Source organism: Streptomyces sp. NPDC022552 (assembly GCF_055561875.1).
Genome location: NZ_JBVHGJ010000016.1, coordinates 171,255 through 213,133, shown reverse-complemented (window position 1 = coordinate 213,133; position 41,879 = coordinate 171,255). Strand labels below are relative to the sequence as shown.

The following is a 41,879-nucleotide window of genomic DNA, read 5'->3' as shown; positions in this document are numbered from 1 at the left end:
TGGCGCACTTCGCGTACGACGACGAGGAGACCTGCATCGGCGAGGTGCGCTACCTCCTGTCGATGCTGCCGCAGAACAACCGCGAGAACCCGCCGACCACGGCCTCCGAGGACCCGGCGGACCGCCGCTCGGACGTCCTGCTCGACCTGGTGCCGGCGGACGGCAACCGTCCGTACGACATGCACAAGGTGATCGAGGAGCTCGTCGACGACGGCGACTACCTGGAGATCCACGAGCGTTGGGCCCGCAACATCATCTGCGCGCTGGCCCGCCTGGACGGTCAGGTCGTGGGCATCGTCGCCAACCAGCCGCAGTCGCTTGCGGGCGTGCTGGACATCGAGGCGAGCGAGAAGGCCGCCCGTTTCGTCCAGATGTGCGATGCTTTCAATATCCCCATCATCACCCTTTTGGACGTACCCGGCTTCCTCCCCGGCGTTGACCAGGAGCACGGTGGAATCATCCGGCACGGCGCGAAGCTGCTGTACGCGTACTGCAACGCGACCGTGCCCCGGATCAGCCTGATCCTGCGCAAGGCGTACGGCGGCGCGTACATCGTCATGGACTCCCAGTCCATCGGCGCCGACCTGACGTACGCCTGGCCCACGAACGAGATCGCGGTGATGGGCGCCGAAGGCGCCGCCAACGTCATCTTCCGCAAGCAGATCGCGGAGGCCGAGGACTCGGAGGCCATGCGGGCGCGCATGGTCAAGGAGTACAAGGCCGAGCTGATGCACCCGTACTACGCCGCGGAGCGCGGTCTGGTCGACGACGTGATCGACCCCGCGGAGACGCGGGAGGTCCTCATCAGGTCCCTCGCCATGCTCCGCACCAAGCACGCCGACCTGCCGTCCCGCAAGCACGGCAACCCGCCTCAGTAAGAGGAGCCACAGACGTGACCACGCCTGCCACAGCCAACCTTCTCCGAGTCGAGAAGGGCCACGCCGACCCCGAGGAGCTGGCCGCCATCACCGCGGTCCTCCTGGCCCGCGCGGCGGCCCAGCCCGCCGACGACGCCTCGACCCCCCACCACGGCCGCTCCACGGCCGGCTGGCGCCGCCTGGAGCGCCAGTCGGGCTTCCGCCCCTCCCACTCCTGGCAGGGCTGACCCCAGCCGCACCGAAGGCCCCCGCTCCGACACGGAGCGGGGGCCTTCGGCATGCGTGCCCCGAGGTTCTCCCCGTACAGCGAAAAGGGCCCGCCCGCACCGGATCGGTGCGGGCGGGCCCTCTCGTACGGGCAGTGCGGCGGAGACCTACCGCAGGCGGGCCATCAGAGCGTGCTCGACCAGGGTGATGAGCGCGCTCTTGGCGTCCGCGCGGTGGCGGGCGTCCGTCGTGATGATCGGCGTGTCCGGGCCGATCTGGAGGGCCTCGCGGACCTCCTCCGGGTTGTACGGCTGGTGACCGTCGAACCCGTTCAGGGCGATGACGAACGGCAGGCCGCTGTTCTCGAAGTAGTCGACCGCGGGGAAGCAGTCGGCGAGACGGCGGGTGTCCACGAGCACGACGGCGCCGATGGCGCCGCGGACCAGGTCGTCCCACATGAACCAGAAGCGGTCCTGACCGGGCGTACCGAAGAGGTACAGGATCAGGTCCTGGTCCAGGGTGATACGTCCGAAGTCCATCGCGACAGTCGTCGTCGTCTTGTCGCCGGTGTGCGTGAGGTCGTCGATGCCCGCGGACGCAGACGTCATGACGGCCTCGGTACGCAGCGGGTTGATCTCCGAGACGGCGCCGACGAACGTGGTCTTGCCCACGCCGAAGCCACCCGCCACCACGATCTTCGCGCTGGTGGTTGAACGGGCCGCGCCGCCGCTAGAGCTTGCGAAGTCCACTGAGCACCCTTTCGAGCAGTGTCACGTCTGGCTGACCGCCGGCGGCCTCGTCGCCGCCGGGCTGGTGGATGGCGACAAGTCCGGCCTCGGCCAGGTCGGCGACGAGAATCCGGGCAACGCCGAGAGGAATGGAGAGTAGTGCCGAGATCTCGGCCACCGACTTGATCTCGAAGCACAGCTGGCAGATCCGCTGGTGCTCGGGCAACTGCCCCTGCAGCCGTGACGGATCGGCCGTCGTACTGACCAGCGCCTCGATGGCGAGCTGGTAACGCGGCCGGGTCCGGCCGCCGGTCATGGCGTACGGGCGCACGAGCGGGTTGTTGCTCCCGCCCTGCCTTCCCGCACCACGCGGACCGCCCGCACCCGCGCTCCGCTGGGCGGCGGGGCCGCCCACGGGCGCCGACGGCGCCTGCGGGGTCTGATAGGGCTGCTGTGCGCCCTGTCTGCTCGGGGCAGAGGGGAAGTTGAACCGGTTCTGCGCGGCTTCTCCCTGTGCGTGCGCGTCAAAACCGTTGTACGGGTGTCCGCCCGGGGGTGTCCCCACGTCTCCTCCTCCGACTGCCTCGCGGTCCATGTCCCTGTGGAGCCGCGCCACCGCACCTTACGGTGCGGTGGCGTGAAACGCACTGTCTGTCTGTTAGTTGAGAAGACTTCCCTGAAGTTCCGCCCGGAGGTCAGGCGTCAGGACACTGCCCGCACGGTCGACGAGCAGAGCCATCTCATAGCCCACGAGACCGATGTCGGCCTCGGGGTGCGCGAGTACGGCCAGCGAGGAGCCGTCCGAGATCGACATGATGAAGAGGAAGCCGCGCTCCATCTCCACGACGGTCTGGTTGACCGCACCGCCCTCGAAGATCCGGGACGCGCCCGCGGTCAGCGAGGTCAGTCCGGAGGCGACGGCCGCCAGCTGGTCGGCTCGGTCCCGGGGGAACCCCTCGGACATCGCCAGCAGGAGTCCGTCGGCGGAGACCACCACCGTGTGGGACACCCCGGGGGTGTTGTCCACGAAGTTGGTGATCAACCAGTTCAGATTCTGCGCCGCCTGGCTCATGCTCACACTAACGCTCCTGGTTGTAGGTACTGCCCGGGCCGAGGCCCGATCCGTTCGTGTCCGTTCCCGCGGTCCGTCCCTGCTGGACACCGCGGCGCAGGTTGCTCAACCTGCCCCGCACGTCCTCAGGAGCGCGGGAGACCTGGGGGCCGCCCTGAGGGGTCTGCTCCGCCGTGCCCTCGACCAGATTGGCCTTGGGGACCCGCTTCGGAAGACCGGAGGAGGTGACCCCGCCCGCCTTCGGGTCGCGGAGCTTCTCGGCCCGCTGCCAGCGCTCGTCGTTGGTCGAGCGCCACTCTTCGGTGCCTTCGGCCTGGTTCTGCTGCGCCGGAACCGCCTGCTGGACCGGCTGCTGGGCCGTCCGCGTCGGCAGGGGCTGCTGCGCGGGCTGCGAGGCCAGCGGAGCGCTGCTGCCACGACGCGGCAGACCGGCGTCGGTCATCGCGTGGCCGGCGTCCGGGGTGGGGTTCGGAGTCGCACCCGGACGGTCGAAGCCTACGCGCTCAGGAGCCGCTTCGGGAGCGCTGGGGGCAGATTCCGATTCCGTTCCGTACGGCTGCTCGTAGCCGCCCTGGTACGCGCCCTGATCCTGCCACTCGCCCTGCTGTGCCTGGGGATCGTAGGAGTTGTCGTACGCGACCTGGCCGTTGTCCTGGGCCGGGTAGCCGGATTCCGCATAGGACTGCTCGGGGTAGCCGCCCGTGGGCTGCGCATAGCCGTCGTAGCTCTGCTCCGGGTAGGCGTAGCCGTCGTGCTGACCGGCCTGCTGCTGCCCGTACTCGGCGTACTCCTGCTGCCCGTACTGCTGCTCCTGCGCGTACTCCTGCTCGCGCTCGTGCTGCACGTAGCCCTGCTGCGAGGCGTCGATCTCGTCGCGGAACAGCGGACGCTCGCCGCCCTGGGCCTGCGACTCCAGGGCCGCCCTGCGCTCCTCGCGCATCAGCGAACGGTTCACCGGGTCGAGCTGGCGGTCGTCCGCCGGCTGCTCGTAGCGGGAGTCGTCGAAGCCGAGCTCCGCCGCCGTCCGCATCTGCGGCTGCGCGGGCTCGAAGGCGTGCTGCTGCTGTTGCGGGATGATCTGCGAGACCGTGAAGTCGTTCTCGGGGAGCTGCTCGCCACCACCACCGTGGGTGATCGCGTCGGGCAGCATGACCAGCGAGGTCGTACCGGCCTGCTCGCCCGAGGGGCGGAGCTGGACGCGGACGCCGTGCCGGTCGGCCAGCCGGCCGACCACGAACAGGCCCATGCGCTGCGAGACGGCGGCGTCCACGGTCGGCGGGTTGGCCAGCTTGTGGTTGATGTCCGCGAAGTCCTCGGCGGTGAGGCCGATGCCCTTGTCGTGGATCTCGACCATCACGCGGCCGTCGGGCAGTCGGGTCGCGGTGACGCGGACCTTGGTCTGCGGGGAGGAGAACGTGGTGGCGTTCTCCAGGAGCTCGGCGAGCAGGTGCACGAGGTCGGTCACGGCCTGACCGTGGATCTCGGCCTCCGGGACACCGGCGAGCTCGATGCGCTCGTACTGCTCCACCTCGGAGGAGGCGGCGCGCATGACGTCGACCAGCGGCACCGGCTGGTCCCAGCGGCGGCCCGGCTCCTCGCCGGCGAGGACGAGGAGGTTCTCGCCGTTGCGGCGCATACGGGTCGCCAGGTGGTCCAGCTTGAAGAGGTTCTCCAGCTGGTCCGGGTCGGCCTCGTTGTTCTCCAGGTCGGTGATGAGGGTCAGCTGGCCCTCGATCAGCGACTGGTTGCGGCGCGAGAGGTTGGTGAAGATCGCGTTGACGTTGCCCCGCAGCATGGCCTGCTCGGCGGCGAGCCGGACGGCCTCGCGGTGGACCTGGTCGAAGGCGCGGGCGATCTCGCCGATCTCGTCCTGGGTGTCGATCGGGATCGGCTGGACACGGGTGTCCACGCGGCCCGGCTCGGTCCGGGAGAGCTGGTCGACGAGCATCGGCAGGCGCTGCTCGGCGACGGCGAAGGCGGCGGTGCGCAGCTCGCGCATCGAGCGGCTCATCTGGCGGGCCATCATCCCGGCGATGATGAAGGCGGCGAGCAGCGCGATGACGGTGATGCCACCGGTGACGTAGGCGTCGGTCTGGGCGTCCGAGGAGATGTCGGCCGCCTCGGTCACGGCCTTGTCGACGAGCTCCTTCTCGACCTCGGTGTAGCCGTCGAACTTGCCGGTGGCCACGGCCATCCAGGTCTCGGGCGTGATGCCCTTCTTCTGGAGGTCCTCGATCGCGTCGGCGTCCTTGGCGGAGCCGATCTCCTTGGCCATCCCGGTGAAGACGGAGCCGTCGGGGCCCTTGGGCAGCGTGATTCCGGCCGCCTCCATCTTCTTGGCGCCCTCGGCGGCCTTGCCCGCCATGACCTCCTTCAGCCGGTCCACGTCCGCCTGCGTACCGCCGGAGTTGTACTCGCCGAGGGCGATCTGCTCCAGGTAGTTGTACGAGTTGAACGCCACCGACTGCTGGGCGAAGACGTCGCCCTTCTGGCTGGGGCGGACGAGGAGCTGGGTGCCGATCGAGCGCTGCAGCGACGCGGCGCCCTTGGCGAGCTGGACGGCGTAGAGCGTGCGGCCATAGGAGGTGACGTTGGTCGTTCCGAGACCGAGCTCGTTGGAGAACTCCATCAGGTAGTGCTGGACGCCGGTGTACCCGAGCTGGGTGTTCACGGGGTCCAGGGCCCGCGTGTACGCGGCCTGGCGGAGCTTCTCGAGCTTGGGTATCTCGTCCTGGAACAGCTTCAGGCGGCGCTCGAGGCCCTCGCCCTCCGGCATGTCCTTGATGGCCTCGTCGAACTTGACCTTGGCGGCGTCGGTGGCGGCGTACGCCTGGGCCACCTCGTCGCTCTTGCGGTCCTCGGCGGACTTCGCGGTCAGCAGGGGAGCGGCGGTCAGGTCGCGCTCGTTGAGCAGCGCCTGGCTGTACTCCGAGGCGGCGCGCACGATGAGCGCCGTCTTCTCGGCGTTCTGCGCCTCCTGCCAGGTGTTGATCGCCCCGTTCACCTGGAAGCCGCCCATGACGAGGCCGACCAGCACGGGTATGAGCAGGATCGCGTTCAGCCTGGTCGGTACCCGCCAGTTACGGGGGGACAGCTTGCTGGAGCTCCCCTTGCTACCGACGGCAGCAGGCGTCGCGGGCACCTCCGCGGGCGGCGCCACCATGCGCGCCGGCGGCGTGAAGTTGCCTCGCGCCTGCTGCTCCGCGGAGCTTTCCTTGCTTCGCCTCACTCGACCAACAACCTCTCGGCGTCGGCACCTACGTTGTGCCGGTGTTTCGTTCAGGGCCGTACTACTCGGGAGTTCATGAATTGCAGCACGTGAAGGGGGTCCCCTCCAAACAGTGCTGAGCTTCGGTTTTCGTCGCTCCAACCCCCAGATAAAACGGGCATAAAGAACGAGCCCCGCCAAAAGGCGGGGCTCATGTGAGCGCAGCGGTACCGATCGGATGCGTCGGGTGTCCGTCGCGGTGCAATTCTCTGTCGAAACGTTATGAACCCGGGGGCGGACCGTGGCAAAGGACACAGGCCGCCCCCTCAAATGACGTACGACAACTTCCGTACGCGTTCTCCTACTTGAGTCGTGCCATCAATGCGTGCTCCACCAGCGTGATCAACGCGCTCTTGGCGTCGGCACGATGGCGGGCGTCGGTGGTGATGATCGGGGTGCCGGGGCCGATCTGGAGGGCCTCGCGGACCTCCTCCGGCGTATACGGCTGATGCCCCTCGAACCCGTTCAGGGCGACGACGAACGGCAGACCGCTGTTCTCGAAGTAGTCGACCGCGGGGAAGCAGTCGGCGAGACGGCGGGTGTCCACGAGCACGACGGCGCCGATGGCGCCGCGGACCAGGTCGTCCCACATGAACCAGAAGCGGTCCTGACCGGGCGTACCGAAGAGGTACAGGATCAGGTCCTGGTCCAGGGTGATACGTCCGAAGTCCATCGCCACCGTGGTGGTGGTCTTGTCGCCGGTGTGCGTCAGGTCGTCGATACCGGCCGAGGCCGAGGTCATCACGGCCTCGGTACGCAGCGGGTTGATCTCCGAGACGGCGCCGACGAACGTGGTCTTGCCGACGCCGAAGCCGCCCGCCACCACGATCTTCGCGCTGGTGGTCGACCGGGCGGCCTGAGGACCGGGGCCGCCGCTAGATCTTCCGAAGTCCACTGAGCACCCTTTCGAGCAGTGTCACGTCCGGCGTGCCGCCGGCCTCTCCGTTGCCCGGCTGGTGGATGGCCACCATGCCCGCCTCCGCCAGGTCGGCGACGAGGATCCGGGCCACACCGAGCGGCATCGACAGAAGCGCCGAGACCTCCGCCACCGACTTGACCTCACGGCAGAGGTGGCAGATCCGCTGGTGCTCGGGGAGCAGGGTGGCGAGGTGCGCCGGGTCGGCCGTGGTGCTGACCAGGGCCTCTATGGCGAGTTGGTACCGCGGCCGGGTCCGGCCGCCGGTCATCGCATAGGGCCGGACCAGCGGCTGGTCGCCCTCATGTCCGTACGACTCGTCGAGAGAGCCGCCGTACGGATCGTGAGAGGCGGGGGGCGGGGTCATGAATCCTCCGGGCGTGACGGCACGAGGTCATGCCGTTCGATGGGGCCGGTGGGGGGCCGGGTGGGGCGGCCGGACGGTTTCTTGAAGCCCAGGGCGGCACGGAGGGGCGTGCCGCCCTGTCGATACGTGTCTAGTGCAGCAGGCTCCCCTGGAGCTCGGCACGGAGGTCCGGGGTGAGGACACTGCCGGCCCGGTCGACCAGGAGCGTCATCTCGTAGCCCACGAGGCCGATGTCGCACTCCGGGTGCGCCAGTACGGCCAGCGAGGAACCGTCGGAGACGGACATCAGGAAGAGGAAGCCGCGCTCCATCTCCACGACCGTCTGGGCGACGGGGCCGCCCTCGAAGATCCGGGACGCTCCCGCGGTCAGCGAGGTCAGTCCCGACGCGACCGCCGCCAGCTGATCGGCGCGGTCACGGGGGAATCCTTCCGACATCGCAAGGAGCAGACCGTCGGCGGAGACCACCACCGTGTGGGACACCCCGGGGGTGTTGTCCACGAAGTTGGTGATCAACCAGTTCAGATTCTGCGCAGCCTGGCTCATCGCGCTCAACTAGTGCTCCTGCTGGTGGGTGGGGCCGACGTGGAAACTACCGGTTGTGGAGTTTCCCGCCTGGCGGCCCTGCTGGATGCCGCGGCGCAGATTGGTGAGCCGGCCACGGACGTCATCGGGTGCACGCGAGACCTGCGGGCCGGCCGTGTTGGCCTGCTCCTGCGCGGTCCCGGGTACGAGGTTGGCGCGCGGCACGCGCTTCGGCAGCCCGGAGGTGGTGATGCCACCGGCCGCGGGCTTGCGGACCCGCTCCGCCTGGCGCACCAGCTCGTCGTTGGGCGAGGTCCGCCAGGAGGCGGGACCGCCCTGCTGCTGACCGCCGTTGCCGCCGGCCGGAGCGGCGGGGCGCCGCTGGGCCGGGGGAGCGGACGGGCCCTGCGGCGCCTGCGGCGCCTGCCGGGCGTCCTGGCCCATGCCGTTGGTGTGCTGCTGGTCCTGGCCGCCCTGCTGCTGGCCGCCCTGGCTCTGGTGGAACCAGTTCGTCTCCAGCGTGTCGTACAGCGGGGTACGAGCGTCGGCGGAGCTGCCGGCCGGAGGCAGGGCCTCGGGCTGACGGGGCTGCTGAAGCTGAGGCTGCTGGGGCTGCTGGGGCAGGTTCCCGGCCGGGCGGGGCGCACCGTAGTCGCCGCCGCCGCCGCGCTGGCGCGGAGCCGGAGCCTGCGGGGCCTGCTGCTGGTAGCCCTGCGGAGCCTGCTGCTGGGGCGCCTGCTGCTGACCGAAGTCCGGGCGCGGGAACTGGGCGGTGGACGCCGGGTCCTGCGGTCCGGGCTGGTAGCCCTGCGGGGCCTGCTGCTGCCGGCCGAGGTCGGGGCGCGGGAACTGACCCGTGGAGCCCGGTCCCTGAGGCGCCGACGGACGGGCGTACTGGCCCGTGTTCTCCGGCTCCTCGTGACCGCGCGGGGCGTCCAGCGGCGACATGTCCTGCTGCTGGCGGCGGACCGGCTGGGCCTGGTCGTTGCCCCAGCTCGTGGACTGCGGGCGCTGCTGCTGCGGGTTGCCCCCCGGCAGCTCGGCGCGCGGGAAACCGCCCTGGCCGGGGCGGCCGCCCTGCGGGGCCTGGTTGCCCTGACCCTGCTGCGGCTGCTGACCCTGGCCCTGCTGCTGGCCCTGACCCTGGCTCTGGTTGCCCTGGCCCTGGTTGGGCTGTCCGCCCCAGACGTCTGTACGGGACGGGATGGCGCTCTGCGCGCCGCCGAAGCCACCGGCGCCGAGGCCCGGCCGCTGGGGCTCCGCGGAGACCTGCGGCATCTGCGCCGTCGGCTGGCCGCCCTGCTGCTGCGACTGCTGCTGAGGTGCCTGGCCCTGCGGGCCGTTCTGGCGCGGCGCGCCGTCGCGGCCCGGCAGCGCGGCCCGCGGACCGCTTCCGGCACCGACCTGACCACGGGCGGGGGCAGCACCGGCACCGATCCGGCCGGCGGACGACGCCGACGGCGGCCCACCGAGGCCCGGGCGGGCACCCGTACCGGGAGCGCCGGCCGCGCCGGGGCCGCCGGCGAGACGGCCACCGGGAGCGGACGAACCCTGCGGCATCGCGCCCTGGCCGCCGGCGCCCGGCTTGGGAGCCGGCTTCTTGCCGCCGTGGGCGACGTCGACCGGGAGCATGACGAGCGCGGTGGTGCCGCCGGAGTCCGACGGGCGCAGCTGGATCCGGATGCCGTGTCGCAGGGACAGGCGGCCGACCACGAACAGACCCATGCGGCGGGAGACGGAGACGTCCACGGTCGGCGGCGAGGCCAGCCGCTCGTTGATCGCGGCGAGGTCCTCGGGGGAGAGGCCGATGCCGGTGTCGTGGATCTCGACGAGCACCCGGCCGTCGGGCAGCGCGTGACCGGTGACGCGGACCTTCGTCTGCGGCGAGGAGAACGAGGTGGCGTTCTCCAGCAGCTCGGCGAGGAGGTGCACGAGGTCGTTGACGACGCGGCCGGCGACCTCGGTCGCGGGGACGGCGGCCAGTTCGATGCGCTCGTACTGCTCCACCTCGGAGGCGGCGGCACGGAGCACGTCGACGAGCGGGACCGGGCGGGTCCACCGGCGGCCCGGCTCCTCACCCGCGAGGACGAGGAGGTTCTCACCGTTACGGCGCATGCGGGTGGCGAGGTGGTCGAGCTTGAAGAGCGAGGAGAGCTGGTCCGGGTCGGCCTCGCGGGACTCCAGCTCGGAGATGAGCGAGAGCTGACGCTGGATAAGACCCTGGGAGCGGCGCGAGAGGTTGGTGAACATCGCGTTGACGTTGCCCCGGAGGAGGGCCTGCTCGGCGGCGAGGCGGACCGCCTCGCGGTGCACGTCGTCGAAGGCCGCGGCCACCTGGCCGATCTCGTCCCGGGAGTGCACACCGACGGACTCGACGGAGGTGTCGACGTCCTGCGGGTCGGCCTCGGAGAGCTGCTTGACGAGCTCGGGCAGCCGGTCCTGGGCGACCTTCGTGGCGGTGTCCTGGAGTCGCCGCAGCGACCGGATCATGGACCGGGCCACGACGAAGGCGCCGACGAGGGAGACACCGAGGACGAGGAGGATCAGGGCACCGTTGATGATCGCTTCGCGCTGCGACTCCGCGCGCAGCTCACGGGCCTTGGTCTCCATCTTGTCGAGGAGGTCGGCCTCGATCTTGTTCATGGCCTGGATCTTGGTGCCGTACTCGTCCGTGAAGTTGAGGTAACCGCGCGGGGCGCGGCCGGCCAGTCCGGAGTCGTTGCTCAGCACGCGGTCCGCGTACTTGTCGGCGGCGTCGATGGACGGGTTGCCGGTGCTCAGCGAGCTGGTCAGCGCGTCGGCGTCGCCGCCGGCCGACTCGAAGATGGTCTGGAACTGCTTGAGTTCCACCTTCTCGCCCTGCTGGGCGGCGTAGCCGTAGAGACGGTCACCGGGCTCCAGCTTGCCGGTCCGGCTGTCGTTCGCCGGGAGCGCGGAGGCGATGATCGCCTGCTGGACCGAGGCGTACTCCTTGGCGGACGAGAAGGCCGCGAGGGCCCGGGTCCGCTTGATCATCTCGGGGTTGCTGGTCGCCTGCGCCATGTCCTGGGAGAGGCTGAGCAGCGAGCGGATGAGCCGGCTGTACGCCTCGACCGTCACCGAGCGGGCGACGCCGTCCTTGTACGCCTCCTGGCGGATGCCACCGATCTGGACGACCTGGGACGCGATCTGGCTGACGTTCTGGCGGATGCTCTGCAGCGCCTCGTCGCCCTCGGTGGCCGGGATCTCCGAGGTGGCGTCCATGAACGCCTTCTGGGCCCGGTCGGTGTTCTTCCGCGGGTTGGCGATCTGGTAGTCGTTGGCCGACTTGCCGTTGGCCAGTGGACCGGCGGAGAGGTCGCGCTCGGCCTGGAGGGCCTTGGCGAGGTCCGTCGCCTCTTCGGTCAGCTTGGTCAGCAGCTGCATGTGGTCGAGCTGCTCCATGTCCTGGAGCGACTCGCTGATACGGATGCCGCCGAGGCTGGTGGCCGCGACCACGGGGAGGGTCAGCAGGGCGACCAGACGCGTCGAGATGCGCCAGTTGCGCAGGGCTATTCGAGGCCCGACCTCGTTCTCCGCCCTGGGCTTCTTGCCGGCCGGAGCGGTCGACTCGGAGGCGGAGGCCGTCGAGCCGTCACCGCCTGCCGCACCCTGACCGGGGTTCTGGGCGTGCTGGGCCGAGGAACCGCGGTCGGTCCCGGCGCGAGGCTCCTGCTCCGCGGCAGCGTTGCTGCCATCCCTCTTGAATCGTCCCTGCACTAGCGTCGCAACCTCTGGACCAGGCGTCCTTCCGCGTGAACGGATCGGACGGTGTCGGCGTCTCGGGACGCGAATGCGCCCCAGTGGTGGTCGTCGTGACCGGCGCAGTTCCCCCTTCCCCGCCGCTCACCCGGCGCTGCGTTGCGCCCCCCGCGCGCCGGGTTGAAACCCGCGGCGGTGCGTGGAATTCCAGCACAGTGCCGGATCTCCAACAAGGCCCGCGTGTCGGCCACCGGGCGGCATGACAACCCGTGAACAGGATGTCACCCCATGTAGAAGATGGTCATGGAGGAATCGGATTTATTGCCCCCAAAGGGTCATGGAGTCCGAGTGTCCCAGTCGACATGATCAGGAGCGGAATGAAGCATTCAGTAGGGAAATGTCCGGTTGCTTGACCCTGGGAAGCCGTCCGTAATGCCGGAATCATCCCGGCAGTGGTGAGCAAACTCACACATGGATCGATGTCTTCCCCATGCATTCGAAGGGAATTGCGCGTTTAGCCTGACGCTTTACACAACCCCCCGTTCTGTAGAGGCCTTCGCGATGACGATGAAGACGACGATGCTGCTCCGCTCCACGGCCAACCCCCGCCGCACCACGCTCGCCCACCTCGAGGACGCCGAGCAGCTCGGCCGGGGCGCGCAGCTGGAGCACACGGTCGAGCTCCCCACCCAGACGGCCAATCCTCGCCGCACGGTCCTCATGAACGCCCCCGAGACGGCGCTGCCCGCACAGTAATCCGGCGGCGGCGCCACTTTTCGGGCGGCTCGCCTCCGAGGCGCTCCAGCGTCTCACTCGCCCCGCCCCTTGCCGCGTTAGCCTGGAGCGTCAGACTCCGGCCAGTACCAAGTGAGGGGCGACAGCACTCGTGCGCATCGCCAGATTCTCCATCGACGGCAATGTCGCCTTCGGCGCCGTCGAGGGCGAGGGAACCGTCGAATCCGGCGGCCTCGTCCTCGACATCATCAAGGGCATCCCGTACACCGACTTCGAGCTGAGCGGCACGAAGGTCCCGCTCGGCAAGGTACGGCTCCTGCCGCCCGTGCTCCCCAACAAGGTCGTGGCCATCGGCCGCAACTACGCGGAGCACGCCGCCGAACTCGGCAACGAGGTCCCCGAGGTCCCGGTCGCGTTCTTCAAGCCGACCACCTCCGTGATCGGCCCCGGCGACGCCATCGAGTACCCCTCCTTCTCGAACGAACTGCACCACGAGGCCGAACTGGCCGTGGTCATCGGCCGTATGTGCCGCGAGGTTCCGCGCGAGCGGGTCAAGGACGTCATCTTCGGCTACACCTGCGCCAACGACGTCACCGCCCGCGACGCGCAGGCGCGCGAGAAGCAGTGGGCCCGGGCCAAGGGCTTCGACACCAGCTGCCCGCTGGGCCCCTGGGTCGAGACGGACCTCGACCCGAGCGACCTCACCATCCAGGCCACGGTCAACGGCGAACAGCGCCAGCTCGGTCGTACGAGCGACATGGTCCGCTCCATCGAGGACCTGGTCGTCCACATCACCGAGGCCATGACGCTGCTCCCGGGCGACGTCATCCTCACCGGCACTCCGGCCGGGGTCGGCCCCCTCAACGTCGGCGACGAGGTCGCCGTCACCATCGAAGGCATCGGCACTCTCACCAACAAGGTGATCAAGCGTGGCTAACGCGAACATCCGCGTCCGTTTCTGTCCCTCGCCGACCGGCAACCCCCACGTGGGTCTGGTCCGCACCGCCCTCTTCAACTGGGCCTTCGCCCGGCACAACGAGGGCACCATGGTCTTCCGTATCGAGGACACCGACGCGGCGCGCGACTCCGAGGAGTCGTACAACCAGCTGCTCGACTCGATGCGCTGGCTCGGTCTCGACTGGGACGAGGGCCCGGAGATCGGCGGTCCGCACGAGCCGTACCGCCAGTCGCAGCGGATGGACATCTACAAGGACGTCGCCCAGAAGCTGCTCGACGCCGGGCACGCGTACCACTGCTTCTGCACCGCCGTGGAGCTCGAGGCCCGTCGTGACGCCGCCCGCCTGGCCGGCAAGCCCTCGGGCTACGACGGCACCTGCCGCAACCTGAGCGCCGAGCGCATCGAGCGCTACCGCGCCGAGGGCCGCGAGTCGATCGTCCGCTTCAAGATGCCGGACGAGCCGATCACCTTCACCGACCTGGTCCGCGGCGAGCTCACCTTCACCCCGGACAACGTCCCGGACTACGGCATCGTGCGCGCCAACGGCGCCCCGCTGTACACCCTGGTCAACCCGGTCGACGACGCGCTGATGGAGATCACCCACGTCCTGCGCGGCGAGGACCTGCTCTCCTCCACCCCGCGCCAGATCGCGCTCTACAAGGCGCTGATCGAGCTGGGCGTCGCCAAGGAGATCCCCGCCTTCGGCCACCTGCCGTACGTGATGGGCGAGGGCAACAAGAAGCTCTCCAAGCGAGACCCGCAGGCCTCCCTCAACCTCTACCGGGAGCGCGGCTTCCTCCCCGAGGGCCTCCTGAACTACCTCTCCCTCCTGGGCTGGTCGTTCTCGGCGGACCAGGACATCTTCACCATCGAGCAGATGATCGAGAAGTTCGACATCACCGACGTGAACGCCAACCCGGCGCGCTTCGACCTGAAGAAGGCCGAGTCGATCAACGCCGACCACATCCGCATGCTGGACGTGAAGGCCTTCGCCGCGGCCTGCGAGCCCTGGCTGAGCGCCCCCCACGCCAACTGGGCCCCGGAGGACTTCGACCGCGCCGCGTGGGAGGCCATCGCCCCGCACGCCCAGACCCGCGTCACGGTCCTCTCCGACATCACGGCCAACGTGGACTTCCTCTTCCTGCCCGAGCCGGTCTTCGACCAGCCCTCGTGGGACAAGGCCATGAAGGGCGAGCCCGCAGCCCTCCTGACCACCGCCCGCGCCAAGCTGGAGACGGCCGACTGGAGCGACCCCGAGTCCCTCAAGAACGCCGTCCTGGCCGCCGGTGAGGAGCACGGCCTGAAGCTCGGCAAGGCCCAGGCCCCGGTCCGCGTCGCGGTCACGGGCCGCACGGTCGGCCTCCCGCTCTTCGAGTCCCTGGAGATCCTGGGCAAGGAGAAGACCCTGACCCGCATCGACGCGGCGCTGGCCAAGCTGGCCGCCTGACGGTCCCGGTGTACGACGAGGGGCGCCGGCCATGTGGCCGGCGCCCCTTCGGCGTTCCGTCGGCTGTCGCGTCCTGTGCTCACCCCACCCGCAGGAAAGCGTTCCGCTCCTCGTGCGCGGAGCAGAGCTCCGCGCGGTCCGAGGGCTCGATCAGATCGAACACACCGACCAGGCACAGCTGGAACCGGCTCAGCCCGCCGAGCTTCTGCCGCAGGTTGGCGATGTGGAACTTCACCGTGCGGACCGAGATTCCCAACGCCCTGGAGACCTCGTCGGACTCCGGCCGGGAGACGAGCTGGGCGAGGATCTGGTGCTCCCTGTCGGTGAGGGTGTGCAGACGCGACAGGGCCGTCCTCATGGTGGAGCGCAGCGGCTCCGGCAGACGGCACAGTCTGCATGCGGTGGTCATCGTTCCCCCTGGGCGACAGGGCTCAGGCTCTGTCACCCGGTCAGCGTGGCGGCCAGCTTCAGCCTGCTGTCCACCTGCTCCTTTGCGAGCGCGAGTGTTTCCGCATGCTTCTCGATCAGCTGCTGCTGGTAGGCCTTCGTCGCGGCGTAGTGCACTCCGACGAGGTTTACCTGCTGCTTGCACTCTACGTCGGCCTTGGCGGCGGTGATCGCACGGGTGCCCGAGAGCTCGTCTCCCCGGATACCCAGCTCCTTGCTCGCTCTCATCGGGTCGGAGACCGTGTACCCGGCCTTCGACATGCACGCCGACCACTGCTTGTCGACGGCACGGACCCGGGAGTCCTCGCGGGCCTTCGACTCGGCCTCACCCTTGAGGTTGAAGACGAAGAGGATGTCGACCTCGTTCGCCTTGCGGGCGTAGAGCTTGAGGAAGGACTCGCGGGAGCAGCCGCCCACGGGCACCTTCTGCCCGTTGAACGCGACGTCGCTTCCGCCGGCCTTCTCCGCGTCCTCCAGGTTGGCCGGCAGATCGGCCGGCTTCAGGTCCTGTTTGCCGTTGAGGGCCAGCTGCTCCGCCTGGGTCGGCGGCTTCCCCTGGGCGGGCGGTGTCTCCGCGTTCGCCATCGCGGGGTTCAGATAGCCGTACCGCGCGGCCGCGTCCGGGTCCGTGACACCGAAGATCCGGGCGTTCACCCCGGTCGTCGGAACACGGGGCTGCTCGGGCGCCCTGTAGGCGAAGCCCAGCCGGGCCATGCACTGGTCGACGAGCACGTTCTGGGCCGACGCGAGGGTGTTCTGCTGCTCGGGAGTGGCCTCGTAGGCCTCCAGTGGGAAGGCTGCGCCCGTCGTCCTGAGCATCGTGGGCACGGAACCGAGCGGTGGTTCGGTACGCCGATCGGCGCCGTCCGAGCCCGTGGCAGAACAGCCCGCCAGGGCAAGGACAGCGCCGACGACGATCACATGACGTCGGCTCATTAGAAGATGATCATCGCGGCAGACGAGATCTCGTTGTTGAAGTTGCCGGTGGCGTTGCCCACGTACCCGGCCGGGAGCGATCCGCGGATGCCCTCCTGGTAGTGGTCGGTCCAGACGTACATGGTGCGACCCGCCCAGTTCCGGTACGAGGCCGTGTTGTCGTTCGCGGTCTGACCCGAGCCGCTGCAGGAGCCGACGAAGCGGTCGTCGGCGAAGTCGTTGTCCGAGACGACGTCGAAGACACAGCCGCCCTGGCCCGAGTTGTAGTAGAGACCCAGCTCGAGGTTCTCCAGCACGCCGTTCTTGTCGTCGTACGCCGCCGCCGGACCCGCGGTGCCCAGTGCGAAGCCGCCCACGGCAACCGCCGCGACCGCTGCCTTCAGGATTCGGTTGTTCATTTCGTCCCTTTTCATTCCATGGATCGTGAAGATCTTGCGACCGGGAAGTGGATCACGACTGGAGGGGACCGTCTACTGTCCCCGAGGACAGTAGACGTCTCTGACCTGCACGTCTTACCGTGTCGGCCCGGGCCGGAGGCTTCGGCCCCTGCTCGTCTGGAGCCCCGTTGTTCGTACGGCGGTCGCGGCTGAACCACATACGCCGGTGATACGACGAAGGACGACGATGACGCAGGACACAGATGCCTCGGCGACGGTCGTGGAACAGCTGACCGGACCCGAGACGAGGGGCACCGAAACGGGACCGCGCACAGTGGCGGGCCGACGCCGTTGGGTGGTGGCGGTCGCCGTGGGGGCCGTACTCGCCACGCTCGGGGGCCTGGGCACTGCGCTCCTCGTGAAGTCGCCCGCGCAGGTCGCGGCCGAGGCTTCGGCACCAGCCCCGGACGTGCTGACCGCGCCCGTGGAGCACCGCGTGCTCACCTCCTCCGTCGTCACGCGTGGCGAGGTGGTGGCCGGCCAGGCAGTCGACGTGATCCCACAGGTGTCCGCCGGCGAAGGCGCGGCCCGCGCGGTCGTCACCAAGATCCAGGTGCGGCCGGGGGATTCCGTACGGGCCGGACAGGTCCTGATGGAGGTGTCCGGGCGACCCGTGTTCGTGCTGGAGGGCGGTCTGCCCGTCTACCGCGACCTGCGGCCCGGCACCACCGGTGACGACGTGCGGCAGCTGCAGCAGGCGCTGCGCGAGCGTGGCCACGCGACGGGGCCCGACGAGGCGGGCCGCTTCGGCGCCCGTACGAAGGCGGCGCTCAACGCCTTCTACCGGTCCGTGGGTTACGACCCGGTGTCCGCGACGCCCGAGGGCGAAGGCGATCCGCTCGTGGGGGCCCGCGAGCAGGTGACCGCCGCCGAACGTGCCCTGGAGGACGCCGTGGACACCGCGTCGGCGGGCGCGGGGAAGGGCTCCCGGTCGTCCTCGCCGTCGCCCTCCGCGTTTCCCTCGGCCTCCGCCGACAAGGAAACGACCGACGACGGCGACCTGCGGAAGGCCGTACGCAGGGCGCGCGAAGACCTTGCCGCGGCGCGGACGAAGCTCGCCACCGCCGAGGCGGCCGCGGGACCGATGCTGCCCGCAGCCGAGGTGGTCTTCCTCAAGAGCTTCCCGGCACGCGTCGACTCGGTGTCTGCGAAGGTCGGCGGTGAGGCGACCGGCACCGCGATGAGGCTCTCGGCGGGGCAGCTCGTCGTCCAGGCGCACGTCCCCGAGTACCAGAAGGACCTCATCCGCCCCGGCAGCGCGGCCGAGATCTACTCCGAGGTGACCGGGGCCTCCGCGCGGGGCAAGGTCACCGCCGTCTCCGACGCCCCCGTCCAGGCCGGAGCTACCGGAGGCCAGGGGCAGGGGACCCAGGACGGCGGCGCGCAGACGGGGCAGGGAGCGACCGGCTGGCTTGTGGAGATCACCCCCGGCACCCCGCTGAAGTCCGATCTGACCGGCCAGGACGTGCGCGTCACCGTCGTCGCGGCCTCGACCGGTGGCAAGGCCCTGGTCGTGCCGATCACCGCGATCAGCTCCGGCGCGGACGGCCGGGCCACCGTGACCGTGGTGGAGGCCGGCGGCGACCGGCGCAGGGTGGAGATACGCGCGGGCACGGCCGGCGACGGCTACGTGGCCGTCGAGCCGGTCGCGGACCTCGGCGCGCTTGCCCCCGGCGCTCAGGTGATCACGGGCGTCTCCCGCGAGCGGACCGATCCGTGACGGGCGCCCCCGCCTTCGCCCCGGCCTCCGCCGACGGGCCCGGCCTCGCCCTCGGCGCCCCGGCCTCCGTACCGGTCATCGAGTTCCGTCAGGTCGGGCTGACCTACCCCGGGCCGCCCCCCGTGGCCGCCCTCAGACCCTGCGACCTGGCCGTCGGGCGCGGCGAGTTCGTGGCCGTCGTCGGCCCGTCGGGCTCGGGGAAGTCCACGTTCCTCAACATCGCCGGACTGCTCGACGCGCCCACCGACGGGACCTACCTGCTGGACGGCATCGACACCGGATCGCTCCGGGACGCCGACCGCACCGCGCTGCGCGGACGGCGGATCGGATTCGTCTTCCAGTCCTTCCATCTGCTGCCCCAGCGCAGCGCGTTGGAGAACGTCACCCTCGCCCTGGTCTACAACGGCGCGCCCCGCCGGGAGCGGGCCGCCCGCGCCCGCGAGGCGCTGGAGCAGGTCGGCCTGGGCCACCGCGTCGACACCCTGCCCACCCGGCTGTCGGGCGGCGAACGGCAGCGGGTGGCCGTCGCCCGCGCACTGGTGACCCGGCCCTCCCTCCTGCTCTGCGACGAACCGACCGGCAACCTCGACACCGCCAACGCCGACGCCGTGCTGGCGCTCCTGGAGAAGCTGCACGCGGACGGAATGACGGTCGTGGTCATCACCCATGACCCGGCGGTCGCCGCGCGCGCCAAGCGCACGGTGACGATCCGGGACGGCCGGCTGAGCATGTCGGGCACGGCGGAGCACGAGGAGGTCCGATGAGGCGGATGCGGCGCGGGGGAACGGTCCCGCATTCCGTCTTCGCCTGGCGGGACGTGCTGGCCGAGTCCCTCGCCGGAATGATCCAGCGTCCCGGGCGATCCGCGCTGACCGCACTCGGCACGGTCCTCGGCGTAGGGTCGTTCGTCGCGGTCCTCGGGCTGACGGCCACCACCTCGTCGCAGATCGACGCGCGCTTCAACGCCCTCAGCGCGACCGAGGTGACCGTCGTGGACGTCGCCCGCCAACAGGACGAGTTCGCCGGACCCGCCTTTCCGGCGGACGCCGACGCGCGGATCGAGCGGCTGAACGGCGTCGAACACGCCGGAGTGTTCTGGCCCGTCCGGCTGGCGCCCGACGAGTCCGTACGCGCCTCCGCCCTCGCCGGCCCCGACGGCGACCAGGGCGGGGTCGACGTCGTCGCCGCGTCGCCCGGAGTCCTCGCCGCGGCGGGCGCCCGTCTCGTCGAGGGCAGGATCTACGACGCCTACGCGTCGGAGCGCGGGGAGCCGGTGGCCGTCGTGGGTGAGGGAGTCGCCGACCGGCTCGGCATCACCACCCTGGAGACCCACCCGGCGATCTTCATCGGCGGAAGGCCGTTCACCGTCACGGGCATCGTCGCCGGGACGGACCGGAAGGCCGATCTGCTGCTGTCGGTCGTCGTACCGCGCACCACGGCGGAACGCGTCTGGGGGCAGCCGGAGGACGGCGGGGCGCAGATGCTGGTCTCGACCGAGCTGGGCGCCGCCTCGCAGATCGCCCACGAGGCCGCGACGGCGCTGCGCCCGGACCACCCGGAGTACTTCAAGGTCGTTCCGCCGCCGGACCCCAAGGCGCTGCGGGGCGAGATCGGCGACGACCTGAACCGGCTCTTCCTGCTGCTGGCGTCCATCTGTCTGGTGATCGGCGCGGTGGGCATCGCCAACACCACGCTGGTCGCCGTCCTGGAGCGCACGGGGGAGATCGGCCTGCGCCGGGCGCTGGGCGCGCGCGGACGTCACATCACCGTGCAGTTCCTCGCGGAGTCCGGCGCGCTCGGAGCGCTGGGCGGCCTCGTCGGCACGTCCCTGGGCGTCCTGACGGTCGTGGGGGTCGCGGTGGTCCGCGACTGGACCCCGGTGATCCATCCGACGACGGCCGCGGGCGCCCCGGCCATCGGCCTGGTGACGGGCGTCGTCGCGGGCCTCTACCCCGCGTGGCGTGCGGCCAGGATCGAGCCCGCGGAGGCGCTGCGCCGCTGATCCGGGGAACGGGCGGCGTCGGCTCCGGCGGCGGAGTACGTTCGGAGCATGCCCATCCGCGCGGTCCTCTGGGACATCGACGACACGATCTTCGACTACTCCCGCGCCGACCTGGCCGGCATGCGCGGCCATCTCACCGCCGAGGGCCTGGTGGACGGATTCGACTCCGTCGACCAGGCCCTTCGACGTTGGCAGGAGATCACGGTCGTCCACTGGAGGCGCTTCGAGGCCGGGGGCGTGGACTTCCAGGAGCAGCGGCGCGAGCGGGTGCGGGAGTTCCTCGCCGTGCCCGGTCTGGTCGCCGCCGAGGCGGACGCCTGGTTCGAGCGGTACATCGCGCACTACGAAGCGGCCTGGGAGCTGTTCCCCGACGCCGTCCCCGTGCTCGACCTGCTCGCGGGTGACTACCGTCACGCCGTCCTGTCGAACTCCTCGATCCACAACCAGGACCGCAAGCTGCGCGTGCTCGGCGTACGGGACCGCTTCGAGGCCGTCGTGTGCGCCGCGGAGCTCGGGGTCGCCAAGCCGGCCGCCGAGGCCTTCCACGCGGCCTGCGCCGCTCTCGGCCTGGCGCCGGGGGAGGTGGCGTACGTGGGCGACCAGCCGGACATCGACGCCCTGGGAGCGGAGGGCGCCGGGCTCCGGGGCATCTGGCTGGACCGGCTCGGCGCCGGCGGACGGCCCGAGCTGACCCGGATCACCGACCTCCACCAGCTGCCCGCACTGCTGCGCGGCGATACCCGTTTTGGAGCGCCGGACACCTTCGGGTAATGTTCTTCCTGCGCCGAGGGGAGCAAGCCGAAAGGCAGAAACCCACCGGAGCACAACCCGAACAAGATCCCCCTCGACGGGGATCGCGTTTTGGTGGCCTATGGTGTAATTGGCAGCACGACTGATTCTGGTTCAGTTAGTCTAGGTTCGAGTCCTGGTAGGCCAGCTCGCAGAGCTCATCTGCATCGTACGCGGATCTCATCCGCAAAGCCCCCGTTGTGTAGCGGCCTAGCACGCTGCCCTCTCAAGGCAGTAGCGCCGGTTCGAATCCGGTCGGGGGTACAGATCCTTCCCGCGGGATCACCTGGGTCGCACCCGGTGAACCCGATGCAGGATCGCTAGGGCCCCCGTTGTGTAGCGGCCTAGCACGCCGCCCTCTCAAGGCGGTAGCGCCGGTTCGAATCCGGTCGGGGGTACTGGTCTAAACCACCATGGCCTATGGTGTAATTGGCAACACTACGGTTTCTGGTACCGTCATTCTAGGTTCGAGTCCTGGTAGGCCAGCTCGCAGAGCTCATCTGCATCCGCGGATCTGATCCGCAAGGCCCCCGTTGTGTAGCGGCCTAGCACGCCGCCCTCTCAAGGCGGTAGCGCCGGTTCGAATCCGGTCGGGGGTACCACATGAAGAAGCCCTTCCCTTCGGGGGAGGGCTTCTTCGCCGTTCAGGACAGCCCACGCACAACTCCGGCCCACCGCTGCGGCGTTGAAGCGGTGGGCCGGTGTTCGGCAGGAAGGACGTGAAGCGCGTCAGCCGTTGCGGCGGAGCGCCTCGGAGAGGCGGGCGGCGGCGTCGATGACGGCCTGGGCGTGCATACGGCCCGGGTGGCGCGTCAGACGCTCGATCGGCCCGGAGACCGACACGGCGGCCACCACGCGGTTCGAGGGGCCGCGCACGGGCGCGGAGACGGACGCGACGCCCGGCTCGCGCTCGCCGATCGACTGGGCCCACCCTCGGCGCCGTACGCCCGAGAGGGCCGTCGCCGTGAAGCGGGCGCCCTGAAGACCGCGGTGGAGCCGCTCGGGCTCCTCCCAGGCCATCAGGATCTGCGCCGAGGAGCCGGCCTTCATCGTCAGCGTCGAGCCGACCGGGACCGTGTCCCGAAGGCCGGACAGCCGCTCGGCGGCCGCCACGCAGATGCGCATGTCGCCCTGACGCCGGTAGAGCTGGGCGCTCTCGCCGGTGACATCGCGCAGATGCGTCAGTACCGGGCCCGCCGTGGCGAGCAGGCGGTCCTCACCGGCCGCGGCGGCGAGCTCCGCCAGGCGCGGTCCGAGGATGAACCGGCCCTGCATGTCGCGCGCCACCATCCGGTGGTGTTCCAGTGCCACGGCGAGGCGATGTGCCGTGGGTCGTGCGAGTCCCGTCGCCGCGACCAGACCTGCGAGGGTGGCCGGACCGGACTCCAGGGCGCTCAGGACAAGGGCTGCCTTGTCGAGAACACCCACGCCGCTAGAGTTGTCCATGCAACGATATTCACGTCTCACTCTGTGAAACGCAAGTTCAATTTTCCAGGGATCTTGCGACCCTGGTGAGGCGGCCGCACAACGGCTCGCGAAACGGGTCTCTAGTTGTGCCGACGTAGACGTCGGCCGGAGGGAAAGCGATGGGTAGGACACTCGCGGAGAAGGTCTGGGACGACCATGTCGTCCGGCGCGCCGAGGGCGAGCCCGACCTCCTCTTCATCGATCTGCACCTGCTGCACGAGGTGACCAGCCCCCAGGCGTTCGACGGCCTGCGTCAGAACGGCCGGCAGGTGCGGCGCCTCGACCTCACCATCGCCACCGAGGACCACAACACCCCGACCCTCGACATCGACAAGCCCATCGCCGACCCCGTCTCGCGCGCCCAGTTGGAGACGCTGCGGAAGAACTGCGCCGAGTTCGGCGTACGGCTGCACCCGCTGGGCGACGTCGAGCAGGGCGTCGTCCACGTCGTGGGCCCGCAGCTGGGCCTGACCCAGCCCGGCACCACCGTGGTCTGCGGTGACTCCCACACCTCCACGCACGGCGCATTCGGCGCGCTGGCGTTCGGCATCGGCACCAGCCAGGTCGAGCACGTCCTGGCCACCCAGACGCTGCCCCTGGCCCGCCCCAAGACCATGGCGATCACGGTCGACGGCGAGCTGCCCGAGGACGTCACGGCCAAGGACCTGATCCTGGCGATCATCGCCAAGATCGGCACTGGCGGCGGCCAGGGCTACATCCTGGAGTACCGCGGCTCCGCCATCGAGAAGCTCTCGATGGAGGCCCGGATGACCATCTGCAACATGTCGATCGAGGCCGGCGCCCGCGCGGGCATGATCGCCCCCGACGAGACCACCTTCGCGTATCTGAAGGGCCGCGCCCACGCCCCCGAGGGCGAGGACTGGGACGCCGCCGTCGCGTACTGGAAGACCCTCGAGTCCGACGAGGACGCGGTCTTCGACGCCGAGGTCGTCATCGACGCCGCCTCCCTGGCGCCGTTCGTCACCTGGGGCACCAACCCCGGCCAGGGTGCGCCGCTTTCGGCGAACGTCCCCGACCCGGCTTCGTACGAAGACGCTTCGGAGCGCCTGGCCGCCGAAAAGGCCCTGGAGTACATGGGGTTGACCGCCGGACAGCCGCTGCGGGACATCAAGGTCGACACCGTCTTCGTAGGCTCCTGCACCAACGGCCGCATCGAGGACCTGCGCAACGCCGCCGCCCTCCTGGAAGGCCGCAAGGTCGCCGACGGCGTCCGGATGCTGGTCGTCCCCGGCTCGGTGCGCGTCGCCCTGCAGGCCGTCGAGGAGGGCCTGGACAAGGTCTTCAAGGAGTCCGGCGCCGAATGGCGGCACGCGGGCTGCTCGATGTGTCTGGGCATGAACCCCGACCAACTGGCGCCCGGTGAGCGCTCCGCGTCCACCTCCAACCGCAACTTCGAGGGCCGGCAGGGCAAGGGCGGCCGTACCCACCTGGTCTCGCCCCAGGTCGCCGCCGCCACCGCCGTACTGGGCCACCTGGCCTCCCCGGCCGATCTGTCCGACGTCGCTACGCCCGCGGGGGTCTGAGGAACCATGGAAGCTTTCACCACGCACACCGGCCGGGCCGTCCCGCTGCGTCGCAGCAACGTCGACACCGACCAGATCATCCCCGCCCACTGGCTGAAGAAGGTCACCCGCGACGGGTTCGAGGACGGGCTGTTCGAGGCCTGGCGCAAGGACTCCGAGTTCGTGCTCAACCGTCCCGAGCGGCAGGGCGCCACGGTCCTGGTGGCCGGCCCCGACTTCGGCACCGGCTCCTCCCGTGAGCACGCCGTCTGGGCGCTGCAGAACTACGGCTTCAAGACCGTCATCTCCTCCCGGTTCGCCGACATCTTCCGCGGCAACTCGCTGAAGAACGGTCTGCTGACGGTCGTCCTCGACCAGCCCACCGTGGACGCCCTCTGGGAGCTGACCGAGGCCGACCCTACGGCTGAAATCACTGTTGACTTGGAGCGCCGCAAGGTGCTGGCGGCCGGGATCGACGTCGACTTCGAGCTCGACGAGAACGCCCGCTGGCGTCTGCTGAACGGTCTCGACGACATCAGCCTCACCCTTCAGAACGAAGCCGACATCGCCGCCTACGAGGCGTCCAGGCCGGCCTTCAAACCCCGTACAATTACGGCCTGAGCAGCGCTTTTCCATGACTGCGCCCCCCACCCTCCGGTGGGGGGCGCAGTCGCTTGTTGAGACCCTGTCGGGCGACAACTCGCCCTAGATGGCACAATCGGTGCATGGAACGCGACAGCCAACTCGAGCTCTACGAGGCAGTCGCCGCCCGATTGAAGGAAGCGCACACAAGAGTGCGCGCACTGCAAGTCCCGGAGGGCGTAAGGATGGCGCTGTCCCGGAAGCTGCTGGTCGTCACGGCAGCGGCGAAGCACGATCTCGCGGACGCGGCAACGCGTCTCGACCGGTTGATGAAGGACCTCGACGAGGGCCGATTCCCTGAAGACGACTGACACCAGGAACTCCGCAACGGCACTTCCGCGTTGCGGCACTAGGGTGATTAGCCCGTTTCGTGTTTGATTTGCGGTATATACATGCCTAACGTGCGAAAAAGCTTGAACACTTTCGTTCTGGCAATGTCTCCGAAGGGGAAGACGTGAACAAGGCGCAGCTCGTAGAAGCGATTGCCGACAAGATGGGCGGTCGCCAGCAGGCGGCCGACGCCGTCGACCACGTGCTCGACGCCATCGTGCGTGCCGTGGTCTCCGGGGACCGTGTCTCGGTCACCGGCTTCGGCTCGTTCGAGAAGGTCGACCGTCCGGCCCGGTACGCCCGTAACCCGCAGACGGGTGAGCGCGTGCGGGTCAAGAAGACCTCGGTTCCGCGCTTCCGTGCGGGTCAGGGCTTCAAGGACCTGGTCAGCGGCTCGAAGAAGCTCCCCAAGGGTGGCGAGGTCGCGGTCAAGAAGGCGCCCAAGGGCAGCCTGATGGGCGGCGGCGCCTCGGCGACCGTGAAGAAGGCCGCGGCCAAGAAGGCCACCACCGCCAAGAAGGCGGCCGCGAAGAAGGCCACCCCGGCGAAGAAGACCACCGCGGCGAAGACCACGGCGGCCAAGAAGGCCACCACCAAGAAGACCGCCGCGGCGGCCAAGAAGACCACGGCGGCGGTCAAGAAGGCGACGCCCGCGAAGAAGACCACCACCGCGGCGGCGAAGAAGGCCACCGCCAAGAAGACCGCGCCGGCGAAGAAGGCCACGGCGAAGAAGGCGCCCGCCAAGAAGACGACGGCGCGCAAGACCACCGCCAAGAAGACCGCCGCGAAGAAGTAGGAGTAAGCGGCACAAGGGTCGAGGGCCACTCACACGCCGGGCCGGGCTCCCCTCGGGGAGCCCGGCCCGCGGCGCGTGGACGCCCTGTTCGGCCGCGTTCACACGTTCTTCGGCCGCGCGTACGCCCTGTTCGGCCCAGTGGTGCCGGTCGAATCGTTCAGAGGGTCTGCAGCGTCACCAGCGTGATCCGAAGCCCCGTGCCGTCCGTGCCCGGCTCCGTCTCGATCCGCACCCGCTGCCCCGGACGCAGCAGCCGCAGCCCGCCCGCGTCGAAGGCCTCGGCCCCGAACTCCACCGGGGTGCCGTCGTCGAGCAGCACACTGCCGCTGCGGGTCTCGGGGTCGTACGTGTACGCGGTCGCCTGCATGGGCCGCAGCCTATCCGGCCGCGCGATCACCGGCCGCACGATCCCAGCGGGCGGCCGTCCGCGGACCGATCCCCAACGCCAGCGCGGCCGCCAGATCCTCGCCGGTGTCCACGTCCCGGCGTACGGAATCCACCCCGGCCAGTCTGATTTCCACCGCCCCGGACGACAAATGCCTGAGCCGCGAAGCACCCCCGAAAGCAGGTGTCAATTCCACGCCCGGACCCGCCGAGAGGAATGTCGTACCTATTTCGGCGGCATCCGCGAGAAATGTCCGGGGGAATTCACCGGCCGCTTCCAGGACCCGGGCGAGCTCCGCGGGCCGCAGCGCGGGCAGGTCCGCGTTGAGCGCCGCCACGCGCGCGTGGGGCCGGGCGTCCCGTACCGTCCGCGCCCCGTGCGCCAGCGCCTCGTTGAGCCCGGCGGCCGGGGAGTCCGGCACGATCCGCGCCCCGAGCGCCGCCAGTGCCGCCGCGGCCACCTGATCATCCGTGACGACCGCCACATCCCGCACCCGCCCGCACGCGAGCGCCGCGGCCACCGTGTCCTGCGCGAACGCCAGCGCGAGCCGCGGACGCAAGCCGTGACCGGCGGCCGCGGCGAGCCTGCTCTTCGCCCGCGCAAGGGGCTTCAGGGGCACGACCAGGGACCAGCCGTCGTCCGGATCGATGTTCATCGCGGCCCATTGTGACCCGACACCACGCCCCCGCGTCCGACGGGCCGGAGGGCCCGGCGCCCGGCGCCCGCGCGAGCCCGGGGCGTACGGTGTTCTCGACAGACCAGGAGCATGGGGCGACACTTGGCCCCCTGCACGCCAGTCTCCAGAGGAAGGTGCACGAGTGTCCCGCCGCAGAATCGGCTTCTGGTACCGCCTGGCGGCGGTCATCGCCAAGCCCCCACTGGTGGTTCTGTTCAAGCGGGACTGGCGCGGAACGGAACACATTCCGGCCGACGGCGGATTCATCACCGCCGTCAATCACAACTCGTATCTGGACCCGCTGTCCTACGCGCATTTCCAGTACAACACCGGACGCGTTCCGCGCTTTCTCGCCAAGGCCGCCCTCTTCAAGGGTTCGTTCGTCGGCACCATGCTGCGGGGCACCGGACAGATCCCCGTCTACCGCGAGACGACCAACGCCCTGGACGCCTTCCGGGCCGCCGTCGAGGCCATCGAGCGCGGCGAGTGCGTCGCCTTCTACCCCGAGGGCACCCTCACCCGTGACCCCGACATGTGGCCCATGGCGGGCAAGACCGGCGCCGCCCGCGTCGCGCTCCTCACCAAGGCCCCGGTCATCCCGGTCGCCCAGTGGGGCGCCAACCTCGCGATGCCGCCGTACGCCAAGGAGAACAAGCTCAGCCTGTTCCCGCGCAAGACGCTGATCGTGCAGGCCGGTCCGCCCGTCGACCTCTCGCGCTTCCACGGCCAGGAGCCCACGCCGGAGGTGCTGCGCGAGGCGACCGAGGTCATCATGGCGGCGATCACCGCGCTCCTGGAGGAGGTCCGGGGCGAGCAGGCGCCGGCCGAGCCGTACGACCACCGCAGGGCCCGGCTGGAACAGCGGCGCAAGGCCGCCGGGGAGGGCATGAAGTGACCAAGGCAGCCGTATTCGGAACCGGATCCTGGGGCACCGCCTTCGGCATGGTGCTCGCCGACGCGGGCTGCGACGTCACCCTCTGGGGACGTCGCGCAGAACTCGCCGACGCCATCAACACCACCCGCACCAACCCCGACTACCTCCCGGGTGTCGAACTCCCCGCGAACGTCCGGGCCACCACCGACCCCGCCGAGGCCGCCCACGACGCCGACTTCACCGTCCTCGTCGTGCCCTCGCAGACGCTCCGCGCCAACCTCGCCGAGTGGGCCCCCAAGCTGGCCCCCGGCACCGTCCTCGTCTCCCTGATGAAGGGCGTCGAACTGGGCACCGCCAAGCGCATGAGCGAGGTCATCACCGAGGTCGCCGACGTGCCCGTGGAGCGCGTCGCGGTCCTCACCGGCCCCAACCTGGCCAAGGAGATCGCCGCCCGGCAGCCCGCGGCCGCCGTCGTCGCCTGCGCCGACGAATCGGTCGCCCAGCGGCTCCAGACCGCCTGCATGACGCCGTACTTCCGCCCGTACACCAACACCGACGTCGTCGGCTGCGAACTCGGCGGCGCGGTCAAGAACGTCATCGGGCTCGCCGTCGGCATCGCCGACGGCATGGGGCTCGGCGACAACTCCAAGGCCACCCTGATCACCCGCGGCCTCGCCGAGACCACCCGGCTCGGCCTCGCCATGGGCGCCGACCCGCTCACCTTCTCCGGCCTCGCCGGCCTCGGTGACCTGGTCGCCACCTGCTCCTCGCCGCTCTCCCGGAACCACACCTTCGGCACGAACCTCGGCCGCGGGATGACCCTGGAGGAGACGATCGCGGCGACCAAGCAGACCGCCGAGGGCGTCAAGTCCTGCGAGTCCGTGCTCGATCTGGCCCGCCGCCACGGTGTCGACATGCCGATCACCGAAACCGTCGTCTCGATCGTCCACGAGGGCAAGCCGCCGATCGTCGCCCTCAAGGAACTGATGTCGCGCAGCGCCAAGTCCGAGCGCCGCTGACGCCCTCCGGGGGACACGCGCTACGCCGGACGCGCGCGGCGGGCCGGGGCTCTTAAGCGGATCGAACACGCAAGGTACGCTCAACGCGTTATGAGCGAGAACACCCAGAGCCCCCGCAAGCCGCGCGTGGCCGTCGTCTTCGGCGGACGCAGCTCCGAGCACGCCATCTCCGTCGTCACGGCCGGCGCCGTCCTGAGCGCCATCGACCGGACCAAGTACGACGTGCTGCCCATCGGCATCACGACGGACGGGCGCTGGGCGCTGACCGCCGACGCCCCCGAGCGGATGGCCATCGCCGACCGCGCGCTGCCGAACGTCGCCGACCTCACCGAGTCCGAGGAGGGCGCCGTCGTCCTCTCCGTCGACCCGGCCAACCGCGACGTCGTGTACACCGAGCCCGGCTCCGTGCCGAAGGCCCTCGGCCAGGTCGACGTCGTCTTCCCGATGCTGCACGGCCCGTACGGCGAGGACGGCACCCTCCAGGGCCTCCTGGAGCTCTCCGGCGTCCCCTACGTCGGCGCGGGCGTGCTCGCCTCCGCCGTCGGCCAGGACAAGGAGTACATGAAGCGGGTGTTCACCTCCTTCGGGCTGCCCGTCGGCCCGTACGAGGTCATCCGGCCGCGCGAGTGGGAGCAGAACCCCGCGGCCGCCCGCAAGAAGATCGTCGAGTTCGCAGCCGACCACGGCTGGCCGCTCTTCGTGAAGCCCGCCCGCGGCGGGTCCTCCATGGGCATCACCAAGGTCGACGACCTCTCCGGCCTGGACGAGGCCATCGACGAGGCCAGGCGCCACGACCCCAAGATCCTCGTCGAGTCGCTGCTGCGCGGCCGCGAGATCGAGTGCGGCGTCCTGGAGTTCGAGGACGGCCCGCGCGCGAGCGTGCCGGCGGAGATCCCGCCCGTCACCGACCACGACTTCTACGACTTCGAGGCCAAGTACATCGACTCGGCGTCCGGGATCGTCCCCGCGCCGATCGGCGACGAGGCCACCGCCGAGGTCCAGCGCCTCGCGGTCGCCGCGTACGAGGCCGTCTCCTGCGAGGGCCTGGTCCGCGCCGACTTCTTCCTCACGGAGGAGGGCGAGTTCGTGATCAACGAGATCAACACCATGCCGGGCTTCACCCCGATCTCCATGTACCCGCGCATGTGGCAGGAGAGCGGCGTCAGCTACCCCGAGCTGGTGGACCGCCTGATCCAGGCCGCCCTCACCCGCTCCACGGGCCTGCGCTAGCGGAAGGCCCTAGTCGCACTCCGGTTCCAGTGCGCAGGGCACGGCCTTCTTCACGGGGGCGGCGAGATCGACGAGCGGGCCGATGTCATGCGCGTACCGCTCGTCGAGGCTCACCTCGATGTACGTCTCGCGGTACACCGAGGTGAACCGGGGTCCGTCGCCCTCCCGCTGTTCGAGCATCCAGCGCACGCCGTCAACCGAGACGCCCTGCGTCTGCGGATCGGTCATCTTTTCGGGCCGGGGGACCCCGCAGCGCAGTACGATCGCCGCATCCCCCCAACCGGCGGTCAGCTCGGAGCCAGGCTCAGGATCGTTCCGTTCCAGCCCCGCCACGGTCTCGGGAAGCTCCTTCGCCAGGGCCTGGCAGAGGGTCGCTTCCGCGGCCGGCGGGCTGGGAACCGGGATCGAACCCTTCGCGTCCGTGGAGGAGCAGCCCGCGGCAGTCAGCAGCAGCAACGCGGCCGCGACGGCGGCGGGCAGGCCGAAAGGCCGGTGGGAAGACATCACCGGCCAAGGGTAGACGGGGGCTACAGATGCACGACCGGGCAGGTGAGGGTCCGCGTGATGCCTTCCACTTGCTGGACCTTGGCGACCACCATGCGGCCGAGTTCGTCGACGGTGTCGGCCTGGGCGCGGACGATGACGTCGTACGGGCCCGTCACGTCTTCCGCCTGGATCACTCCCGCGATCTTGGAAATGGTCTCGGCGACGGTCGACGCCTTGCCCACCTCGGTCTGGATGAGGATGTACGCCTGTACCACGGAACCTCCAGGGCGGCCACGAGGATCTTGTGGGAGAAAGAGACGCCACGGTACCGCGTCGCCGCGGGCCGCGGGGAGACCTGCGTGTCCCGAGGCGCCCACAGTGTGGCGTAGACAAGACAGCAGTTGACGGTCTAGACGGTTCCTCATTGACGGTACCGCACGACAACACGAGGTGAGACGCGGTGAAGGGCACAGTAGGAGAGTTGGGGGAGTTCGGGCTCATCAGAGAGCTCACCTCCCGGCTCACCTCCACCCCGGCGGTGCGGATCGGACCCGGCGACGACGCCGCGGTCGTCTCCGCACCCGACCGGCGCGTGGTGGCCAGTACGGACATCCTGCTCGAAGGACGTCACTTCCGCCGCGACTGGTCGACGGCGTACGACGTCGGCCGCAAGGCCGCCGCGCAGAACCTCGCCGACATCGCGGCGATGGGCGCCGTCCCCACCGCGCTCCTCCTCGGCCTGGTCGTCCCGGCCGAACTCCCGGTCACCTGGCCCACCGAGCTGATGGACGGCCTGCGGGACGAGTGCCAGGTCGCGGGCGCGGCCGTCGTCGGCGGCGATGTCGTCCGGGGCGACACCATCACCGTCGCCATCACGGCCCTCGGCGATCTGCGCAACCACGACCCCGTGACCCGGGGCGGGGCCCAGCCCGGCGACGTCGTCGCGTACACCGGCTGGCTCGGCTGGTCCGCGGCCGGCTACGCGGTGCTCTCCCGCGGCTTCCGCTCCCCGCGCGCCTTCGTCGAGGCCCACCGGCGGCCCGAGCCGCCCTACCACGCGGGCCCCGCGGCCGCCGGGCTCGGCGCCACCGCCATGTGCGACGTCAGCGACGGGCTCATCGCCGACCTGGGCCACATCGCCGAGGCCAGCAAGGTCCGCATCGACCTGCGCTCGGGGCTCATCGACATCCCCACCCAGATGAACGACATCGGCCAGGCCGTCGGTGTGGACCCGCTGCAGTGGGTGCTCACCGGGGGAGAGGACCACGCGATCGTGGCCACCTTCCCCCCGGACGTGAAGCTGCCGGCCCGCTGGAAGGTCATCGGCGAGGTCCTGAACCCCTCCGCGCTGCCGCAGGTCACCGTGGACGGGGCGCCCTGGCACAGCAAGGGCGGATGGGACCACTTCGGGGGCCACGAGTGACGCCGCCGCCCCTCGTCCTGACCGTCGCCGGATCCGACTCCGGCGGCGGCGCGGGTATCCAGGCCGACCTGAAGACGATGCTCGCCCTCGGCGTCCACGGCATGAGCGTGATCACCGCCGTCACGGCCCAGAACTCGCAGGGTGTGCGGGGCGCGTGGGAGCTGCCCGAGGAGGCCGTACGGGCCCAGTACCGCGCCGTCGTCGACGACATCGGCGTCCAGGCCGTGAAGACCGGCATGCTGGCCTCCGCCGCGCTGGTGGAAACGGTCGCCGAGCTCCTCGCCGGGACGGACGCGCCCGTCGTCGTGGACCCGGTCGGGGTCTCCAAGCACGGTGACCCGCTGCTCGCGGCTTCGGCGCTGGACTCCGTACGGACGAAGCTGCTGCCGGTCGCCACGGTCGCCACGCCCAACCTGGACGAGGTGGCGCAGCTCACAGGCGTACGGGTCGGCTCGGAGGCGGATCTGAGGGAGGCCGCGGCGGCGATCCTGTCGTACGGGCCCCGCTGGGCGCTCATCAAGGGCGGGCACCTGGAGGGTGAGGCGGTGGATCTGCTCACCGACGGTGACGAGGAGCACTGGCTCCGCGCGCCGCGCCACGACAACCGGCACACCCACGGCACGGGCTGCACGCTCGCCTCGGCGGTCGCGTCGGGTCTCGCGAAGGGGCTGAGCGTGCCGGAGTCGGCGCGGGAGGCGAAGGCGTACGTGACCGGGGCGATCGCGGCCGGGTTCGCGCTCGGCGCGGGGATCGGCCCGGTGGACCACGGCTGGCGCTTCCGCGGCTAGCGGGCCCCGCCTCCGGGGCGCGCGCTCCCAGGGCACTCGCTTCCCGGGCGCGCGCTTCCGGGCATGGCAAAAGGCCGGTTCACCAAGGTGAACCGGCCTTTCAAGGCAACCGCAGGGGCTGCGCTACGACGAAACGTCGGCGTTAGCGCGAGACCTTGCCGGCCTTGATGCACGAGGTGCAGACGTTGAGCCGCTTCGGCGTCCGACCGACCACGGCACGCACGCGCTGGATGTTCGGGTTCCAGCGACGAGACGTACGGCGGTGCGAGTGCGAAATGTTGTTGCCGAAGCCCGGCCCCTTGCCGCAGACGTCGCAGTTGGCAGCCACGGGTCACTCCAAAGACTTCAGATTTACAGTGAAATCCGGCGCACCGGAATCAGAGTTCTGAAGTGGCTTGCCGGGGGAATGGCCCGACTCTCGCCGGGCAACCGAAGCAGCATACAACGGCTGCTCCCGTAGAACGAAACTACCACGGACATCGCGGCCCCCGCCCCGGCCCCAGGTCACGAGCCGGTCTACCCTGCGGTGAGCTCACCGCAGACGGCCGCCTAGCAGGAGGATCACCAGTTGCCGCAGACCGCGCAGACCCTGGACGCCGCAGCGGTCCGATCCTGGTGCGTACGGGCGCTGGACGCGCTCGGCCGGGAGCGCGAGGAGATCGACGCGATCAACGTCTATCCGATCGCCGACGGGGACACCGGAACGAACCTGTACCTGACGGTGGAGTCCGCGGCCCAGGCGGTCGAGGCGGTCTTCGCGGCGGACGATCCCGACGCGGGTGACGTCGTACGCGCCATGGCGCACGGCGCGCTGATCGGGGCCCGGGGAAACTCCGGAACGATTCTCTCGCAGCTGCTGCGCGGCATGGCGTCCGTGCTCGCCGACGGGCGGGACGGTGATCACCTCGCCCGAGCCCTGACAGCGGCGGCCCGCGCGGCCCGGGAGGCCGTGGCCCACCCCGTCGAAGGCACGATCCTGAGTGTGGCGACGGCGGCGGCGGACGCCTGCGGGGGCGGCGGAAGCCTGGTGACGGTGGCCAGAGGGGCGTACGAGGGTGCCAGGACGGCCCTGGAGGCGACCCCCCGACAGCTGGCGGTCCTGGAGCGCGCCGGCGTCGTGGACGCGGGCGGACGGGGTCTGGTGGCGGTTCTCGGGGCGCTGGTGGAGGCCGTGTCGGGCGAGGCGCAGCTGCGCCCGCCGACACGGGCGGTGCCCGTGTCCTCGCTGGAGGACTGCGCCCCGCAGGGCGGCCCCGCCTTCGAGGTGATCTACCTCCTGGAGGCCGAGGACGCGGCGGTGGAGCGGCTGCGGGCCCGGCTGGACGCGCTGGGCGACTCCCTGGTCGTCGTCGGCGGGGACGGCCTGTGGAACGTCCACGTGCACGTCGACGACGCGGGGGCGGCCGTGGAGGCGGGCGTGGAGGCGGGGCGCCCTTACCGGATCCGCGTCACGCACTTCGCGGGCGCCTCGGAGGTACGGGAGCGGCTGCAGCGGGCCGTCGTGGCGGTCGTACCGGGGGAGGGGCTCGCGGGCCTGTGCGCGGAGGCGGGCGCGACGACCGTGCTGGCCGGGCCGGGGGCGCCCCCGGCGAGCGGGGACCTGGTCGACGCGATCCGGCGGGCCCACGCGCGCGAGGTGGTGCTGCTGCCCAACGACACCGACCTGCGGCACACGGCGGGCGCGGCGGCCGAGCAGGCCCGCGCGGAGGGCATCCGGGTCGCCCTGATTCCCACCCGGGCGGCCGTCCAGGGCATCGCGGCGCTGGCCGTCCACGAGCCGGACCGGCGCTTCGACGAGGACGTCGTGGCGATGACGGCGGCGGCGGGGGCGACGCGGTACGCGGAACTCGCGGTGGCCGAACACCAGTCCTTCACCTCGGCGGGCGTCTGCCAGGCCGGCGACGTCCTCGGCCTGATCGAGGGCGACGTGGCGGTCATCGGCCAGGACCTCACGGACACGGCCCGAACGGTCCTGGACCGCATGCTCTCGGCCGGCGGCGAACTGGTGACCCTGATCGTCTCGGACGAGACGCCACCGTCCCTGTCGGACGCCCTGGAACGCCACGTCCGGGAGACGTACCTGGCCGTGGACACCACGACCTACCACGCGGGCGCGGGCGCCCCACCGCTCCTGATCGGCGTGGAGTAGCCACCCCGGCCCGACCGTCCCTCCGGCACGGCGCGGACCCCGGCGCGAACCGTCCGCACCTCGGCCGGGCTCGTCGGCGGGCGGCGCGAAGCTGCCGCAGTTCTCTGGGGGTTCCGGGGGCGGAGTCCCCGTTCCCGTCAGGGTTTCGGGGAGGGGTGGGGTGGGGGAGTCCCCGCCCCACCCACCCCCGCCGTCACGAACCCGCCCGCTCCAGGACCGACTCCGCCTCCTCGCGGCGTGTAGGGGCCGGCGCGTCTTCCGTCGTGGCGTACTCCGCCAGCACCCCCCGCGCCAGCGCCACCGCCGACGGCGGGTCGTCCACGGCCAGGTGGAGCCAGGCCGAGAGGAGCTCCGCGGCCGTGCGGCGGTCCCGCTGATCCGGGCCCGCCTCGGCGAACACCGCGACCGCCCGTGTCGCGTACGACAGCGCCGCCCCCGCGTCCGCCTCCCCGAACAGCTCCGCCGCCTGGACGTACGTGTCCCCCCGCTCCACCACGTCCGCCCCGCACGCCTCCGCCGCCGCGTCCATCAGCGCCCTGCCCTCCCCGTCCGCGCCCGCGATCCAGGCCCGGACCCGCAGGGTCCGCACATACGCCGCCGTGTCGCCCAGCGCGCTCCACAGCTCGCCCGCCCGCTCGTACGCCGCCGCGGCCTCCGGCCGCAGCTCCGCCGCGAGCAGCGCCTGCGCCGCCAGGTTCGCGAGCACCGCGTGGTCCCGCTGCTCCGGCCACGACTTCGCCAGCTCCGCCGCCCGCAGCCACTGCTCCGCCGCCGCCCGGGGCTCGTTCAGCTTCGAGAGGCAGTCGCCGAGCCACCACAGCGTCTGGACGACCATCCCGTCGCCGTGCTCCTCCACCGACAGGTCCGGCAGCACCGCCTCCAGAATCGCCGCCGCCTCCTCGACCCGCGACTCCCGCAGCAGCCAACCGCCCAGCTGGTGTCGGGCGTACGCGCCGATGCCCCGGCTCTCGCCCGCCTCGTCGGCCCAGTGCGCCGCCTCCAGGGCGTGCGCCCCCGCCTCGCCGAACCGCCCCGCCTCGCCGAGGACTTCGGCGAGCTGGAGCCTGAGCCGGGTCTGCCCGGACGCCCCGGCGTGCTCCGAGGCGTGGTCGAGGGCCGCCCGCGCCGCCCGCTCGGCCGTCTCCAGGTCGCCCGTGTGCAGGGCGATCCGCGAGAGCCGGGCCTCCGGCTCCACCGCGTACCAGGGCATCCCGATCCGGTGATAGATCTCCGCCGCGTACGTGAACTGCCGGGCCGCCCCCTCCGCGTCCCCCTCGTGCGCGGCGATCTCGCCCCGTACGGCCTCCGCCTCGGCGACCCGGTCCGCGACCAGCGGATCGTCCGCGTACGGGGCGGTGAAGGCCAGCAGCTCGTCCACGGCCCGCGTCAGTTCCCCGACGCCGTCGTGGTCGTCGCCGTCGGCCGGGTGCAGCCGCAGCAGCCCGATACGGACCCGGCTCAGCAGCGCACCCGCCGCCTGCCGGGGCGTGGCCGCCCCCTCGGTGTGCAGCGCGAGCACCCGGGCGATCGCCTCGTCGACGGCCGCCGTCGCCTCGGCCACCCGCCCGTCGAGCGCGAGCGCGTACGCCGCCCTGGCCCGGGCGGCCTCCGCCTCACCCCGGTCGCCGGCCGACTCGTACCCCTCCGCGGCCCGGTGGAACAGCCCGACCGACTCGGCGGGACCGAGGTCCATCGCCATGGCCCGGTGGTCGTCCAGCTCGGCCCGCCCGAGCACGTCCAGTTCGAGATCGGCGGCGGCCCCCACCGCCTCCCACGCGGCGCGCGCGGCCGGACTCCGCTCCGCAGACAGCCGGCGCGCCTCCGCGAGCAGGTCGCCCCGCTCCAGCGCCGGCTCCGCCACGCGCGCGGGCGCGGACGCGGGCAGCACCGGACCCGCCGCTCGTACCCCCAGCGGCAGCCGGTCCAGGAGCGGCCGCGCGTCCATCCGGGCCCGTACGAGCGCGCTGACCCGCCCCGTACCGTTGCGCTCGTCGAAGCGCCGCGCGATCGCCAGCGCCTCCACGCGCGCGTGGGCGGCCAGTTCGCCGGCGGTCCACGGCGCGCCCTCGGCCCTCGCCGGACCCGGCACCGACTGCGCGCCGAGCCCCAGCTCCACCAGCCGGTCGAGGAGCAGCGCCGTCACGGCCAGGAAGTCCATGTGGCTGTCCGGATCGCCGCCGTCCGTGAGGTACGCCGGCCGCTCCGCCAGGATCTCCAGGCCCCGCGCCTCGTTCCCGGTCAGCGCGCAGAACTCGATGTGGTCCGCCGCCGCGCCCCGCATGCTCTCCATGGGCCGCACCAGCCGGTAGCCCCGCAGATGGTGCGCGCGGGCCTCGTCGGCCCGGCCGAGCCGCACCAGCGGCAGCAGCGAGGAGGCCAGGACCGCGTGCGGCTCGTGCGCACAGGTGTGCTCGCCCGCGAGGACCGGCGCCCAGGTCCGCAGGGCCTGCTCGTCGTCGCCGAGCTCCGCCGACCACGCGCCCTGCCCGTGCAGCTCGCAGGCGTGACAGTCGGCCATCCGGTCCCGCTCGGCCGCCAGCCACGCCGCGTACGCCCGCCCGGCCCGCTCCAGGTCGCCGATGTGCCGCGCCACCCGGAACTCGCCCTGCCGCACGGCCCGTTCGGAGTGGCCCGCCAGCCGGTAGCGGTGTTCCATCTCGCCGAGCCACTTCTCGATCGAGACGAGCGGGATGTGCGGCTGGTCGAGCATGCCGCTGGAGACCCACTTGAAGACCCAGTGCAGGGAATGCGCCTCGTACGCGTCGAAGTCCGCCGGGTTGGCGTCCCACATCCGCAGCAGCCGCGAGAAGGGCACGAACATCTTCGCCTTCTCGGAGCTGTAGTTGTACGCCTGGAGCTGATGGCCCAGCGCCTCGATGACGGCCAGTGGCTCGCCGATCAGCTCGGCCTCGGCGAGGAGTCGCTCGGCGCGCGCGTTGCGCGCCGGTCCCTCCGGCTGCTGGGCGTTGTCCCGCATCGCCTCGCGGAGGGCCTCGAAGGTCAGGGTCATGCGTCGTTCTCCCCGTGGTGGGTGGCCCAGGTGAGCAGTCCCGCGAACGCCCGGTTGAGCAGCGCCGAGTCCGCCGGGCGCAGCGGCCGCTGCGCCATCAGCAGGGCCTGCCCGTACAGCGCCTCGACGGCCGTCCCCGCGAGCTCCGGGTCGTCGAGCGAACCGATCCGGCGGATCAGCGGGTTCAGATGGTTGAGGACCAGCCGGGCCCTCGGCGCGCTGCCGCGCAGTGAGCCGAGGATGCCGGCCCACAGGTCGTCCGCCTGCTCCTCGGCGTCCGCCCGGGCCTGCTCGTGGCGGGCCGCGCGGTCGTCCAGGTGTAGCGCGGGCACGGTCAGCGGATGGAAGGAGCGCAGCGACACGTCGCAGCCCAGCGGATCCAGCGCGGCACGCGCCACCGAGAGGAACGACGAGAGCGCCAGCTCCTGCGCCGGGTCGACCGAGTCGAGATGGGCGGTCACGGTCTCGGCGTCGAGCTCCGCGACGGCGGTGCCGGGACGGACCTCGGGGAGGCGTTCGACCAGCTCCGTGTCGTACGTGTAGCCGCCGTTGACGACGCCGATGCCCTGCGCGGTCGCGATCGCGGCGACCTGCCGGTACTCCTCGACGGTACGGGTGAAGTGCACGACCGGGTGACGGCGGGCGAACTCCTCCAGCGAGAGCCGGCCGTCCGTCGTCTCGAACGGCAGCCACGGCAGCATCGTCCGCAGCATCTCGCCGTCGTGGCGGGCCAGCGACTTCACACCGAGGTGGTGCACGGCCAGGAACTCCTCCAGACGCTCCGGGGCACCCGCGGCCAGCTCGCCGAGCCAGTCCCGTACGGCGGCCCCGAGCGCGTCCCGTACGCCCGCCAGCGTCTCGTCCTCGTACAGCGACTCGCGTGAGGCGGTCGGCCGCAGGCTGTCCGTGTCGAGGACGCAGCGCACGAAGAACGCCCAGTCGGGCAGCAGCCCGTCGGCCCGCTCGGTGAGCAGCATGCCCTTCAGGTGGACCCGGTGACCGGCGCGCTGGGCGGGGCTGACGGCCGACGGCAGGACGTACGCCACACCGCGGATCCCGGCGACCGGAAGATCCAGGTCGATCGAGTCGAGCGGGGTGAACCCGAAGACGTCCCGGCAGTGGCCGGCGAGCGCGACCCGCCGGGCCGCCGGGCTCGCGTACGAGCGGTCCCAGGGCGCGGGCAGTTCGGTGACCGGCGCGTCGCCGACTTGTACTTCGTACGGGAGGAGCGAGCCGTACTCGCGGGCCAGCGCGAGGACCCGCTCCTCGGACAGCCACTCGCCGGAGCCGGGGCGTGCGGTGAGGTGCACGGTGGTGCCCGGCTCCGTGCGCGCGCTGTCGGGGAGCGTGCGGACGGTGTACGAACCGTCGTCGCGGGCCGTCCACTCCACCGGTGGGGCGGCGGGCGTACGGGCGCTGCGGCTGACCACCCGGATCTCTGCGGCGACCACGAAGCAGGCGAGCAGACCGATGCCGAACTGCCCCAGGAACTCGGCTCGGGCGCTCGCGACGCCGGCGGCGTCCGCCCGCTTCGAACTGCGGCCGATCGTGGCCAGCAGGTTGTGGACGTCGCTCTCGGTCAGCCCGATGCCGCTGTCCTCGACGCGCAGGCTGCCGCCGTCCGCGTACAGCCGGACCCGTGCCGGGGCATCGGGCTGCTCGGCGCGGCGCGCGGTGATCGCGTCGACGGCGTTCTGCAGCAGTTCGCGCAGGTAGACCCGGGGGCTCGAATAGAGGTGGTGGGAGAGAAGATCCACGAGTCCGCGCAGATCGACCTGGAAGGTGTGCGGTGTCTGATCAGCAGTCATCGTCGCTGCGCCGGTGGGGGGACAGACGACGGCGCGGGTCGGGCGATCCCGGCGGGCGGTGATCGCGGGGCGGCACGGGGGGAGACGCGTCATCCTAGGGGGCACGACGCCGACGTGACCAGGAGATATCCGCAGCCTGCGGGACGGGTGTCAGTGCGGTGGTGTGCAATGGAACGCGTGCCAGTGCTCGACGAACCTCTGAAGAACCTCCTCGGCGCCGCCACCGCGAAGGTGATGGCCGAGCACCTCGACCTGCGTACGGTCGGGGATCTCCTCCACCACTACCCCAGGCGGTACGCCGAGCGCGGTGAGCTCACCGCCCTCGCCGACCTGCCGCTGGACGAGCACGTCACGGTGGTCGCGCAGGTGGCCGACGCCCGCGTACTGACCTTCAACAAGGGCGGCCGGGGCAAGGGCCAGCGCCTGGAGGTCACCATCACCGACGGGAGCGGGCGGATGCAGCTCGTCTTCTTCGGCCGGGGCGTCCACTTCCACCAGAAGGAGCTGCTGCCGGGCCGGCGCGGGATGTTCGCCGGCAAGGTCGGGGTCTTCAACCGCAAGCTCCAGCTCACCCACCCCGAGTACAAACTCCTGGACGCCGAGAGCAGCGACGAGACGGTCAAGGCCTTCGCGAGCGAACTGCTGCCGATCTACCCCGCCTGCAAGCAGCTGGAGTCCTGGACCATCGAGCAGTCCGTCTCCATCGCCCTGGACTCCCTGGCCGCCACCGGCTGGGCGGGTCTCGCCGACCCGCTGCCGCCCGCCCTGCGCGAGGGCCGCGGCCTCGCCGAGCTGCCCGAGGCGCTCCAGAAGGTCCACCGGCCCCGTACGAAGGCCGACATCGAGGACGCCCGGCAGCGGCTCAAGTGGGACGAGGCCTTCGTCCTCCAGGTGGCCCTCGCCCGCCGCCGGCACGCCGACACCCAACTGCCCGCCGTCGCCCGCCGACCCACCGCCGGCGGCATCCTCGACGCCTTCGACGCCAAGCTGCCCTTCACCCTCACCGACGGCCAGAAGAAGGTCTCCAAGGAGATCTTCGACGACCTCGCCACCGACCACCCCATGCACCGTCTCCTCCAGGGCGAAGTGGGCTCCGGCAAGACGATGGTGGCCCTGCGGGCCATGCTTGCCGTCGTCGACGCCGGGGGACAGGCCGCGATGCTCGCCCCCACCGAGGTCCTCGCCCAGCAGCACCACCGTTCGATCACCGAGATGATGGGCGAGCTCGCCCAGGCCGGCATGCTCGGCGGGGCCGAGCACGCCACCAAGGTCGTGCTCCTCACCGGCTCCATGGGCGCCGCCGCCCGGCGGCAGGCGCTCCTCGACCTGGTCACCGGCGAGGCCGGGATCGTCATCGGCACGCATGCGCTGATCGAGGACAAGGTCCAGTTCCACGACCTCGGGCTCGTCGTCGTCGACGAGCAGCACCGCTTCGGCGTGGAGCAGCGCGACGCCCTCAGGGGCAAGGGAAAGCAGCCGCCGCACCTGCTGGTCATGACCGCCACGCCGATCCCGCGCACGGTCGCCATGACCGTCTTCGGCGACCTGGAGACCTCCGTCCTGGACCAGCTGCCCGCCGGGCGCTCCCCGATCGCCAGCCATGTCGTCCCGGCCGCCGACAAGCCGCACTTCCTCGCTCGCGCGTGGGAGCGCGTGCGGGAGGAGGTGGAGAACGGACACCAGGCGTACGTGGTCTGCCCGCGCATCGGCGACGACGAGGACGAGAAGCAGAAGCGGAAGGCGTCCCCCGAGGACGAGGCCGAGAAGCGGCCGCCGCTCGCCGTCCTGGAGGTCGCCGAGAAGCTCCGCGCGGGCCCCCTCGCCGGACTCCGCGTCGAGGTCCTGCACGGCCGGATGCACCCCGACGACAAGGACGCCGTCATGCGCCGCTTCGCCGCGGGCGAGGCGGACGTCCTGGTCGCCACCACCGTCATCGAGGTCGGCGTGAACGTCCCCAACGCCACCGCCATGGTGATCATGGACGCCGACCGCTTCGGCGTCTCCCAGCTCCACCAGCTCCGCGGCCGCGTCGGCCGAGGCTCCGCCCCCGGCCTCTGCCTCCTCGTCACCGAGATGCCCGAGGCCAGTCCCGCCCGGCAGCGCCTCGGCGCCGTCGCCTCCAC

The 41,879-nt window shown here is 71.2% G+C and carries 39 protein-coding genes and 5 tRNA genes (1 of these 44 only partly in view); 25 read left to right on the top strand and 19 right to left on the bottom strand.

Going from position 1 to position 41,879, the window contains the following annotated elements; all coding sequences use genetic code 11:
- Both ACZ3OF_RS31665 and ACZ3OF_RS31660 read left to right on the top strand, forming a co-directional pair.
- On the top strand, positions 1-878 hold an 878-nt coding region (locus ACZ3OF_RS31665), incomplete at its 5' end, for an acyl-CoA carboxylase subunit beta (RefSeq protein ID WP_467308194.1).
- A gap of 14 nt (positions 879-892) precedes the next feature.
- Positions 893-1,105 carry an acyl-CoA carboxylase subunit epsilon gene (locus ACZ3OF_RS31660; RefSeq protein ID WP_361681715.1) on the top strand — a complete coding sequence of 71 codons (213 nt, stop codon included), beginning with the start codon at positions 893-895 and terminating at the stop codon, positions 1,103-1,105.
- A gap of 147 nt (positions 1,106-1,252) precedes the next feature.
- On the opposite strand, the gene ACZ3OF_RS31655 is transcribed toward ACZ3OF_RS31660, so the two are convergent.
- From ACZ3OF_RS31655 to ACZ3OF_RS31620, 8 genes are all read right to left on the bottom strand, one after another.
- Complete coding sequence (locus ACZ3OF_RS31655; protein WP_050791473.1) at positions 1,253-1,834, bottom strand: GTP-binding protein; 582 nt, start codon at positions 1,832-1,834, stop codon at positions 1,253-1,255.
- Positions 1,815-2,378, bottom strand: coding sequence for a DUF742 domain-containing protein (locus ACZ3OF_RS31650; RefSeq protein WP_361681712.1), 564 nt, complete (start codon positions 2,376-2,378; stop codon positions 1,815-1,817). The genes ACZ3OF_RS31655 and ACZ3OF_RS31650 overlap by 20 nt, the downstream gene beginning before the upstream one ends.
- 93 nt (positions 2,379-2,471) lie before the next feature.
- Entirely contained in the window at positions 2,472-2,885 is a 414-nt protein-coding gene (locus ACZ3OF_RS31645) for a roadblock/LC7 domain-containing protein (RefSeq protein ID WP_005311461.1), read from the bottom strand.
- Between the two features lie 7 nt (positions 2,886-2,892).
- Positions 2,893-6,114 (bottom strand): nitrate- and nitrite sensing domain-containing protein, encoded by a 3,222-nt coding sequence (locus ACZ3OF_RS31640; protein ID WP_467308190.1) that lies wholly within the window; start codon positions 6,112-6,114, stop codon positions 2,893-2,895.
- A 340-nt stretch (positions 6,115-6,454) separates the two neighbouring features.
- Positions 6,455-7,048 carry a GTP-binding protein gene (locus ACZ3OF_RS31635; protein ID WP_361603801.1) on the bottom strand — a complete coding sequence of 198 codons (594 nt, stop codon included), beginning with the start codon at positions 7,046-7,048 and terminating at the stop codon, positions 6,455-6,457.
- Positions 7,029-7,436 carry a DUF742 domain-containing protein gene (locus ACZ3OF_RS31630; protein WP_260227791.1) on the bottom strand — a complete coding sequence of 136 codons (408 nt, stop codon included), beginning with the start codon at positions 7,434-7,436 and terminating at the stop codon, positions 7,029-7,031. Before ACZ3OF_RS31630 ends, ACZ3OF_RS31635 begins: the two co-directional genes overlap by 20 nt.
- A gap of 130 nt (positions 7,437-7,566) precedes the next feature.
- A complete protein-coding gene (locus ACZ3OF_RS31625) occupies positions 7,567-7,980 on the bottom strand; it encodes a roadblock/LC7 domain-containing protein (RefSeq protein ID WP_030325548.1) in 414 nt (137 codons plus the stop codon).
- A 9-nt stretch (positions 7,981-7,989) separates the two neighbouring features.
- Positions 7,990-11,697 (bottom strand): sensor histidine kinase, encoded by a 3,708-nt coding sequence (locus ACZ3OF_RS31620; protein WP_467308187.1) that lies wholly within the window; start codon positions 11,695-11,697, stop codon positions 7,990-7,992.
- 549 nt (positions 11,698-12,246) lie between these two features.
- Here ACZ3OF_RS31620 and ACZ3OF_RS31615 point away from each other — a divergent pair.
- The 3 genes from ACZ3OF_RS31615 to gltX all read left to right on the top strand — a co-directional run bounded on the left by ACZ3OF_RS31615 (position 12,247) and on the right by gltX (position 14,819).
- Positions 12,247-12,435: a hypothetical protein gene (locus tag ACZ3OF_RS31615; RefSeq protein WP_361681724.1), complete on the top strand. Its 189-nt coding sequence runs from the start codon at positions 12,247-12,249 to the stop codon at positions 12,433-12,435.
- A gap of 130 nt (positions 12,436-12,565) precedes the next feature.
- Entirely contained in the window at positions 12,566-13,351 is a 786-nt protein-coding gene (locus tag ACZ3OF_RS31610) for a fumarylacetoacetate hydrolase family protein (RefSeq protein WP_361681703.1), read from the top strand.
- Positions 13,344-14,819, top strand: a complete 1,476-nt coding sequence (gene gltX, locus ACZ3OF_RS31605) for a glutamate--tRNA ligase (protein ID WP_361681700.1) — start codon at positions 13,344-13,346, stop codon at positions 14,817-14,819. The genes ACZ3OF_RS31610 and gltX overlap by 8 nt, the downstream gene beginning before the upstream one ends.
- 79 nt (positions 14,820-14,898) lie before the next feature.
- On the opposite strand, the gene ACZ3OF_RS31600 is transcribed toward gltX, so the two are convergent.
- From ACZ3OF_RS31600 to ACZ3OF_RS31590, 3 genes are read right to left on the bottom strand one after another with little or no spacing between them, the layout of a single operon-like run.
- The gene (locus tag ACZ3OF_RS31600; RefSeq protein ID WP_361681697.1) at positions 14,899-15,228 is read right to left on the bottom strand and encodes a helix-turn-helix domain-containing protein; all 330 of its coding nucleotides are present in this window, start codon (positions 15,226-15,228) and stop codon (positions 14,899-14,901) included.
- Between the two features lie 32 nt (positions 15,229-15,260).
- Positions 15,261-16,202 carry a hypothetical protein gene (locus ACZ3OF_RS31595; RefSeq protein ID WP_361681695.1) on the bottom strand — a complete coding sequence of 314 codons (942 nt, stop codon included), beginning with the start codon at positions 16,200-16,202 and terminating at the stop codon, positions 15,261-15,263.
- Entirely contained in the window at positions 16,202-16,600 is a 399-nt protein-coding gene (locus ACZ3OF_RS31590; protein ID WP_361759758.1) for a hypothetical protein, read from the bottom strand. Before ACZ3OF_RS31590 ends, ACZ3OF_RS31595 begins: the two co-directional genes overlap by 1 nt.
- Positions 16,601-16,826: 226 nt before the next feature.
- Here ACZ3OF_RS31590 and ACZ3OF_RS31585 point away from each other — a divergent pair, with 226 nt between their 5' ends.
- The 9 genes from ACZ3OF_RS31585 to ACZ3OF_RS31545 all read left to right on the top strand — a co-directional run bounded on the left by ACZ3OF_RS31585 (position 16,827) and on the right by ACZ3OF_RS31545 (position 21,752).
- Positions 16,827-18,359 (top strand): peptidoglycan-binding protein, encoded by a 1,533-nt coding sequence (locus ACZ3OF_RS31585; RefSeq protein WP_361681692.1) that lies wholly within the window; start codon positions 16,827-16,829, stop codon positions 18,357-18,359.
- Between the two features lie 77 nt (positions 18,360-18,436).
- Positions 18,437-19,123, top strand: a complete 687-nt coding sequence (locus ACZ3OF_RS31580) for an ABC transporter ATP-binding protein (RefSeq protein WP_361681721.1) — start codon at positions 18,437-18,439, stop codon at positions 19,121-19,123.
- Complete coding sequence (locus tag ACZ3OF_RS31575) at positions 19,120-20,361, top strand: ABC transporter permease (RefSeq protein WP_467308180.1); 1,242 nt, start codon at positions 19,120-19,122, stop codon at positions 20,359-20,361. The genes ACZ3OF_RS31580 and ACZ3OF_RS31575 overlap by 4 nt, the downstream gene beginning before the upstream one ends.
- 48 nt (positions 20,362-20,409) lie before the next feature.
- Entirely contained in the window at positions 20,410-21,132 is a 723-nt protein-coding gene (locus ACZ3OF_RS31570) for an HAD family hydrolase (protein WP_361681686.1), read from the top strand.
- A 94-nt stretch (positions 21,133-21,226) separates the two neighbouring features.
- Positions 21,227-21,298 (top strand) — tRNA-Gln (locus tag ACZ3OF_RS31565).
- A gap of 43 nt (positions 21,299-21,341) precedes the next feature.
- Positions 21,342-21,414, top strand: a tRNA-Glu gene (locus ACZ3OF_RS31560).
- 61 nt (positions 21,415-21,475) lie between these two features.
- Positions 21,476-21,548, top strand: a tRNA-Glu gene (locus tag ACZ3OF_RS31555).
- A gap of 16 nt (positions 21,549-21,564) precedes the next feature.
- Positions 21,565-21,636: transfer RNA gene (locus ACZ3OF_RS31550), tRNA-Gln, on the top strand.
- Between the two features lie 40 nt (positions 21,637-21,676).
- Positions 21,677-21,752 (top strand) — tRNA-Glu (locus tag ACZ3OF_RS31545).
- Positions 21,753-21,879: 127 nt separating this feature from the next.
- Here ACZ3OF_RS31545 and ndgR read toward each other — a convergent pair.
- Positions 21,880-22,596 (bottom strand): IclR family transcriptional regulator NdgR, encoded by a 717-nt coding sequence (gene ndgR / locus ACZ3OF_RS31540; RefSeq protein WP_005311436.1) that lies wholly within the window; start codon positions 22,594-22,596, stop codon positions 21,880-21,882.
- 140 nt (positions 22,597-22,736) lie between these two features.
- Here ndgR and leuC point away from each other — a divergent pair, with 140 nt between their 5' ends.
- The 4 genes from leuC to ACZ3OF_RS31520 all read left to right on the top strand — a co-directional run bounded on the left by leuC (position 22,737) and on the right by ACZ3OF_RS31520 (position 25,908).
- Positions 22,737-24,161: a 3-isopropylmalate dehydratase large subunit gene (leuC, locus tag ACZ3OF_RS31535; RefSeq protein ID WP_361434522.1), complete on the top strand. Its 1,425-nt coding sequence runs from the start codon at positions 22,737-22,739 to the stop codon at positions 24,159-24,161.
- 6 nt (positions 24,162-24,167) lie between these two features.
- A complete protein-coding gene (gene leuD / locus ACZ3OF_RS31530; RefSeq protein ID WP_361681683.1) occupies positions 24,168-24,761 on the top strand; it encodes a 3-isopropylmalate dehydratase small subunit in 594 nt (197 codons plus the stop codon).
- Between the two features lie 104 nt (positions 24,762-24,865).
- Positions 24,866-25,093 (top strand): SCO5555 family protein, encoded by a 228-nt coding sequence (locus ACZ3OF_RS31525; RefSeq protein ID WP_031013922.1) that lies wholly within the window; start codon positions 24,866-24,868, stop codon positions 25,091-25,093.
- A 143-nt stretch (positions 25,094-25,236) separates the two neighbouring features.
- Positions 25,237-25,908 (top strand): HU family DNA-binding protein, encoded by a 672-nt coding sequence (locus ACZ3OF_RS31520; protein ID WP_467308176.1) that lies wholly within the window; start codon positions 25,237-25,239, stop codon positions 25,906-25,908.
- 157 nt (positions 25,909-26,065) lie between these two features.
- Here ACZ3OF_RS31520 and ACZ3OF_RS31515 read toward each other — a convergent pair whose 3' ends face one another.
- Both ACZ3OF_RS31515 and cofC read right to left on the bottom strand, forming a co-directional pair.
- Positions 26,066-26,275, bottom strand: a complete 210-nt coding sequence (locus tag ACZ3OF_RS31515; RefSeq protein ID WP_361681677.1) for a hypothetical protein — start codon at positions 26,273-26,275, stop codon at positions 26,066-26,068.
- A gap of 10 nt (positions 26,276-26,285) precedes the next feature.
- Positions 26,286-26,948: a 2-phospho-L-lactate guanylyltransferase gene (cofC, locus tag ACZ3OF_RS31510; protein WP_361681674.1), complete on the bottom strand. Its 663-nt coding sequence runs from the start codon at positions 26,946-26,948 to the stop codon at positions 26,286-26,288.
- A gap of 163 nt (positions 26,949-27,111) precedes the next feature.
- On the opposite strand from cofC, the gene ACZ3OF_RS31505 reads away from it, so the two are divergent.
- The 3 genes from ACZ3OF_RS31505 (at position 27,112) to ACZ3OF_RS31495 (ending at position 30,092) form a co-directional block, all read left to right on the top strand.
- On the top strand, positions 27,112-27,864 hold the full coding sequence (locus tag ACZ3OF_RS31505) for a lysophospholipid acyltransferase family protein (RefSeq protein WP_467308173.1): 753 nt from the start codon (positions 27,112-27,114) through the stop codon (positions 27,862-27,864).
- On the top strand, positions 27,861-28,862 hold the full coding sequence (locus ACZ3OF_RS31500) for an NAD(P)H-dependent glycerol-3-phosphate dehydrogenase (protein WP_361681668.1): 1,002 nt from the start codon (positions 27,861-27,863) through the stop codon (positions 28,860-28,862). Before ACZ3OF_RS31505 ends, ACZ3OF_RS31500 begins: the two co-directional genes overlap by 4 nt.
- A 90-nt stretch (positions 28,863-28,952) precedes the next feature.
- Positions 28,953-30,092 (top strand): D-alanine--D-alanine ligase family protein, encoded by a 1,140-nt coding sequence (locus ACZ3OF_RS31495; RefSeq protein WP_467308171.1) that lies wholly within the window; start codon positions 28,953-28,955, stop codon positions 30,090-30,092.
- A gap of 9 nt (positions 30,093-30,101) precedes the next feature.
- Here the strand turns inward: ACZ3OF_RS31495 and ACZ3OF_RS31490 are convergent, their stop codons facing one another.
- Together ACZ3OF_RS31490 and ACZ3OF_RS31485 are read right to left on the bottom strand one after the other, a co-directional pair.
- Entirely contained in the window at positions 30,102-30,596 is a 495-nt protein-coding gene (locus tag ACZ3OF_RS31490; protein ID WP_361681718.1) for a DUF3515 domain-containing protein, read from the bottom strand.
- A 23-nt stretch (positions 30,597-30,619) separates the two neighbouring features.
- A complete protein-coding gene (locus tag ACZ3OF_RS31485; RefSeq protein WP_352190331.1) occupies positions 30,620-30,853 on the bottom strand; it encodes an Lrp/AsnC ligand binding domain-containing protein in 234 nt (77 codons plus the stop codon).
- 185 nt (positions 30,854-31,038) lie between these two features.
- On the opposite strand from ACZ3OF_RS31485, the gene ACZ3OF_RS31480 reads away from it, so the two are divergent.
- Together ACZ3OF_RS31480 and thiD are read left to right on the top strand one after the other, a co-directional pair.
- Entirely contained in the window at positions 31,039-32,001 is a 963-nt protein-coding gene (locus tag ACZ3OF_RS31480; RefSeq protein ID WP_352190330.1) for a thiamine-phosphate kinase, read from the top strand.
- Positions 31,974-32,789, top strand: a complete 816-nt coding sequence (gene thiD, locus ACZ3OF_RS31475; protein ID WP_361681662.1) for a bifunctional hydroxymethylpyrimidine kinase/phosphomethylpyrimidine kinase — start codon at positions 31,974-31,976, stop codon at positions 32,787-32,789. Before ACZ3OF_RS31480 ends, thiD begins: the two co-directional genes overlap by 28 nt.
- Before the next feature lie 142 nt (positions 32,790-32,931).
- On the opposite strand, the gene rpmB is transcribed toward thiD, so the two are convergent.
- Positions 32,932-33,117 (bottom strand): 50S ribosomal protein L28, encoded by a 186-nt coding sequence (gene rpmB / locus ACZ3OF_RS31470; protein ID WP_003957616.1) that lies wholly within the window; start codon positions 33,115-33,117, stop codon positions 32,932-32,934.
- Between the two features lie 240 nt (positions 33,118-33,357).
- On the opposite strand from rpmB, the gene ACZ3OF_RS31465 reads away from it, so the two are divergent.
- On the top strand, positions 33,358-34,938 hold the full coding sequence (locus ACZ3OF_RS31465) for a DAK2 domain-containing protein (protein ID WP_361681659.1): 1,581 nt from the start codon (positions 33,358-33,360) through the stop codon (positions 34,936-34,938).
- A 193-nt stretch (positions 34,939-35,131) separates the two neighbouring features.
- Here the strand turns inward: ACZ3OF_RS31465 and ACZ3OF_RS31460 are convergent, their stop codons facing one another.
- Complete coding sequence (locus ACZ3OF_RS31460) at positions 35,132-37,948, bottom strand: tetratricopeptide repeat protein (RefSeq protein ID WP_467308165.1); 2,817 nt, start codon at positions 37,946-37,948, stop codon at positions 35,132-35,134.
- Entirely contained in the window at positions 37,945-39,756 is a 1,812-nt protein-coding gene (locus tag ACZ3OF_RS31455; protein ID WP_361679082.1) for an HSP90 family protein, read from the bottom strand. Before ACZ3OF_RS31455 ends, ACZ3OF_RS31460 begins: the two co-directional genes overlap by 4 nt.
- 168 nt (positions 39,757-39,924) lie before the next feature.
- Here ACZ3OF_RS31455 and recG point away from each other — a divergent pair, with 168 nt between their 5' ends.
- Positions 39,925-41,879: the 5' portion of an ATP-dependent DNA helicase RecG gene (gene recG, locus ACZ3OF_RS31450; RefSeq protein WP_467308162.1), read on the top strand. The gene runs 259 nt beyond the window's last position; 1,955 of the gene's 2,214 nt are visible here — the first part of the coding sequence; it begins with the start codon at positions 39,925-39,927; the stop codon falls past the right edge of the window.

Excerpts from the sequence above, each read along its gene's own strand:
- ACZ3OF_RS31575 (WP_467308180.1), top strand. The coding sequence starts at position 19,120 with ATGAGGCGGATGCGGCGCGGGGGAACGGTCCCGCATTCCGTCTTCGCC.
- thiD (WP_361681662.1), top strand. The coding sequence starts at position 31,974 with ATGGGACCACTTCGGGGGCCACGAGTGACGCCGCCGCCCCTCGTCCTG.
- ACZ3OF_RS31570 (WP_361681686.1), top strand. The coding sequence starts at position 20,410 with ATGCCCATCCGCGCGGTCCTCTGGGACATCGACGACACGATCTTCGAC.
- ACZ3OF_RS31645 (WP_005311461.1), bottom strand. The coding sequence starts at position 2,885 with ATGAGCCAGGCGGCGCAGAATCTGAACTGGTTGATCACCAACTTCGTG.
- leuC (WP_361434522.1), top strand. The coding sequence starts at position 22,737 with ATGGGTAGGACACTCGCGGAGAAGGTCTGGGACGACCATGTCGTCCGG.
- ACZ3OF_RS31590 (WP_361759758.1), bottom strand. The coding sequence starts at position 16,600 with ATGAACAACCGAATCCTGAAGGCAGCGGTCGCGGCGGTTGCCGTGGGC.
- ndgR (WP_005311436.1), bottom strand. The coding sequence starts at position 22,596 with ATGGACAACTCTAGCGGCGTGGGTGTTCTCGACAAGGCAGCCCTTGTC.
- ACZ3OF_RS31585 (WP_361681692.1), top strand. The coding sequence starts at position 16,827 with ATGACGCAGGACACAGATGCCTCGGCGACGGTCGTGGAACAGCTGACC.
- ACZ3OF_RS31490 (WP_361681718.1), bottom strand. The coding sequence starts at position 30,596 with ATGTCTTCCCACCGGCCTTTCGGCCTGCCCGCCGCCGTCGCGGCCGCG.
- ACZ3OF_RS31600 (WP_361681697.1), bottom strand. The coding sequence starts at position 15,228 with ATGACCACCGCATGCAGACTGTGCCGTCTGCCGGAGCCGCTGCGCTCC.
- ACZ3OF_RS31630 (WP_260227791.1), bottom strand. The coding sequence starts at position 7,436 with ATGACCCCGCCCCCCGCCTCTCACGATCCGTACGGCGGCTCTCTCGAC.
- ACZ3OF_RS31515 (WP_361681677.1), bottom strand. The coding sequence starts at position 26,275 with ATGCAGGCGACCGCGTACACGTACGACCCCGAGACCCGCAGCGGCAGT.
- cofC (WP_361681674.1), bottom strand. The coding sequence starts at position 26,948 with ATGAACATCGATCCGGACGACGGCTGGTCCCTGGTCGTGCCCCTGAAG.
- ACZ3OF_RS31495 (WP_467308171.1), top strand. The coding sequence starts at position 28,953 with ATGAGCGAGAACACCCAGAGCCCCCGCAAGCCGCGCGTGGCCGTCGTC.
- ACZ3OF_RS31625 (WP_030325548.1), bottom strand. The coding sequence starts at position 7,980 with ATGAGCCAGGCTGCGCAGAATCTGAACTGGTTGATCACCAACTTCGTG.
- ACZ3OF_RS31455 (WP_361679082.1), bottom strand. The coding sequence starts at position 39,756 with ATGACTGCTGATCAGACACCGCACACCTTCCAGGTCGATCTGCGCGGA.
- ACZ3OF_RS31460 (WP_467308165.1), bottom strand. The coding sequence starts at position 37,948 with ATGACCCTGACCTTCGAGGCCCTCCGCGAGGCGATGCGGGACAACGCC.
- ACZ3OF_RS31525 (WP_031013922.1), top strand. The coding sequence starts at position 24,866 with ATGGAACGCGACAGCCAACTCGAGCTCTACGAGGCAGTCGCCGCCCGA.
- ACZ3OF_RS31615 (WP_361681724.1), top strand. The coding sequence starts at position 12,247 with ATGAAGACGACGATGCTGCTCCGCTCCACGGCCAACCCCCGCCGCACC.
- ACZ3OF_RS31595 (WP_361681695.1), bottom strand. The coding sequence starts at position 16,202 with ATGAGCCGACGTCATGTGATCGTCGTCGGCGCTGTCCTTGCCCTGGCG.
- leuD (WP_361681683.1), top strand. The coding sequence starts at position 24,168 with ATGGAAGCTTTCACCACGCACACCGGCCGGGCCGTCCCGCTGCGTCGC.